The organism is Pseudolactococcus chungangensis CAU 28 = DSM 22330 (assembly GCF_002441885.1).
Taxonomy (GTDB): domain Bacteria; phylum Bacillota; class Bacilli; order Lactobacillales; family Streptococcaceae; genus Pseudolactococcus; species Pseudolactococcus chungangensis.
In genome coordinates, this window is record NZ_JXJT01000012.1 from 1 (window position 1) to 54,169 (window position 54,169).

The 54,169-nt window shown below is 38.2% G+C and carries 48 protein-coding genes, 2 tRNA genes and 1 riboswitch; of the genes, 5 read left to right on the forward strand and 45 right to left on the reverse strand.

The window, feature by feature from the left end; translation table 11 throughout:
- Both RR45_RS11365 and RR45_RS06255 read left to right on the forward strand, forming a co-directional pair.
- The coding region (locus tag RR45_RS11365; RefSeq protein WP_218838355.1) for a hypothetical protein at positions 1-180 on the forward strand (180 nt) is incomplete at its 5' end.
- Positions 181-235: 55 nt separating this feature from the next.
- On the forward strand, positions 236-802 hold the full coding sequence (locus RR45_RS06255; protein WP_031366674.1) for a TetR/AcrR family transcriptional regulator: 567 nt from the start codon (positions 236-238) through the stop codon (positions 800-802).
- Positions 803-864: 62 nt separating this feature from the next.
- Here the strand turns inward: RR45_RS06255 and RR45_RS06260 are convergent, their stop codons facing one another.
- The 36 genes from RR45_RS06260 to RR45_RS06440 form a co-directional block, all read right to left on the reverse strand.
- Complete coding sequence (locus RR45_RS06260) at positions 865-1,815, reverse strand: 3'-5' exoribonuclease YhaM family protein (protein WP_031366673.1); 951 nt, start codon at positions 1,813-1,815, stop codon at positions 865-867.
- On the reverse strand, positions 1,812-3,977 hold the full coding sequence (locus RR45_RS06265; protein WP_031366672.1) for an AAA family ATPase: 2,166 nt from the start codon (positions 3,975-3,977) through the stop codon (positions 1,812-1,814). Before RR45_RS06265 ends, RR45_RS06260 begins: the two co-directional genes overlap by 4 nt.
- Entirely contained in the window at positions 3,967-5,103 is a 1,137-nt protein-coding gene (locus tag RR45_RS06270; RefSeq protein WP_072353471.1) for a metallophosphoesterase family protein, read from the reverse strand. The genes RR45_RS06265 and RR45_RS06270 overlap by 11 nt, the downstream gene beginning before the upstream one ends.
- A 215-nt stretch (positions 5,104-5,318) precedes the next feature.
- Positions 5,319-5,966, reverse strand: coding sequence for a ribulose-phosphate 3-epimerase (gene rpe, locus RR45_RS06275; protein WP_031366670.1), 648 nt, complete (start codon positions 5,964-5,966; stop codon positions 5,319-5,321).
- Entirely contained in the window at positions 5,963-6,847 is an 885-nt protein-coding gene (gene rsgA / locus RR45_RS06280; protein WP_031366669.1) for a ribosome small subunit-dependent GTPase A, read from the reverse strand. Before rsgA ends, rpe begins: the two co-directional genes overlap by 4 nt.
- A 139-nt stretch (positions 6,848-6,986) precedes the next feature.
- Positions 6,987-8,072, reverse strand: coding sequence for a 3D domain-containing protein (locus tag RR45_RS06285; protein ID WP_084463399.1), 1,086 nt, complete (start codon positions 8,070-8,072; stop codon positions 6,987-6,989).
- A 59-nt stretch (positions 8,073-8,131) separates the two neighbouring features.
- Positions 8,132-8,911 carry a PHP domain-containing protein gene (locus RR45_RS06290; RefSeq protein ID WP_072353476.1) on the reverse strand — a complete coding sequence of 260 codons (780 nt, stop codon included), beginning with the start codon at positions 8,909-8,911 and terminating at the stop codon, positions 8,132-8,134.
- Between the two features lie 210 nt (positions 8,912-9,121).
- A complete protein-coding gene (locus RR45_RS06295) occupies positions 9,122-10,231 on the reverse strand; it encodes a glycosyl hydrolase family 8 (RefSeq protein ID WP_031366667.1) in 1,110 nt (369 codons plus the stop codon).
- Between the two features lie 20 nt (positions 10,232-10,251).
- Positions 10,252-11,562, reverse strand: coding sequence for a glycosyltransferase family 2 protein (locus RR45_RS06300; RefSeq protein WP_031366666.1), 1,311 nt, complete (start codon positions 11,560-11,562; stop codon positions 10,252-10,254).
- 152 nt (positions 11,563-11,714) lie between these two features.
- Entirely contained in the window at positions 11,715-12,536 is an 822-nt protein-coding gene (locus RR45_RS06305; RefSeq protein WP_143465082.1) for a hypothetical protein, read from the reverse strand.
- A gap of 37 nt (positions 12,537-12,573) precedes the next feature.
- Complete coding sequence (gene wecB, locus RR45_RS06310; protein WP_072353469.1) at positions 12,574-13,761, reverse strand: non-hydrolyzing UDP-N-acetylglucosamine 2-epimerase; 1,188 nt, start codon at positions 13,759-13,761, stop codon at positions 12,574-12,576.
- 351 nt (positions 13,762-14,112) lie between these two features.
- Positions 14,113-16,485: a phenylalanine--tRNA ligase subunit beta gene (gene pheT / locus RR45_RS06315; protein WP_031366663.1), complete on the reverse strand. Its 2,373-nt coding sequence runs from the start codon at positions 16,483-16,485 to the stop codon at positions 14,113-14,115.
- Between the two features lie 142 nt (positions 16,486-16,627).
- Positions 16,628-17,665, reverse strand: coding sequence for a phenylalanine--tRNA ligase subunit alpha (pheS, locus tag RR45_RS06320; RefSeq protein WP_031366662.1), 1,038 nt, complete (start codon positions 17,663-17,665; stop codon positions 16,628-16,630).
- Between the two features lie 534 nt (positions 17,666-18,199).
- Positions 18,200-19,147 carry a glycosyltransferase gene (locus tag RR45_RS06325; protein WP_031366661.1) on the reverse strand — a complete coding sequence of 316 codons (948 nt, stop codon included), beginning with the start codon at positions 19,145-19,147 and terminating at the stop codon, positions 18,200-18,202.
- Between the two features lie 129 nt (positions 19,148-19,276).
- Positions 19,277-20,542, reverse strand: coding sequence for a nucleobase:cation symporter-2 family protein (locus tag RR45_RS06330; RefSeq protein WP_031366660.1), 1,266 nt, complete (start codon positions 20,540-20,542; stop codon positions 19,277-19,279).
- A 1-nt stretch (position 20,543) separates the two neighbouring features.
- Positions 20,544-21,125 carry a xanthine phosphoribosyltransferase gene (locus tag RR45_RS06335; RefSeq protein WP_031366659.1) on the reverse strand — a complete coding sequence of 194 codons (582 nt, stop codon included), beginning with the start codon at positions 21,123-21,125 and terminating at the stop codon, positions 20,544-20,546.
- A 49-nt stretch (positions 21,126-21,174) separates the two neighbouring features.
- Positions 21,175-21,270: riboswitch (purine riboswitch) on the reverse strand.
- 272 nt (positions 21,271-21,542) lie between these two features.
- Positions 21,543-21,615: transfer RNA gene (locus tag RR45_RS06340), tRNA-Thr, on the reverse strand.
- Between the two features lie 324 nt (positions 21,616-21,939).
- Positions 21,940-22,012, reverse strand: a tRNA-Thr gene (locus tag RR45_RS06345).
- 476 nt (positions 22,013-22,488) lie between these two features.
- Positions 22,489-23,214: a DUF4310 family protein gene (locus RR45_RS06350; protein ID WP_072353468.1), complete on the reverse strand. Its 726-nt coding sequence runs from the start codon at positions 23,212-23,214 to the stop codon at positions 22,489-22,491.
- 41 nt (positions 23,215-23,255) lie between these two features.
- Positions 23,256-24,038 (reverse strand): DUF4311 domain-containing protein, encoded by a 783-nt coding sequence (locus tag RR45_RS06355; protein WP_031366657.1) that lies wholly within the window; start codon positions 24,036-24,038, stop codon positions 23,256-23,258.
- Between the two features lie 43 nt (positions 24,039-24,081).
- The gene (locus tag RR45_RS06360; RefSeq protein WP_096823171.1) at positions 24,082-24,435 is read right to left on the reverse strand and encodes a DUF4312 family protein; all 354 of its coding nucleotides are present in this window, start codon (positions 24,433-24,435) and stop codon (positions 24,082-24,084) included.
- A 13-nt stretch (positions 24,436-24,448) separates the two neighbouring features.
- Entirely contained in the window at positions 24,449-24,805 is a 357-nt protein-coding gene (locus RR45_RS06365) for an SFCGS family glycine-rich protein (RefSeq protein WP_031366655.1), read from the reverse strand.
- 16 nt (positions 24,806-24,821) lie between these two features.
- Positions 24,822-25,148, reverse strand: a complete 327-nt coding sequence (locus RR45_RS06370; RefSeq protein ID WP_084463397.1) for a PRD domain-containing protein — start codon at positions 25,146-25,148, stop codon at positions 24,822-24,824.
- Positions 25,149-25,235: 87 nt separating this feature from the next.
- Positions 25,236-27,059 carry a BglG family transcription antiterminator gene (locus RR45_RS06375; RefSeq protein ID WP_031366653.1) on the reverse strand — a complete coding sequence of 608 codons (1,824 nt, stop codon included), beginning with the start codon at positions 27,057-27,059 and terminating at the stop codon, positions 25,236-25,238.
- A 218-nt stretch (positions 27,060-27,277) separates the two neighbouring features.
- Entirely contained in the window at positions 27,278-28,018 is a 741-nt protein-coding gene (gene dagF, locus RR45_RS06380; RefSeq protein WP_031366652.1) for a 2-dehydro-3-deoxy-phosphogluconate aldolase, read from the reverse strand.
- 31 nt (positions 28,019-28,049) lie between these two features.
- The gene (locus RR45_RS06385) at positions 28,050-29,054 is read right to left on the reverse strand and encodes a sugar kinase (protein WP_031366651.1); all 1,005 of its coding nucleotides are present in this window, start codon (positions 29,052-29,054) and stop codon (positions 28,050-28,052) included.
- A 2-nt stretch (positions 29,055-29,056) separates the two neighbouring features.
- Positions 29,057-30,154 carry a DgaE family pyridoxal phosphate-dependent ammonia lyase gene (locus RR45_RS06390; protein WP_031366650.1) on the reverse strand — a complete coding sequence of 366 codons (1,098 nt, stop codon included), beginning with the start codon at positions 30,152-30,154 and terminating at the stop codon, positions 29,057-29,059.
- 9 nt (positions 30,155-30,163) lie between these two features.
- Complete coding sequence (locus RR45_RS06395; RefSeq protein ID WP_031366649.1) at positions 30,164-31,267, reverse strand: amidohydrolase/deacetylase family metallohydrolase; 1,104 nt, start codon at positions 31,265-31,267, stop codon at positions 30,164-30,166.
- A 20-nt stretch (positions 31,268-31,287) separates the two neighbouring features.
- A complete protein-coding gene (locus RR45_RS06400; protein WP_031366648.1) occupies positions 31,288-32,370 on the reverse strand; it encodes a DUF871 domain-containing protein in 1,083 nt (360 codons plus the stop codon).
- A complete protein-coding gene (locus RR45_RS06405; RefSeq protein ID WP_031366647.1) occupies positions 32,370-32,642 on the reverse strand; it encodes a hypothetical protein in 273 nt (90 codons plus the stop codon). The genes RR45_RS06400 and RR45_RS06405 overlap by 1 nt, the downstream gene beginning before the upstream one ends.
- Before the next feature lie 134 nt (positions 32,643-32,776).
- The gene (locus RR45_RS06410; protein WP_031366646.1) at positions 32,777-34,093 is read right to left on the reverse strand and encodes a PTS sugar transporter subunit IIC; all 1,317 of its coding nucleotides are present in this window, start codon (positions 34,091-34,093) and stop codon (positions 32,777-32,779) included.
- 218 nt (positions 34,094-34,311) lie between these two features.
- Positions 34,312-35,013, reverse strand: coding sequence for a GntR family transcriptional regulator (locus RR45_RS06415; RefSeq protein WP_031366645.1), 702 nt, complete (start codon positions 35,011-35,013; stop codon positions 34,312-34,314).
- Positions 35,010-35,780 (reverse strand): DUF1803 domain-containing protein, encoded by a 771-nt coding sequence (locus tag RR45_RS06420; protein WP_031366644.1) that lies wholly within the window; start codon positions 35,778-35,780, stop codon positions 35,010-35,012. The genes RR45_RS06415 and RR45_RS06420 overlap by 4 nt, the downstream gene beginning before the upstream one ends.
- Positions 35,770-36,309: a YiiX/YebB-like N1pC/P60 family cysteine hydrolase gene (locus RR45_RS06425; protein WP_031366643.1), complete on the reverse strand. Its 540-nt coding sequence runs from the start codon at positions 36,307-36,309 to the stop codon at positions 35,770-35,772. Before RR45_RS06425 ends, RR45_RS06420 begins: the two co-directional genes overlap by 11 nt.
- A gap of 398 nt (positions 36,310-36,707) precedes the next feature.
- Positions 36,708-36,950, reverse strand: a complete 243-nt coding sequence (locus RR45_RS06435; protein WP_003138626.1) for a type B 50S ribosomal protein L31 — start codon at positions 36,948-36,950, stop codon at positions 36,708-36,710.
- Positions 36,951-37,097: 147 nt separating this feature from the next.
- Positions 37,098-38,108 carry a YeiH family protein gene (locus RR45_RS06440; RefSeq protein ID WP_379902777.1) on the reverse strand — a complete coding sequence of 337 codons (1,011 nt, stop codon included), beginning with the start codon at positions 38,106-38,108 and terminating at the stop codon, positions 37,098-37,100.
- Between the two features lie 121 nt (positions 38,109-38,229).
- Between RR45_RS06440 and RR45_RS06445 the strand changes: the two genes are divergently transcribed.
- A complete protein-coding gene (locus RR45_RS06445; protein ID WP_031366641.1) occupies positions 38,230-39,102 on the forward strand; it encodes a LysR family transcriptional regulator in 873 nt (290 codons plus the stop codon).
- A gap of 124 nt (positions 39,103-39,226) precedes the next feature.
- On the opposite strand, the gene murA is transcribed toward RR45_RS06445, so the two are convergent.
- From murA to RR45_RS06460, 3 genes are all read right to left on the reverse strand, one after another.
- Positions 39,227-40,495, reverse strand: a complete 1,269-nt coding sequence (murA, locus tag RR45_RS06450) for a UDP-N-acetylglucosamine 1-carboxyvinyltransferase (protein WP_031366640.1) — start codon at positions 40,493-40,495, stop codon at positions 39,227-39,229.
- A 133-nt stretch (positions 40,496-40,628) separates the two neighbouring features.
- Positions 40,629-42,533, reverse strand: coding sequence for an ABC transporter ATP-binding protein (locus tag RR45_RS06455; protein WP_031366639.1), 1,905 nt, complete (start codon positions 42,531-42,533; stop codon positions 40,629-40,631).
- The gene (locus tag RR45_RS06460; RefSeq protein WP_031366638.1) at positions 42,533-44,239 is read right to left on the reverse strand and encodes an ABC transporter ATP-binding protein; all 1,707 of its coding nucleotides are present in this window, start codon (positions 44,237-44,239) and stop codon (positions 42,533-42,535) included. The genes RR45_RS06455 and RR45_RS06460 overlap by 1 nt, the downstream gene beginning before the upstream one ends.
- 141 nt (positions 44,240-44,380) lie before the next feature.
- On the opposite strand from RR45_RS06460, the gene RR45_RS06465 reads away from it, so the two are divergent.
- Entirely contained in the window at positions 44,381-45,577 is a 1,197-nt protein-coding gene (locus RR45_RS06465) for a cation diffusion facilitator family transporter (RefSeq protein ID WP_031366637.1), read from the forward strand.
- Between the two features lie 46 nt (positions 45,578-45,623).
- Here RR45_RS06465 and RR45_RS06470 read toward each other — a convergent pair whose 3' ends face one another.
- From RR45_RS06470 to RR45_RS06490, 5 genes are all read right to left on the reverse strand, one after another.
- Positions 45,624-46,103: a thiol peroxidase gene (locus RR45_RS06470; RefSeq protein ID WP_031366636.1), complete on the reverse strand. Its 480-nt coding sequence runs from the start codon at positions 46,101-46,103 to the stop codon at positions 45,624-45,626.
- A 128-nt stretch (positions 46,104-46,231) separates the two neighbouring features.
- A complete protein-coding gene (locus tag RR45_RS06475; RefSeq protein WP_031366635.1) occupies positions 46,232-47,578 on the reverse strand; it encodes a glucose-6-phosphate isomerase in 1,347 nt (448 codons plus the stop codon).
- Between the two features lie 356 nt (positions 47,579-47,934).
- Entirely contained in the window at positions 47,935-49,467 is a 1,533-nt protein-coding gene (locus tag RR45_RS06480) for a PASTA domain-containing protein (RefSeq protein ID WP_072353466.1), read from the reverse strand.
- The gene (locus RR45_RS06485; protein ID WP_031366633.1) at positions 49,460-50,131 is read right to left on the reverse strand and encodes an ABC transporter ATP-binding protein; all 672 of its coding nucleotides are present in this window, start codon (positions 50,129-50,131) and stop codon (positions 49,460-49,462) included. Before RR45_RS06485 ends, RR45_RS06480 begins: the two co-directional genes overlap by 8 nt.
- A gap of 6 nt (positions 50,132-50,137) precedes the next feature.
- Positions 50,138-51,727 carry an ABC transporter permease gene (locus RR45_RS06490; RefSeq protein WP_031366632.1) on the reverse strand — a complete coding sequence of 530 codons (1,590 nt, stop codon included), beginning with the start codon at positions 51,725-51,727 and terminating at the stop codon, positions 50,138-50,140.
- A 293-nt stretch (positions 51,728-52,020) separates the two neighbouring features.
- Here RR45_RS06490 and RR45_RS06495 point away from each other — a divergent pair, with 293 nt between their 5' ends.
- The gene (locus tag RR45_RS06495) at positions 52,021-53,211 is read left to right on the forward strand and encodes a BaiN/RdsA family NAD(P)/FAD-dependent oxidoreductase (RefSeq protein WP_031366631.1); all 1,191 of its coding nucleotides are present in this window, start codon (positions 52,021-52,023) and stop codon (positions 53,209-53,211) included.
- Between the two features lie 142 nt (positions 53,212-53,353).
- On the opposite strand, the gene RR45_RS11210 is transcribed toward RR45_RS06495, so the two are convergent.
- Positions 53,354-54,169 (reverse strand): hypothetical protein (locus RR45_RS11210; protein ID WP_179295330.1); only part of this gene is annotated, 816 nt, incomplete at its 5' end.

The following is a 54,169-nucleotide window of genomic DNA, read 5'->3' on the forward strand; positions in this document are numbered from 1 at the left end:
TCATTCGTGAACTTCGTCCACTCAAAGTCTTGTTCACTTAACTTAATTCATCTTGGTCTTAATGAACCATCGACGTTTAGCAATCGTTTTAAAAATAGGGCTCCAGATGAGTTTCTGAATGGCTTTAAATCAATTAAACCTGTCATGCTTTATTATACCATGATTACAATTTTCATATAACTTGTAAATTAGACATTTATATTATATAATAAATAACTAAGAAAGGTGAAATAACATGGCTAGAAATAAGACTATCTTTAAAGAAGACATTTTACGAGCAGCTGAACAGTTCATTACAGAAAAAAGTCCAAGTGAACTAACTGCTCGTGGTCTGTCTAAATATATGAACATATCGACGCAACCGCTTTACGCAGAATTTGAAAATATGGCAGCACTTAAACGTGAGCTATTCTCTCAAATTTACTACAGGCTTCAGAATGATGTTTTTAATAAAAAAACACATGAGGACCCGGTCATCAATCTCTGTCTGAATTATATTAATTTTGCTTGTCAAAATCCTAAGCTTTTCAAGACAATTTACTTAGAAAAACATGGGGAAGATAATCATTCCGTCAATGAATTTTCATACAATATCTTTCGGACACTCATCCAGGATGATCCGACTTATTCTAAATTGACAGAAACACAGATTAATTCGCTCCTAACTGGTACATGGGTTATCTCAACTGGCTTTGCTAATCTCATTGCGAGTAGTACAATCCATCCCAGTCAATTTGAAATCATTTCATTCTTAAAGGATGCTATTAATGATGTCCTCCAAATGGAAATTTCTAAATCTTAATCCATTCTAATACTATCAAAAAACCTTCAAATATAATATTTGGAGGTTTTTTGATAGTATTTTTAATTCAATTTAAAATCAGGTTTGTAGAAATTTCGATTATCTAACGGGAAAATACGTGGTGTCATTTCACCTGGAGCGATTTGACTAAGTGCTGTCTGCATCATCATAATGCTTGCATCCATCATATCAATTTGATGAATTACTTCTGCTTCCATGATTTGCGGTCTAACTGGACTACCATATTCTTGAAGACCATGATGAGACAAGAGAACATGACGTAAAATTGTCACATCTTCCTTATCATTATCAATTTCAAGTTCACGTATCGCTTCTGAAACTTCTTCATCAATTAAGACAATATGTCCAATCAAATTTCCTTTTAAAGTATAAGTCGTATTTTCAGCACCCGAGAACTCAATCACTTTAGCCATATCATGCAATAAGATACCAGCCAATATCAAACTTTCATTTAAAACAGGATAGACTTCACACATTTTTTCAGCAAGTTGCGCCATGGTTGCCGTATGGAAACTCAATCCGCCTTCAAAAGCATGGTGGTTAGTTTTAGCGGCTGGATACTCGAAAAACTCTTTGTCATATTTTTTAAAAATATGACGCACAATCCGATTCCAAGTGGCATTCTCAATTTTAAAAATTGTTTTAGAGATATATTCCCTTAATTCCTGTTCATTTACAGGTGATTTAGGCTTAAAATCTTTTGGATTATTAGGCTCTGTATTTTCAGGTAAGCGTAAAAAAATCTTATTGACTTGTGGTGAACCTTGATAAAGCTCTTTAATCGCTCGCATATAGACGACTTTACCCCTAGTAAAGGTTTCAATCATATGATCATCAGCATCCCACAAGTTACCGCCAATCTGTCCTGTTCTATCTTGAAAAATCATCGCCAAGAATGGCTTGCCTGCTCGCGTTTGACGTAAGTCAGCTTGTTTAATTAGATACAAACCTTCAAAAGCATCGCCAACCTGTAAATCTTTTAGCTGCGTCATAGTTTAATCGTTCCTTTCGTTTCAGGTACTAAAGTTTGATCACTCGTTAATAAAATGACTTGCCGTTCTTTGGCAATTTCAGCAAGCATATTTGAAAAGTTACGGCGACGGTTTTGGTCAAATCTTAAGAAATTATCATCCAAGAAAATCGGGAAATCAAGATTTTTAGACTGAATAAAAGCTAATCTCAATGCCAATTGGAGTTGATCTCTTGTACCTGTTGATAAATCAATCAAGCGTAGACTTTGATTTTGCACATTTTTTACCCACAAAATCTCTTTATCTAAATAGATTTCTTGCCAAGCATGATCTGTTAATTGAGCCAACATATCGCTTGCACGATTCAAAATATCAGGAAGTGTTTCTGAAGATAAATCAGCCATAACTTGCTCAGTCAAAGCGATTTCAGTTGTTTTCGTTGCAAAATCGATTAGATAATCACGAAGTTCTTCTTTTTTCCTAGCTAATTTAGCCCCTAATGTTGCTAATGTATTATCTGTTTTTTGCTGATTAATTTCTGCGGTGTTTTTTGAGTGCCTATCAATTAATTGATTTAATTCATCAGCTTTTTGAATCTTTTCTGATGTTTTTTGGTTCAGCAACTGTTGCTCTGCATTTCCATTAAAAGGTTTTGTGAGATCAATGATACCTGATAACTGTTCTTTCAGACGTGTCAAACGTACCAAATCCCGTGATTGTTGCGCCCACTGCTCTAATAATTTCGGTGCTGTATCAATATCTGGTAACTCTGCAAAAATCGCTTCATCTAGCTCTTGTAATCCACTAAGTTTAGCTGTATCTGCTACCTGGTCATAACGGCTTAAAGTCAAATGCAAGGTCTGAGCTTCTTCGTCAAGTTGCGTTAAATCAGCAACTTTTCCAACAACATCTTGACTTTCAGAAGGCAACCAGTCTTTAAAATAAGCCAATTTATCATCAAATTGTGACAAAATAGTTTGGTTCTCATTCAATTTTTCACGATCCTGACGACTCGTTTTAATTTGCCAGATACCTAAGCCGACACTGATAATCAAAAAGACAAATGCAAGGACTAGATTAAACATAAAACTGATGCCCATAAAGACAAGACTGATAATAGCTACAATGAGATAAATTTTTGTAAATTTCAACTCATCAATACGCTGTTCAGCAGCAATCGCTCGAGGGTAATCTGCTTTTAACCGTTTCAATAAATCAAGCGTTTTAGGTTCTTGCAAGAATTGATTTTTAAGCGTCGCCAATTTCTCTAATGCAATGGCATTTTCAGCAATTTTTTGATTTAAAGCACTAATTTCCTGACTATATTTTTCATGTAGGGCATGCTTACGGCGTAAATTTTCAGCTTCATCCGCAGACAAAATATTAGTTAAGTCTTGCTTTTCTAACTCTGCATATTCTTGATATTCCGCTAAAAAACTAAGTCGATGTCTGATTTGATTGATTTCAGCATCTAAATTTTCTTGTGCTGCCCGACGCGCGATAATCTCGTCATGAAGTCGATCATTTTCAGTCATCAACGGTAGTAAAGCCTGTTCTTCAGTCGTTTTTTCTTGAATCTCGACTTGAACTGTTGCAATTTCAGCTAGGACCTGATTGAGCGGTTTTTTAGTTGCCCGCGTTGTCGTAAAAATCTCATCCCTTGCTTTAGATAAGGTCTGAATTTGGTCAAATAACGCTACGGAACCCGTTGTTGCAGACAACCGCCACTCATCATCTAATCGCTCAGCGTTATAATCTCTAACCGTTGAAATTTGCAGATTTTCTTGCGTCACGGAATAAATTTCAGAAAACGTTTTAACTGTAATCGGTCTAATAAAATCACGCCATGACGATTCATCTAATGTGATAACTTGAGTGCCATCATCTATTTCACAGACAAAGCTTGGTCTGCCACTTCGTAAAATTTTCAGACGCTCAATTCGAATTGTTTTTCCAGTATGCGTCAATAAAATCTGACCACCATAAGTTTTAAAATTTAAAGGGTTGAATTCTTGATTTGAAGTTGTCGCATTTTCAAAGCCAAACAACATATACTTGATAAAGGCAAGAATTGTAGATTTTCCCGCCTCATTCTCACCTAAAAAAGTGGTGAAATCTTCTAAATCATAGGTCTGATTGACAAGTTTGCCGAAACCTTCGATTCTGAGTTGCTTAATTTTCATTTAAAGTTCCTCCAAACTCAAAGTGTTGACTGGCAAATAAAGTTAAATTTTCTTGCACCTCCTGTTGAAAATCAGCATCTTCAAATACTGAGCGAATTTCTTGCTTATGTGGCAAAAGGCTGTAAACTTGTTCCAAATCAATAGTAGGTAAAGCCAAATCGGGTACAACAATTTTTGAAATTTCTCCATTTTCAGATGAAAGCGGGATTAATTTCAGTTTTACAATCACATGACCGTTACGTAATTCTTCTAACAGTTCGTCATTGTCTACTGCTTCTTGTAAATTATCAGAAATAACCTCATAATTTTCTAGATTCAAGCTATAAAAAGTAGCCGTATCATTCAAGTTGGATTTGATGAAAGTCAAGGCTTGGACTAAAGTCTGGCAGGCTGACAAATCAATGGTCAGCGTTTCAAAATGAACTTCTGCCAAATCACGGAAATAGATTAAATTACCCGTCGGTGCCATTTCGCCAAGAACGACTAAATTAGTTGTTTCTTTTTTATTTCGACCTTGCGGTGTACCTGGATAAATGACATTATCTGCAACTTGATTAGCCAGATGAATATGTCCTAAAGCCCAATAATTATAGTCTTTAGCGAGCATATCTGTTAAGTTTGCTGGTGCAAAAGACTCCCCTGAAAATTCACCATGAAAAAGACCAATATGATAATCACATGTATCATCTCTTTCAGGATAATCTACAATTTTATTCACTGATAGATGCGGATGTTGATATGAAAAACCTGATACTGCAAGTGTTTCCCCTGTTTTCAAAGCCAATTTTTGTGTTGAAACAGTCTCAGACTTGAAGACTGTCACATTATCAGGGAAATCAATCCAATAAACAGATTCTCTGTAATAATCATGATTTCCGAAAATAATCACTGCTTGAATATCATAGCTTTTTAAACGCATCAATTGCTCAACAAAATAATTTTGAATTTTGATGCTAGGTTGCGATTGGTGAAAATTATCACCTGCAAAAAGCACCACTTCGACTGCTTCAGAAATGGCTAAATCAATAATTTTTTCTAGTATATGATAGGGTTGAAAAGGCGTTTCTTGTACCAAACCTTCAAATTCCCGATCCAAGTGTAAATCTGCTGTATGTATAAATTTCATAACTGACTTTCTATTCACTAGGTAAGTAAGCTAACATCCCCTCTTAACCTCTGTTCATGCTAGCACAAAATCAAAACACATGAGGTTAGTTTCAAACACTGTTTCGTCAATTACCAGCTTGTATGCCTACAAGTTGGTAATTAATTTTTTGAGATCTGTCTAAAACTATATTCTTGTCTTTTGTTTCGATTTTATACTTACAAGAGTATACGTTTTTAAAGCAACTTTGCTCGCAATTTTTCCATATTTTCTTCAATATTGCCATTAAAAATGAAAGACCCTGCCACAAAAACATCTGCACCAGCCTCGCGACAGGCAACAATTGTCTGGTCATCTACACCACCATCAACTTCAATTTCAAAGTCAAGTCCTTGAAAATCACGAATGTCTACTAGTTCTCGTACTTTTTCTAGACACTCAGGCAAAAACTTTTGACCGCCAAAACCTGGATTGACCGTCATCACTAAGACCATATCAACAAGATTCAGCACGTGCTTAATAGCTGAAATATCTGTTCCAGGATTAATAGCAATGGCAGCTCTCATACCAGCAGCCTTGATTTTTTGAAGTGCACCATGACTATGGTGGGTCGCCTCAACATGAATGGTCATACTATCAGCGCCGGCTTGAGCAAAACTATCCACGTATTTTTCAGGTTTCTCAACCATCAAGTGGCAATCCAAAAGACACTTGGTCACTGGACGAATTGCCTTGACAACGTCTGAGCCAAAGGTAATATTTTCCACGAAGTGACCGTCCATAATATCAATATGCAGATAATCAGCGCCAGCCACCTCAAGTCGTTTGGCATCCCGCGCAAAATGTCCAAAATCCGCTGCTAAAATTGAAGGTGCTAGTTTCATTTTTTCACCACTTTCTTATAGGTTTCTCGTTTGCCTTGTATTTCTGCTAGAAATAGCAAGTAATTATCATATCTGGATTGTAAAATATCGCCTGCTGCAACAGCAGGCTTGACCTGACATTTAGGTTCATGCGTATGCGTACACTCCCGGAATTTACAGCCAAAAGACTGACGTAAAATCTCTGGAAAAGCAGCATTTAAATCTGGCTGATTATCAATCTCATAGTCCAAAGACGAAAAGCCTGGCGTATCTGCAATCAAGCCATCATATACCTCAAACAACTCCACATGTCGTGTTGTGTGACGACCACGACCAAGTTTATCAGAAATTTCTTGAGTTGCAAGTAACATCTTAGGTGCTATTTTATTTAACAAGGTTGATTTTCCAACACCTGTTTGTCCCATAAAAACTGTGACCTTGTTAGAAAACTTTGGTAGAATTTTTTCCCAATCATTCATGAAAAACTGGTAGCCAATTTTTTCATAATCTGCCTGCGTCTTTTTAAATGTTTTTAAATCTGGCACCAAATCTAGTTTAGATAAATAAATCAAGGGCTCAATCCCTTTATTGGTCAATAAAACCAAAAAACGATCTAATAAATTCAGTGAAAAATTTGGTTCAACTGCTGAAATTACAACCACTGCTTGGTCAATGTTGGCAATCGGTGGTCTCACTAGCATATTCTCGCGCGCCCTTAAAGCCAGGACATAACCTTCCGAATTTTCCTCAGCAGAAAACTCTGCAAAGTCCCCAACAATTGGTTTAGTCCCTTTTTGACGAAAATTCCCTCTAGCCCTTGTTTGATAGACAAGACCGTCTTTCTCGTCTTTAATATAATAAAAGCCACTCAATGATTTTAATATTCTGCCAAATTTTATCATATCTCAATTATATCACATTCCTTAAAACGACAGTAGCTATAACTATCATCATCCAATATTAAAAACAGCTACTCAATACTGAAACACCATATTAATGCAATCTCTCTCAAAGCAACAAAAAACCGCAAATAGCTTGCGGTTAGCTTAATACTTTAATTGTTACCGTGCGTCGACCCCAATTAATCGCTTCTTTGGTTGTTTTAAAATGTAAATCAACCTTGTACCCTTTGATAGCACCGCCAGTATCACCAGCAATCGCAATACCATAACCAGCTACTTCCACCATTGAGCCCAACGGAATAACACTCGGATCGACAGCCAGACACATGGGATTAACCCAAAGATCAATACCAGTTGCAGTGATATGGCCAGGCGTCATACCATCGGCACCATCTGATGAATAGCCTGTTGTTGATACCGTCAAGCTATTGCCTGACGGCGTATCTGGCATAATGGGCGCAGGACTGCTACCTCCTGTGTTTCTTGTACCAGCGGGTGCACTTGGCTGCTCTGATGATGTTGGTTGACTAGGTTTAGGTTCAGCCACTGCCTTAGCTTTTTCTCGTGCCGTAGCATCTGCTTGACGTTTTTCTTCTGCAGCTTTTGAACTAGATAAATCAGAAATTTGTGCTTGACTCTCTGCAATCTGCGTCCTAAGGCTAGACAATTTAGATTCTAATTGTGTATATTCCTCATCGTAGGCTTTCGCATCTGCTTGTAGTTGAGCTTGCTGGCTTTCCAAATCAGATTTCAATTTGGCTGACACTATTTTTAGCTGGTCTAGTTTTTCAACTTTCTCATTTTGCATTTGACGGTAAGTGTTTAAACTCACCATGCGCGTAATCATATCGGACAGATTATTTGACGACATAATCGTTGTGATAAAGCTAGACGTCACATTTTCTGCCTGTGCCTGACGCATTTGTTCCGCCATAACGGACTCACGCGCCTTTAATTCCTCATCAGTTTGAGTCATCTGATGAGTTAAATCATCAATTTTGCTTTGCCCATTCGCAACAGCTTGCTTACTCGCATATGCCTTTTTATAGACTTCATTGACAGCTGTCAATGAGGTTTCCAACTCTGATTGAATCCCACTAGCCTTATTCTGTGCTGCCTTAATCTCGGCATCGTAATCTGTTTTTTTGTCCTCAGCAAAAACCGTCCCAATAGACGGTACTAAAAGTATCAGACACAGGGTCATTCCTAGTAATCGTTTTCTCATATCTTGTTATTCTACCACAAAAAAGACACCAAAACATTGCATTTTGGCGTCAAATGTTGCTAAATTGTAACAAGGTGGCGGCTACCGCCATGAAACGTGACCAATTGATGAACACCCTGAGCTTTGAGCCAAGTCTTTAGCTCATCGAAAGCCAATTCATAGTGTTCGAGTTTATGGCCATCCGATCCTAATGTAAACAACGTCCCACCAAGTTCTAGTACCATTTTCAGAGCGTAAGTATAGAGAGGTAAATGATGATATAAATGCGTTGACTTAGCGTTAATTTCAAAAGCTAAATCTGCAGCAATCATTTTCTGAAATATTTCGATTAATTTACTTTTATGTTTATCAAGTTCAGCTGGTGTGACATCAAATAAACGAATACCATAGTCAAAATGTGCTAATACGTGCGCTTGGAGTTTATCATTTTGATCGATGGCAACACTTAATTCATCCAGATAGCGACTGAAAATGGTATCAAAGTCCATCTCGACAACAAAATCATCCAAATAATCAAATTCACCATTATGATGAACTGAGAGTAGTTTCAAATCATAAGTTTTATCTGCTAGGTAGGCTAAAATTTCTGCTTCTTTGGGTTGATAATAACCAATTTCAATGCCTTTTAAAATCCGATTCCCATACTTGAGGTTCAATTGATCAATTTCAGCCGAATAGGTCGCATAATCTGGTGCATCTGTCTGACCTGTGACTGGATTTGCGACATCAAAATGTTCTGTTGTCACGACAAAACCAGTAGAATTATCAAGATAGTCTGTAAAATCTGCTTGTGAATCATAGGAATAGTGGGTATGCAAATGTTGGTCGTAATAAGTCATCATAGGTCCTCATTTCATGTTGCGTCATCATCTTTTTGACAACTATCATTTTACTTGTTGTTATAATAACTCTATCATACCATATTTCTGTTGACTTGATTCTGAAATTATCAGCCTAAAAATACTTGAAATAAAAATCTTCAGGATAAGAAAAAGCAGACCCAACAGTAAAGACAGCTAAGTCATGCTTTATTCTACCTACAACACGATTTAATACAGTTTCAGTAAAGCGAGCGTTTTCAAAGTGTCACCATAATAGTCTTTTCCTACGATTGAATAGTCAAAAATCCATCTTTGAGACGCATATAGATTAGAGAAATTTCCATGACCTTTTGCCGCGTAAAGTAGTGGTGCAGAAAAGCTGTTAGATTGATTTTTTACTAAAGGTTTACCTTTTAGCGTATAGCCACCATAGATAACAGGTTGTTTGTCAAAAAAAATGAGCATCTTATCTAATACCGCTTTCACTTGAGGATTGTCAGAATCTGCTAATCTCAAAGGAACTCTAGCAGAATTATAAGCATAATCACCATCATTTTTTCCAGCAACTTCATATGGTTTAACAGGTGCAATGCTATTTTCCCCCACCCAAGCAAAATCTGGCAACAAGCCAGTTGACGTTTCTTGACTCATTTGCGTCAGCGCTTTCGTCGCATTTATCTCTAATTTAGTCCAAAATGGATCATCTGTAAAATCTGCAAAGGCTTTATAGTAAGTTGGCATAATATCAGAAAAACGAATTAACATTTCTGCTTTTGGATCAACCGTTGCCCAATTACCGACAGTCAATAAACCTGTTTTCTCACTATAATTATTGTTTTTGATAGACTCTAAAAGTTTCTGAGCAGCGTCACCATAATGCTCAATTGAATCTGGCCATAATTTCTCTGCTTGAATTAAAGCATAGGCAATGTCTAAATCACCATCTGTGGCATTATTATCGTCAACAGATTCCCAGCCTTTATCGGTCTTCTCTTGTTTCCACTTCATCAACGTATTTTCTTCACTAATCTGGAATGATTTGTAATAATAAAAGAGCCGCATAAATTGCGTTTCTTTTGCATACCCTTTTTGCGCTGCTAGTAGCGTAATCAACATGCCATATCCTTGACTCTCTGAAAGCGCAATTGGCTTTTCTTTAGAACCTGTATTGACATAAGCACCTTTAGTGGATTGACCCACATAATTACGATACCAATCCCAATAGGTATCTTTTTGTAATGCCTCTTTATTTGTTGAAATACTAAATAGTACTAAGCCAATATAAGACACTAAAATAAGCACTAGAAAAAAATATTTTATTAGTCGTTTTTTTGACATATTTAAACTCCTCTTTCGTCTTAAAATCGTTGCGTTTTATACCACTTAGATCCATCACGATGTAGTAATTTATCAAACATGAGAGAGAAAAAGGCATTAGTTGCGACAAGGATAAAAAGTTGTGAATAAGTAAAGTAAGATGCAATTGAATATAGCAAATTTCTTGATGTCGCTTGACCATATTGACTCACTAAGCCGATATTGATCTGCAACAAATAAATAAAGAACATCAAAACCCAATTGACAAGCAAAATAGCTGCAATTTGTCGATTAGAACTAGCAAAGGTAAACGGAATCACGAATTGTCCATTAAATAATCGGATAATCATCGCAAATAAATTAACAATAAACAAAAAATTTGAAATGATAATAGCAAAATTAAACCAAAAGAAAGTACTTGTATAATAAAGTACCTCTAACTTAATGCGCCAGTTACTTTTCCTTTTAAAAACATGATGAATATTATCTAAAATAACTTCGTAATTTCCTTTTGCCCAACGCTTGCGCTGATAGAAATAAGCTTGAATCGTTTCGGGTTCTTGTTGGAAGGCTTCAGAATTTTGTGCCAAAGCAATCAGTTTATTTTGTTGCATAATTTTGAAAGAAATAGCTGTGTCTTCTGTCAATGCTCCATTATCCCAGCCCCCAATTGAACGGACAAAATTTGTTTTGATAATGAAATTTGTACCAGGTATCCGCCCAATTTTAAATAAGTGCCAAAGGCCAATATGATGAATCCTTTGCGTTGTAATAATTTCTAAATTGATACAACGCGTTAGGAAATTTTGACGATAATTTCGCGTCTTATTTCTCCCAAAAACAGCAGCATATCGTTCTTCATCTTCTAGCGCTTTTTTAATTAAAAAGTAAAGGGCATTTTCCTGAGGCATGGCATCAGCATCATAGACACAAATCCACTCACCCGTTGCGACCTCTAAAAGATCATTAAGTACCCCTGCTTTACCACCTGTACCAGTTCGCTTGATAATTTCAATATCAAACCCCTGATACTCAGGCCGACTAATCATGTCTTTAGCGATAGCATAAGTATTATCAGAACAATTATCAGCAACGACACGTATTTCCATAGCTTCTTTAGGATATTCCAAGTGTAACAAGGCATAAACTGTATCCTGAATAACGATTGCCTCATTATGCGCCGGCACAATAATTGTCACTTTGGGGTATCTACTAAGCGGCTCATATTTGGAAGGAGATTCCAAGCGAAAATTTTTAATTAAGGCATGAACAGCACCAAAAAGTACCACAAGTGTGATAAAAATTGAAAACCAGATGGATATTAACGCAAAAATCATAACTGCTTCACTCATAAATCACTCCTCTTTTTATAGTTCTGCCAAACTAACGTATTAATGATAATAGAACATACCAATAGTACCACGACAGCTACTGCAAAAAGAATCGTGATGATATAACTGACATAGATGAATAGGTTTAAAATATCTGTCATTTTTTCTCCATGCTAAATATACTCAACAGCTAAATCAGTCTCAGAACGACGGTTTAAGTATTCCAACACCTGATCCGCTGTATAGGTTGTTTTTCTGCTGATATAACAGTCACTTTTACGAATCGTGATATTCTGAACTTGTTCTGTCTTAAAGACAATTTCACTTAGCTTTAGTTTAGTTAAATCATTTAATTTCTCAAATTTTTCTCTTTCCAGCTCATTGTCATAAATGGCTGATAGGATAATGAAAGTCCCTTTTTTTAAGTAAAAGAATAATTCTTCAGGATTTCTCGTGAAAAGCAGAGTTTCTGCCATATCCCGTACCATCTGATCGGTTGCTTCGGGATTCCGATAAAAATATTGATCATAAAAATCAACATAAAATAAACTCACGACAACTAGTCTTGTTGACGCATCTCTAGATTGTGACAAACTATCAACAAACTGTTGATACTTACTAAAAAAAGAGTCAATTGTCCGATATCCTGTCAAAGGATCTCTAAATTTTAAGTAACTATGAATGTCTTCTTCCCTAAATGAAAGAAGTCTTCTAATATAGAGCGTTCTTTTGATAAAAAAGGCAATAACACTATACATAGGGATCGCGAAAATCAATAAAAGTTTAATTTTTGTGAGCATGATAACGGGATCAAAGTAAAGTAAAAATGCACCTATAGAGACAAGCAGCAAATTAGCAATCAAAAGAATTAAAGACGTACTTAAAAGCCCCAATACTAAACCTAGAAATGTCACTAAAGTCAAAACAATGAATACTTTCTCACTCAATAATTCATAAAAAGCAATTTGCTGCAACAAATAAAGCGCAAGCGTCATACCGACCAAAACCTCTAGCGAAATACGATAGTCCAATTTAGTCAACCAATTTTTTTTCATCTGGATTTCCTTTTCTATTGGGGTTAGTTTTGTCACTAAATTCAGGCAAAATCTCTACTGTGGAATCAAAATACCGTGCGATGATCGAGACAATTCTCTCGCTCGTTTTACCATCACCATATGGATTTTGTGCTGTTGCCATTTTTTCGTAGGCGACCGGATCACTTAATAACCCATCAACTGCACTTACCACGTCCTCCTCAAATGTACCAACGACCTTCAAAGTACCCGCAGCAACACCTTCCGGTCGCTCCGTTGACTCTCTCAACACTAAAACAGGTACACCTAATGACGGTGCCTCCTCTTGAATCCCACCAGAATCCGTCAAAATGAGGTCAGACCTTTTAGCGAGATTATGAAATTCAAAAACATCCAAGGGCTCAATTAAATGTAGACGACTAGAGGGCTTCAGATGTGTAGAGATTAGAGCACGAATTTTTGGATTTTTGTGCATTGGAAAAATAATTTCAATATTTGCATGATTATCCAAAATTTGATTGATGGCCCGAAAAACTTGCATCATATTCTGTCCTAAATTCTCTCGACGATGCATGGTAATTAGAATTTTTTTCGCCTCTGAGTTTTTTAACGCCTCATGACTAAATTCTGGTGTCACTGTGTAAGCCAACGCATCAATCGCAGAATTACCCGTCACATATATTTGTGAAGCATCATAATTTGCTTTTAGTAAATTATCTCGGCTTAAACTTGTCGGTGCAAAATAAAGGTCCGCTAATGCATCTGTCATTTGACGGTTCATTTCTTCAGGAAAGGGTGAATATTTATCATAAGTCCTTAACCCAGCCTCAACATGACCAATAGGTATCTGATGATAAAAAGCCGTAAGTGCTGCCGCAAAAGTCGTTGTCGTGTCCCCATGAACCAATACCATGTCTGGTTTGACTTGATCAAAGACATCATCTAATAAAGCGATTGAACGACTTGTAATTGCAGCTAAGGTTTGATTTGGCGTCATGATATTCAAGTCATAATCTGTTTTGATGGCAAATGTTTCTAACACCTGATCAAGCATTTCTCGATGTTGTGCAGTCACAACCACACAAGACTCAAATCGCACATCCTTCTCAATTTCTTTTATAATGGGTGCCATTTTTATTGCCTCTGGTCGTGTCCCAAATATTGTCATTATTTTTTTCTTTTCCATGTTCCTCCAATATCAAAATCTATCTAAGTTCACTCCGCGATAGCCGTGTTATAAATTAAATAGTATAGTTTATTTTAATTTATTCGTTAGTAACTGTCAAGAAATTTATTTAAATTATTTCACAATTTTATCTTTAACATAGGTTTCAAAATTTATATTCTTATCTTAAACGACATCCTGTCAAGAAATATCACAGATAGAAACGTAAACCACTAACTAATCCAGTGATATGGTATTAAAACGAAAAACCGCAAGGTAATGTCGAATTAAAAACGACGTTACCTTGCGGTTTATGATATATTTTAACGAATTCTCTCAAACCTTTGTTTAACTTTTCAGCGTAGGAAATGATTATCTAATCTCAGCACCAAATTCAACCAATTTCTTCGTGATTTTAGTTACAGCTGCTGTGATTTCATCATCTGTCAATTGATTTTCAGCAGACTGGAAGGTCAACGTATAGGCCAATGATTTTTTATCTGCTGCAACATTGTCACCAGTATAGACATCGAAAAGTTCTGCTTTAATCAAAGTTTTTACCTTGCTTGACGTAATCACATCAAGAATTTCTTGGTTAGTCACTGTCCGGTCAACCAAAAGTGCAACATCCCGTTTAGAGGCTTGGAATTTTGGAATATCCGTAAAAATGATTTGAGCTGGTTGTTGTGCCAATAAAGCTGTCAAATCAAGATTCGCCACATAAGCTTCTGAAATGTCGTAGGCTTTGGCAATCGTTGGATGAACTTGACCAATGAAACCGACTTCAACATCATCAACTAAGACACGTGCTGTGCGACCTGGGTGGAGTTCAGCAATTGTATTATCTGCTTCAAAGCGGACATTGTCAAACTTAACAAGTAGGTTTTCGACCACACCTTTGGCAGCATAGAAATCATAACTTTTACCAGTCATGGCAAGCGCGACTTGTGGTAATTCTGTTGGACGGTTGTCTGTTTCGTTACCAAATTTAGCAAAGACCTGACCAATTTCGTAGACTGCAAGCGTATCATTACCACGCGCCAAGTTATAGCGCACGATATCAAGCATGCCACTGATAAGATTCAAGCGAAGTGTGCTACGTTCTTCACTCATTGGCATGGCAAGCGCTGTCAAGTTGTCTTTTGGTAATTTCGTGAACTGCACTGCTTTTTCAGCTGTCGTCAATGAATAAGAGATAACTTCTGATAAACCAGCACCTTCAAGATTAGTGCGAACATCACGACGGAAGGCTTGCATAGGTGTCAATTCACCAATCGTATTCCCAGCTTGTGGCAAGGTATTCGGGATATTGTCGTACCCATAGATTCGAGCGACTTCTTCGACAAGGTCAGCTTCGATTGTAATATCCCAACGACGTGGTGGTACAGTTACATCAAACTTTTCACCAGCGACACTTGTTGTAAAGCCAAGTTTATCAAAAATCGCTACAACATCTGTCGAGTTGAGGGTCAAACCAAGCGATCGGTTGATTTTATCAAGTGTGATAGATACCGTCACATCTTGCGCAACGAAATCATTGCTTGAAACTATGCCTGATGTGATGGTACCACCAGCAAGTTCAACAATCATAGCTGCTGCATAATCTAGCGCCAACTCAACGTCAGCATGGTTAATGTCTTTTTCGAAACGCGCACTTGATTCAGAACGCAAATTGAATTTTTGAGAGGTTTTACGGATACTTGTGCCGTCAAAAATCGCTGATTCAAGGGCAACACTGGTCGAACTATCAGTGATTTCAGTGTTTTCCCCTCCCATGACACCCGCAAGTGCCACTGGCTGACCACCAACTGTGATGACAATGTCTTCTGCTGTTAAATCGCGCACCACGCCATCCAATGTTGTGAGTTTTTCACCATTTTCAGCTTGACGGACGAGGATTTTTTTCTCGTCAAATTTCGCATAATCAAAGGCGTGAAGAGGTTGTCCGAAGTAGAGTAGGACGAAGTTGGTGACATCCACAACATTGTTGATTGGGCGTATACCTTCATTCATGAGGCGGTTTTGTAGCCACTGAGGACTTGGGGCAACGGTGATGCCCTCAATAATACGCATTTTATAAGTCAAGACTTTGTCTGTTGTGACCTCAACTGCAATTTTTTCTGCTGTGTTAGTGTCAGATTCTGTGACAACCTTTTCGTCAAATTTGACTTGTTTATTGTCATAGATTGCTGCGACTTCATGAGCCACACCACGCATAGAAAGTGCATCTGCACGGTTGGGTGTGATGGAAAGTTCCAACACTTCATCATTCATTTCTAGGTAATCAAAAATTTCTGCACCATTTTCGGCATCAGTTGGTAGATAGTAAATCCCTTCAGCATATGCTTTAGGCACGATGCTTTCTGGAAAACCAATTTCTTGTAGGCTACAAATCATACCTAGACTTTCAACGCCACGGATTTTACCTTTTTTGATTTTGTAATTGCCTGCAATTCGTGCACCCGGCAAGGCAACGATAACTTTGATACCGGCTTTAATATTTGGCGCACCGCAGACGATTTGTGTCGGTTCAGCTTCACCAACATTGACTTGACAGATATTCAAGTGTGTCTCTGGAATTGCTTGTGTGCTCAAAACTTCACCAACGACCAGCTTAGAAAGGCCCTCAGCACGAGTTTCAACACCCTCAACTTCTATCCCACTAGTTGACATTTTTTCTGATAGGTCATGAGATGTTACGTCAATGTTGACGAGCTCTTTTAACCAATTATATGATACTTGCATTTTTTAGACTTTCTCCTTATTTGAACTTCAAGCTAACTTCCTAGGAAAAAAGAGATCTTACGGACCTGCGTAAGCGCAGAACCCTTAAATCCTATTTTTCTACGAAAGCTTATGACCATGTCGCACAGCTTTCTGTATCATGTTATTTAAACTGCTCACTCATACGTGTATCACCCAGATAAAAACCACGAATATCGTTAATCCCGTATCTTAGCATGGCAATCCGTTCTTGACCTAAGCCAAAGGCAAAACCTGAGTACTTGGTGCTGTCAATACCAGCCATTTCAAGGACATTCGGATGTACCATGCCTGCACCAAGCACTTCAATCCAACCGGTCATTTTGCAAACGTTACAGCCTTTACCGCCACATTTGAAACATGAGATATCTGCCTCAACAGACGGTTCTGTAAACGGGAAATAGCTTGGACGCAGACGAATTTTACGTTCTGCACCAAACATTTTCTTAACCAACGTATCCAATGTCCCTTTAAGGTCACTCATGGCGATATTGTTGTCAACGACAAGCCCCTCGATTTGGTGGAATTGATGACTGTGGGTCGCATCATCCGTATCACGACGGTAAACACGTCCTGGTGAAATCATTTTAAGTGGCCCTTTGGTAAAGTCGTGCGCATCCATTGTCCGCGCTTGAACTGGACTTGTGTGCGTCCGTAACAAGATGTCAGAAGTGATATAAAAAGTATCTTGCATATCACGCGCTGGATGGTCTTTAGGCAAGTTCATACGCTCAAAGTTATAGTAATCCGTCTCAACTTCATAGCCATCAACGATTTGGTAACCCATGCCAAGGAAAATATCTTCGATTTCTTCCGTTGTTTGTGTCAAAATATGACGATTACCTTTGGCTACTTTTTTACCCGGCAACGTCACATCAAGCGTTTCATTTTCAAGCTTTTTGGCAATGATAGCGGCTTCAATCTCAGACTTTTTACATTCTAAAAGACCGGTAATTTCATCTCTGAATTCATTAGCCAAGGCACCTAATTTAGGGCGTTCTTCATTTGATAAGTCCTTCATTCCTTTGAGAATATCCGTCAACTCACCTTTTTTCCCGAGAACTGAAATGCGGAAGTCATTCAAAGTTTTTTCATCAGCGATTTTGGGCAATGTTTCAAGTGCACGCGTACGCAAATCAGCGATTTTTTCTTGTAAAGTCAATTTTTTTATCTTCTTTCTATAGTTGGCATTTACTTTTGGTAATTAAGTAATGACAAGAAAAAATACCGCCGTCATCACTCCAATGTCAAGGAGCGAAAACCGCGGTACCATCCTAATTCCTAGATTATCTCTAGCTTAATTTCATTATTTAATTATAAATTGAAGTGAATTTCGACTCCTAGCTCCTAGGAAAATGGATGATTTTTCCGAACGGAGCTACGCTCACTTACGGCAAATCTCTAATTTTCTACAGAGTTAGGTGTCTCACACCTAAGCGGCAAAACCGCCAAGGCATATAGTACATAGCTACTTATCTAAGCACTAAAGCGCCAAGATAGTTGAAAGCACTACTTTCAAGCCATGAATGTAGGCAACCCAGTTGCCTACAGATAACTCGCCTCAACATCCCATTGAAGTGAACTTCACAAACCTGCCGCTAAATGGTTTTCAGTCATGACCATTTTCCCTGTCAACTTATCAGCTTGCTACTCTTTTCAATACATAATCAAATCATACTAAATTTCAGCAAATCTGTCAAATTTCTGCTAGATAATCTACCTCTCTAAGCTTTAAAATACGAATGCTTTCCAAACAAGCACGCTTGACAAAATAACCAGACCGGACAGCCTCAGACCACGCCCCAACAGCCGTCAATTTTTCCTGATAGTCCATTATCGTCATATCAGCCAACACCGCATCAATAGCGTTTAAATCATCTAGGACAATACCCAAATTATGAAGGCGTACAAGTTCCGCTTGCGCCATGTTCGCCCTAATGACGACAGGCAGTCCCATTGACAAATACTTAGAAAGCTCAAGTGAATTCGTATGAGCCTCATATTGTGACCTAGCAGCCGGCACGACACCAAAGCCACCATCTGCCATTGCAATAAATGGTGGCTGCCCATGATAAGACATCTCTTCTTCAGTGCCATTAGAGTCTATAAATACCAGGTCTTTAAAGTCTGTTTTAGCTTTGAGCAACCCCTGGCATTTAAAATCTATCAGTCCTATTGCAAGCATTGGTAAAGCTATGTTGCCACTATCTCGTAGCTGTACAGCAAGTTTGGGATTCCCCACAAGCAATAAATCAAAATCACGTAATTTTGTCATCTCAGGATGCGTCCCATCGGACAAATCATCAGTCATCAGCCAAGGCATAACTTCCCAAAGTAAAGCAGCAATTTTGACCCTTGGGATCAACCGAATTTTCTCGATAAAGATTTTTTCAAATCTAGCATCAGCCTGCCACATTGGCCACTGAACAATTAATAAATCATCAGGTTGCACACCAGATAAAAGCGTTGTAACCCGGGTCTCGACATCCTCATCCGCAGCATCCCGCAACTGATAAGGCGCATAGTTTATCACACTGAAGCCAACAGCCTCAGCGCTCTCAGCAGCTTGTCCATTTAAGATAAAATGTACATCAGTTGCATGCTGCACATCTGAGCCATTTATTTTTGTAATCCAATTGGTCATGTTTACTCCTTTGAACTGCTTAATATATCGCCATTTTATCACGTTTGAGACCAAAAAGAAAAAATATCCACATATTACGAATATCTTTCTTGAATGATATATACTCGTTTAACTAAAAAAGTATAATAGTTAGTTATCTTGTTTACGATTAAAAATCATGTTCAAGATAATCGCAACGAGCGTTGCCATGACAATGCCGTTATTTAAAAACATTTCAACTGTATTTGGCAAAGCCTGAAAGAGCGTTGTCCCATTAAAACCGACACCTGCTGCGACTGCCATTGCAGCAATAAGCAAATTATGTTCATTTTCAAAATTAACACGACCCAACATCCGAATCCCTTGAATCGTTACCATCCCAAACATGACGAGCATGGCACCGCCCAAAACAGGAGCTGGGATAATCTGTGCACAGGCACCAAATTTAGGCAGTAGACCTAAAATCACGAGGAAACCTGCCGTGTAGAAAATCGGACGGCGCGTTTTGATTCCTGATAACTGAACCAAACCGACATTTTGCGAAAATCCTGTATAAGGGAAGGTGTTGAAAATCCCACCTAATGCGACTGCCAAGCCTTCTGCTCGGTAACCATTTCTCAATCGTGTTTCAGAGATTTCGTCCCCAGTAATATCTGAAAGCGCTAGGTAAACGCCAGTAGACTCAACCATGGACACCAAAGAAATGATGGTCATCATCAAGATCGATGAGAAATCAAAAATCGGTTTTCCGAAGAAAAATGGTGTCGGAATATGAATCAGCGGTGCTTGTGCAATTGGTGAGAAGTCAACGATACCCATGAAGCCAGCTACGACAGTACCGATGATGAGGCCGATAAGGATGGCAATAGAGCGGACAAACCCTGTTGTAACGGCGTGAATGAGCAAAATGACAAGAATCGTCACGACCGCTAAAATCACACTCGAAAGTTCTGGTTTAGCGATGTTATTCCCCATGTTGCCGATGGCGACTGGAATAAGCGTTAGACCAATCGTTGTAATGACGCTACCTGTTACAAGCGGTGGAAAGAACTTGCGAATTTTCGAGAAAAAACCTGAGATTAAAATGACAATCAAGCCTGAAACAATGATTGAGCCAAAGATGGCACCTGAACCGAGTTTAGCCCCAATAATAGATAGGGGGGCAACGGATTGAAAGGCAACACCTAGAACAACTGGCAAGCCAATACCGAAGTATTTATTAACTTGTAATTGTAGGAATGTCGCAACGCCACACATGAAAATATCTGTCGAGATCAGATAAGTTAGCTCTTTCGTTGAGTAGCCGAGTGCACCTGCAATCATGATTGGCACTAAGATAGAGCCAGAATACATGGCTAGCAAGTGTTGTAGACCAAGGACTGCTGATTTGGAATGTTTGATTTCTTTAATTTGCATCTTATAAATCCGCCTCCGCAAAGACGACTTGTCCTTGTTCAAATCCTGCGATTCTAGCTAGGCTAACAACAGGGATGCCTGTTTCTTCGACCAAAGTTCGTCCCGTCTGAAATGATTTTTCAATCACAATGCCGACACCAGCGATTTGCGCACCGGCTTCTTTTAAAATAGTTATCAAGCCAAGTGCCGCTTGCCCATTTGCCAAGAAATCATCAATAATCAAAACTTTATCATTTTCTGACAAGAATTTACGTGAAATCTGAACGGTAGACGTGATTTTTTTAGTAAATGAGTAGACTTCAGCAGTTAGCAATTCGTCATTCATCGTCACGTTTTTCGCTTTTTTAGCGAAAATCATCGGGATATTAAGTTCTTCGGCAACATAAGCTGCAGGCACATTCCCACTGGCTTCAATTGTCACAACTTTTGTAATCCCACTATCCGAAAATTTTTGCGCAAAGGCTTGTCCAATTTGACGCATCAATTTAGGGTCAACTTGGTGTGTTAAAAAACTATCGACTTTAAGGATATCATCCCCTAAAACTGTACCGTCGTGTTTAATTCTTGAAATTAATGCTTCCATGTTCAACTTTCTATCAATTAAAAAAGGCCTTGCGTAAGAAAGTTCGCAAAGAGCCTGACCCCTTGCTTATTGTTTGGCATTTCGGTGCCAAGTAGAGACGCTCGACCAATTACGAGCATAAATAAGCTGTTATTATAAAATCATATATGATGTATCATATCGGTCACAGTCAGGTAACCGATTACAAAAAAATTATCAATGAACTTAATAATCTTATAATATCTATTTTATCATATTTTCTAAAACAAAAAAAGTGAAATAGATTAATTTTTCTCTGGATGCGAAGAAAACATCGGATAACTTAAGTCCCATCAAATGATTTTTATAAAGCACACCCAAAACGCAGCGTGGTTATGCAAGAATATCAAAAATAAAAAAAGCCTATAAACAGCTTTATACTAGTCTCCAAGACCTTTATGCCAGAAATCGGAATCGAACCGACGACCTTCACCTTACCATGGTGCTGCTCTACCGACTGAGCTATTCCGGCGTATTTGTAATTTAAAATAGTTAGAATTATTGTCCTATCTGTTTTTTTGTAGAAAGAGCAGCGTGAGGTGGGAATGCTTCGAATTCCCTTATCCAAAGATTCGGCGCAGTGCCCCGAACTCTACCGACTGAGCTATTCCGGCGTATTTGTAATTTAAAATAGTTAGAATTATTGTCCTATCTGTTTTTTGTAGAAAGAGCAGCGTGAGGTAGGAATGCTTCGAATTCCCTTATCCAAAGATTCAACGCAGTGCCCCGAACTCTACCGACTGAGCGATTCCGGCGTGTTTGTAATTTTTTAATTAAAAATATCACCTTACACTAGTGCTGGAAACAGGAATTGAACCTGCGACCTACGCGTTACGAGTGCGTTGCTCTACCGACTGAGCTATTCCAGCGTGATTAAATTTGATTTTATATAAGAAATTTTAGAGACGTTGCTTTTCTTGAAAGAGCAACAAGCGGTGGAAATTCTGAGAATTTCTTTATCCGCAGATTCAAAGCAGTGCTTTGAACTCTACCGACTGAGCTATTCCAGCGTGATTAAATTTGATTTTATATAAGAAATTTTAGAGACGTTGCTTTTCTTGAAAGAGCAACAAGCGGTGGAAATTCTGAGAATTTCTTTATCCGCAGATTCAAAGCAGTGCTTTGAACTCTACCGACTGAGCTATTCCAGCGTCATTAAATTTGATTTTATATAAGAAATTTTAGAGACGTTGCCTTTCTTGAAAGAGCAACAAGAAACATAAAATCATTTTTTATTAGCGCTTTCAAACCCCACCTTTCTATTTTACCCAAAAATCAACTATTTGACAAGAATTTTAACAAAAAAAAATAAAGATAGCATTTTTACCTATCTTTATATTTTTACTCAAGCAACCAGTAATAATTCAATCGCACGCGTAGCATTTTCATGAATAACTGGAAAGAACGCTCCTAATACCATGGCCCCTAAGATAGCACCACCAGCGATTGGTTTCTCCCATTTATAAAAAATTAACGCACCGATTATTGCACCAATCCCGACTGGAATAGAGGCAATTGTTGCCGATAAAATGATGAGTGGTCCTAAAAATCTACCTGCTGAATTTCCAGCCCCCATCATAATATCTGCACCAAATGTACAGTTGGCTGAGTTTACGGTAAATTTCCTAATCGCAATGATGATTGCACCAATAAGTAGACCAATTCCTCCTCCAGTTAGTAAAGCTAACGGAAAATTCTTAATCGGTGCATCAATCCCCATACTCATCAATAGCGCTGGAATCCCAATCCCAACACCTGTCAATAGCGAACCACCTAAGTCTAATATGCCGACTAGAGAGCCTTCCAATATACGTGCAAACAAGAAACTTGCGCCAAAAGCAGCTGCCGCGCCATAACCCTCACCGTCCATACCAGCTTTTAACATGGCAACGACTGATACTTCATTAAAAGCACCAACACCATAAGTCACATACATATGTGTCCCTGCAAAAGCTGCTGCTCCCATCAGGGCTACTATAATCGGAAAAGCCCAATCTGCATACCAAAAACTCGTTGTTTTTTGGGCTTCTATTTCACGCTGTTCAATTTCCCACTGTTCTTTTGATTCCATTTTTTACCTCCATTTTTATATTACGGATAACTTCTAATTGTCTATTGTTTCACTGTAAATAGATTGTGAAAATTTTGTAACCAGTTAGGAACACCAAGTTTAAACTGCTCAATCAGATTTAAATCGAAACCACGGAAGAAAGCACTCAAAACAAAGAGGACAATGACTGTAACGAATAAAATTTTAGTTAATTTACTCCATCCTAACTCGTCAATACCTTTACCAACAAGAATCCCTAATACAACACCTGGTACAGCATTACCCATGATTAACTGTGCAAGTCCACCAAATAAAGTTCCCCAGAAACCTGTTCTTTTTCCTGCATCTAGAGCAGCCAACCAAAAGACAATCGGCATCACAGTACTAATCAGCAAAGTTGCGGCTGGCACCAAAACATCCACCGCTGTGACTTGTAGACTTGATGGAATGGCTGATGATGTCGCATTTAGGAAAGTCACAATCACCGCACCAATAACAGCACCAACAATCGCCATCCTTTTAGGATTATGCACTGTTTCTGAAATATTTTTATTTCTTGAAAGCAAAGCTGCCGCTGCCCAGTTGGGCAAAATACGGTGAGTCACATCCTGCGTATAAGCCCCCGCACCAACTGCTGATGCCCAGGCATTAAAGAAGAACCCTAAACCGAATGAAAAGTGAGAGGCAGCATCACCTTCACAAGCATTCATTTCACCCAATGTTCTAAAAGCACCTAGGGCTTGAACCGTAGGTGAATGAAACATTCTTGCTGCACCCAATGCTGCCGCAAACCCCATTAATCCACCGATAATAACGGATTTAAATATTACAATTATAATCTCCAACGTCTTTCCTCCTTATGTTCGAACATTATACTAAGGTTTAGTATCACGTTCTTTTATAGTCAGCTTTTTTGATATCTTTTTGATGTTTCGTCGTGACTTTTTGATTTTCAACAAACCTGACATCTGACATTGCAATAACAGTCATTGATACATGAACCAACAACGTTACAGTATACTTTGTTTTCTTTCTTGGTAAAAAGAACAAACAAAATTTTTCTATGTAAGATTCTGCTGTTGCTGAAAGGACATCAATGCCCGTCGGAGTAATCTGTAAAAAGACATCGTCACTCCCAGCCATTATTTTTCTTTGAACTTGTGAAATAGCATCTGAAAAAGCACTTTGTTTCGTCGCCCCTTTTCCGGATACAGTCACACTTTCCTCTCTTATCCTTGTCATTGTTGCCAAATGTCTACGCTCCGAATTTCTTAATATAGGCATCTGCCAATGCTTGACCCAGCTCTTCTGTATCCATAAATCCAAAGCCTAGTGCTTTAATACCATCATTAATCGCTGTCACACCCTCACCAACTGAGCGCATACTATGTCTTTCTGGGTAGCCATATTTTGTTTTAGCAGTAATTGACCCTGCGCCACCACTCCCACAAAATGAAATACCGAAATCTGCATCCTCTGATTTCATGACATCGCCTAGACGCATATCTGCTCCCATTCCCGGCACTACAACGGCCACACCACCTGCTGCCTCAACACCTTTTGCAACATTTTGACCTTTACCTAATCTGTCTGCAATCACTACTTTTACCATTTTATATCTCCTTTTTTTAATTTAATTTTGCTGATTCAAAATGAATCGATAATAAATATTTTTCATCTGGTGATAGATGACCAATTCCTGAAACAATTTTCTCTGCTAATTGCAGCGATGTCGGAGAAACCTCCGAAAATAATTGCGTGTCTACTTCTGGTATTGTTCCCCCAGTTTTAGACCGCTCGACCATCTCGTTAACATGATTGAGCAAAATCCGCCATTGCAACTCGCTAGGCGCAATGCCCATGCCTTTAAGCACAATATTTATTTTTTGAATGACCTCTTGAACTTCTTGCGAAATCTCTAATTCACGGTATAATGCGACTAATATGTCGTTCATATCCACTCCTCCTTTCAATGGTATTTATAAAACACTCATAGCCTTTTTTTACTTTCATCAATAGACCAAAAGGCTCAGAATACAAGGTCATGATTTGATAAAATATTCAGTGATCGCACGTATTTCATAGTCATTGATTGGCAAATCATGTTGACTGAAAATCACTTCAATATCATCTAACACTTGATTTGAAACAGCAACCGTTGCTGTTTCTTCATATTGCGCATCAAACATAATCCGATGAACAGTTAGTAAAATATGCAATAAAAATCCCTCACTAAACTCTGAGCGTAGTCTATCTTGAAATGATTGTTTTAAAGCTTCATAGACCATAAACCCTTTGACAATTGTTTCCTGATTAATGTCTTGGGCTGAAACAGCTTGAGGTACACTCGTAGATTTTATGATTGGAAAATGACCTTTTCCTTGCGCTAACAAACTTGCCACCGTTTTTTGAATCAGCTGTATATCTTTTTCAGAAGTTAATGGTTTGACCTGTAAAACCGGAATATCTTGACTGTCAACCGGAAAAGCGCTGATAATTAAGTCTGGCTCAGTCTGTGTGACAATCCGAGGATAATTTAACACACTCGCAAAGCCAACAATCTCTATTTCTGAAATCATACCGTTTATCTTTTGTTGTAAAAATGATGTGACACCTAATCCTGTAGCACAGACATATACGACACGAATTTTTCTCTCCCCATTACCTACTCGTTCTTTTGAGGTCATAAAATGAAGTGTAATGTAAGAGATAAACGAACCATCTCTTGCAATATCAAGATTTAATTCTCGACCGACAAATTGTCTGACTCTCGTAAATAACAAGCGTTCATTTTCTTTAATTTCCTTTAAAAATGGATTGTAACCATTAATGTAATGGTGTGTTCGTTCCAGACTTAAAGTCAAATGTGCTGCCAAATTTTGAAATAGAATACTATCTTCATTAAACGGGATTTGTGCTGCTTCCGTCACAAATGCTATCATTCGACTCGTCAAGTCTAGAACATTGATAGACGTATTAGAAAAGCTTAAATCGCTATAAACATAATCGTACTCCGCTTGAAGTAAAGGCTGATGATAGATTTTTCCAATTTCGCAAAACAGAGAAACAGTTAAGCCAGAGCAGTTGGTCACGTCTAACACTTTACCGTTGCCAATTGAACAATCCTCGATGAGTCGAACTAGTGAAATCGTCAACCTAAGCGCTAGGGTGAAGAGTTCAAAATAAGGGGTGTTATGGCTCATTTGCTCAGAAAGACGCATCGCGATTAATTTCAAAATGGATTCATAATAAACCGAAAAGGCTTGTGGTAGAATAGATTCAAAATAATTGATAACTTCTTCTTTTTCCAAATGATTTAATTTCGACATCATCATAAATAAATCATAATCAGTAAAATTTTCTTGAATTAATTTTTCTAACAACAATCGCCGTTTACGTTCTTCACCTTTAACGCGAAACCCTAAATGATTGGCAACGAGTTGAATCTCATTGGCAGTGAATAGCGCTTTGATTTGCTGTAAGTCAAAAATAATTGTATTTTTAACGACACCATATTCATCTGAAAATGAGGTTGAGCTAATCGGCTTTTCAAACAATAGCAGCTGAATCATCATTTGTTTTTTGCGCATTTCAGCATCAATTGGCGCACATAGACGTTCAGTACCTAATAGTTGGCTGAGCAATTTTTTACAGGTAACATCATCCCCCTCTACAAAATAACCAAGACCAGGCTTAGAGACAAGCAACACCTGTTCGCTTTTTAACCATCTTCTAATATTTGCAATGTCACTTTTTAACGTCCTGGGACTGATTTTATTTAAAGCAGCTAATTCTACCGCTGTTTTAGATGATCGAGATGATAGTAATTCTATCGTCGTGTCAATCTCCCTTTTCGTTAATTGCATTTAATTTTCTCCTTACTTTATTAGTATACAATGGATTGACTTGTTTGAAAATACAGTTAAATTGCACGATTAACTCGTGCAACACTAATCATCTCCTTATGTCCATTCTATTAAGCACTATGACTGCTTATCATAAAAAATCCCTTTAACTTTCGAAAGTTAAAGGGATTTTTTCATTCTCAAGTAGATATAAACTCAACCCTAGCTTTATCCCAGTATTATTTCAATGTTTCTGCCATCATCGCATGTAATGCTTTAACATCTTCAACTTTTGTATCACCTGTTGTTTTGTCAATGATTGAGGAATAAACGTGAGGAATAATCTTCTTAACACCTGCATCTACTGCAATTTGAACGATTTCTTGGAAGTTTTCCAAATCAATCCCACCAGTTGGTTCCAAATAAAAATCATTTTCCGCACAAGCTTTAGCAACTGCTTTGTATTCTTCGATATGGTCAAGACCTTTCATATTGAAGAACTTGATTGAGCTACCGCCCATATCTTTTAATAATGCAATCGCTGTTTCAATCGGAACAATCGCTGCTGGTGCTTGAGATGATAAAGGACCTGTCGCTAAATTAACCATGCCGACAGTTCCAGTTGTTGAAACAAGTCCGTTAATGATCGTATCATCTTGCCCCAAAAGCGCACGGCTTGCGCCGACACCAGTAAAGACTTGGTTAACATGTTGTGGTTGTAATACTTTTGAGAGACGTGCAACCATTGCTGACTGGTTTGGATCGCCTGCACCAAGACCTACTGATAAAGCATTGTCAGTCGCCTCAATATAACGTTGCATATCTGCAATAGCTGCTTCATCTGTATCATAATTTTTTGACAGAACGCCAAGGACAACATGACCTTGTGCTGCCGCATAACAAGCTTTGGCATTCTCAACTGAGTTGGCTAGAACATTTAGACAAAGACGGTCTTCAAGGTAGTTAGGTGTTTTTTTCATTTTATTTTTCTCCATTATCTATTTTAATGATTTATCTCATGACATCCAGGTCGTCATATTTCATTTTTTCTTGTATAAAACTTTTGGTTAATATTGGGCTATCGCCATATGTCGTATGTGCTAATTGAGTACTTGTTATTGCAAAGTCAACCATCTCTTGTAATGAGCACTGATCAATCAAGCCTTGAATAATACCCGCTGCAAATGCATCTCCTGTACCGATTCGATCATAAGTCGTCACAACTTTATCATCTGAAAAAACAATATTTTCCTTATCTGCAAGAAAACCACGAACAAGTTTGAAATGTCCTTGAGCAGATTTTTCAGTGCCACAAAAATAAGTCAAATCATAATCATGCACAAAGCGTTGATATAAATCTGCGAGCGATTCATGCTCTTCATCAAAAGGCATCTCTAAAAGCAAAGTTAAATCTTTCTTACCACCAATAACAATGCTAGCCTCGTTAAGAATCTGCTTATAGTCTGCAATTAAGCTCGAGCGTTCTTCTGGTTTTACCAAACTCATCCGATAATTAAAATCAAAACAAAGCGGTATCGACATGGTAGTCGTTATCTTAGCAAGACGTAAAGCATTTTCTCGACCGATTTTTGAAGTAGATAAAGCGATACCACAAATATGCACTAAATCTACATTGGCTAGGGCTGCTTTCATCTGACTATCTGAAATTTCAGTTGTACAAAAAGCACTTTCACTTCGATTAAGATAAGTCACTTGACTCGGACGATTGCCATATCCCATCTCTAAAAGATAAGTGCCAATATGACTACCTTTAAAAATTAAGTGATTATCTTGAACACCTAATTTCCTAATACTTGCCGCAGCAGCATGACCAACTGGATTTTCTGGTAATACCGTAAGCAAACTCGTCTGTACCCCATTTCTTGCCAAACCAGATAAGATATTCAACCCTGTACCACTATAACTCATATCAAGTGTATCTGTTTGATCAAGCATTTTATAGTGTTGTGGACATAGCCGCAACATCACCTCACCAAAAGCTAAAATATTTTTCATGATTAAGACTCCATCACTGTCTGTAATTTATTGACAATTGCGGACATTTCTGTCCGATTAACTGCACGAATATCAAATTCAATGATGCCATTATTGGCTTGATATTCACGTGTGTAGACTGCCAAATCACCTTCTTTTAAGGCTGCAATAACTTGTAAAGCTGTGATTTTATCTGAGGTTACTTTAACATTCGCTCTGTAAATGTCTCGTCCTGCTGAATCTTGAACTTCTTTTGCTGATAAGCCTGAAATCGCATTAAGTGCTGTAATAAATGGCGCGAGACGTGCTTTCATACTATCTCCAGTTTCACTACCATTGTCTAAATAGTCTTCCAAAGCAGTGACAAAACCGATGATATTATCTTTACCAATTTTCATGGCACGTCCAATGCCTTTATTTTGAAGTTGAATCCAAGGAATATAAGGGTCTCGACCAATTACCATAGCACTTGACGGTGCCTCAATTGCTTTAGCACCTGAATAAATGATGAGGTCAGCACCGGCTGCATAATATTTTTTCAAGTCTTCTTCAGCGGCTGCGTCAACAATCAAAGGTAAATTGTGCTTTTTAGCGATTTCAGACATCTGCGGAATCGTCAGCATACTTTTTTGAACGGTATGATGACTTTTGATATAGAGTAAAGCTGCCGTCTTGTCGGTTATCTCAATTTCCACTTGCTCTGGTGTACATTCATTTGCCCAGCCAGCTTCTACCAATTGTCCACCACCTAGTGTGACCATGACTTCAACACCTGTACCATAATTGACATTATGGCCTTTTGGTATGATGATTTCGCGTTTAGTTATCCGATTCGTCAAATGATGATAGGCGTGATAAATATCTCCTTGACCAATCACTGCAGCGGTTGACAAAGCGATACCGCTACTTGCGCTTGAAACAACTGTTGCATTTTCTACGTCTAATAACTTGGCAATATACCAACCTGTCTTAACCGTCAAATCAGCCATTTCAAAAAAGGTTTGTCCTGCCTCTTTTTGAGCTTGTGCGACTTTGTCACTAACTTTTGAAACACCTAAAATTGTCATTTTACCAGAGGCATTGATGACTTGCTTTAAGTTAAATTTTTGATGAATTGTCATTTTTTCTCCTCAATCTATCTCATAGACTTTTCCAGCAATAATCGCAGCTGTCGGCTGAATTTGGACAGAAGTTTTAACCGTTTCCTGATTTGAATCAATTAACTGTTTAGATCTATCATCTGTCACTTTAAATAAAGTAATGTCTGCATCGTAACCGACAACCAACTCACCTTTACTGCCAAGTCTCAAAGCTTTTGCTGGTGTCTGTGTGACACGATGAATGACTTGTTCAAGTGAATAACCAACATACATCAATTTTTCCATTGTTGTAGCTAGATTATAGACTGGTCCATCTAGGCGATTTCTCGAATAAATATCCGTTGAAATAGAGTTTGCTAAAATATTTTCAGCTTTTGCTTGCATGGCTACTTGGAAATTAAAACTTTCTGTCCCATGTCCAATATCAAAATGAACGCCTGCCTCATAAGCCTTTTTAGCAAAATCTTTAATCCGACCAGCTCTATCTAAAATACCATTGTCTTTGCCATTAAAACAGTGTGTGACAATATCGCCAGCATCCAGGTAAGTCATTAATTCCTCTAACTCAACTGGCGCTGTCCCAATATGTACCATGAGTGGTAAGTTCGCTTTTTTTTGAAGTGCCTTTGCCATAATCAAAGGTCTAACACCATTTTGCCCAATGACACTTTTACTCATTCGCGCTTTAATGCCAATAATAAACTCGCTTAACTCTTGGATACGCTCTAAATTCTTAGACTCATTTACTTTTGTCAAATCAGCTAACTCATCCTGAAAAACAATACCGTCTTTTGAAATATTTAAAAGCGCATAGACATTTGTTTTCGATTTTTTAGCAATTTTGTAAAATTCATCTATATTATTTTCACCAGTTGATCCTGCATCAACAATGGTTGTGACACCATTTTTAACGCCAACCTCATCTGGATAGTCATAATAAAGTGACATTTTTTCATAGCAATGCACATGTGCATCAATCCAACCAGCAGATATAAACTGTCCTTTGGCATCAAATACTTCCTGACTCTCCGCTGTAATCGCAGCGCAAATCTCTGAAATTTTACTATCCTTAATCGCCACATCAATTGTTTGATGGTCTAACGTTCTAGCATTTTTTAAAATCAAATCATACATCCTATATCCTCCTTTCCATCTTATTGTTTAAAACGAAATTTTGTCCAAGGTTGAATATAATCCAGTAACATCAGCTCATTTTCTTGAATCTGAGCTACTTTATTTTTTCGTGAATCTGTATGAGGTTCTAGAACAATTTGTAATTCGTTTTTATATTTACCAAAATCATCATTTCCCACAACAACATCACCAAATTGGAAAATCTGTTGATTATCGTGTAATGGATTTTCTTGCTTATAATCTTTTCGAACTTGTGTTGAGCGAACCATTTGCGATGTGATATCACCTCGTCTAAAATGCTGATTATCAAGTACAATCTCACGCTCCACAGGATTAGCAGACGGTAAAAAATCAACTGTTAACTCAATTTGATAGCGATTGATATCGCCCAGCGCCTCAAGCTCTGCTTCACTCGCATAGGCATTCCCAATAATGACATCATCAATCAGACCTGTCGCAAATAAATGTTTAGCTTGCACCTCAACTGGTAAGTGACGGTGCAATTCTAGTGTTGGTAAACCGTCATTGATATCCCAAGGACCGCCTGTCGCAACTTGACTAGATACAAACGCCGCTGTTCTGATGCCATGCTTTTTAAAACGCTTTGAGCATGATACAAAGAAATCAAACGGTAATGCACTTCCCTCTTGCGGATAAAAATTATGACAACCATAAATATAAGGTTCATTTGCTTGATAAGTCAAAATATTATCCAAATAAGCAACATCATTTGACATATTTAACTCGATAATCAAGCCATATGGATTAAATGATAAGGTAGCCTCCTTGTTACCGTCAAAACCAGCGTCCAAGCGCAATCCGTCTGCACCCAATTCAGCAAAGAAACTCAAATCATCATATGAGATTTGTAACTCATCAAAAATATTAGGTGCAATATCTAAAATCACTTCGTAACCTAATTTTTTAGCTGCTGAAATAAGCTTAGAAAATTTTTCAGCAACTACTCCCTTACCTTGAGTCACTTCAAGCATAGACATAAAAATACGTTCAAAACCTTGTGATTTGGCAAACGTGATATAAGCTAAATCTTCTTCAAATACACTACTATCTGGATAAACTGATAAACCTAGTCTTCTAAACATTATTTTTTCTCCTCCATTTGTCCCCATGTCTCGGTATGTTTATGATAGCGCCAGAAAATAAGACAGGCACTCATAATTGACACGACAATTACGAAGTAAAGCAAGTGGGTCAAAACAGTTAACCCCATGCTAAGCAAAATCACAAGTAAACAAAGCGGGACTATTTTTAACATAGATAGTGTCTTAACAAACATCGGGACATGATTTTTCTCCAAACAAATCATACTGATGATAAAAGTTATGACTGAAATAATCGCTACATCATATGTCATGGTAACTCCTTTAAATTTTGTTCATTATGTTCTTTTGCTCACTAACTCACATCCTATTTTTAGGCCAATCAATGACATTTAAAAGTGAACAAATTGAATAACTATGTAACTTTGGCTTTCGCCAAAGTTATTTTTTAACCTTCCGCAAGTTCAGAGGCAATCTGTTCTTTTTCAAATACTTTGAAAAACGGATAGTAGATCACTAAACTCACTAAGAAGTTAATCACGACAAGAACACCAGCCATAATATGCCAGTTTGTTACCATCATCGCACCAATTGGCGAAGGCACTGTAAAGACAGTCCGAGAAACTGTCATTGGTACAAGATGTGTGATGGTCGCAAGATAGGCAATAACTGTCATGACCATTGGCGACAGAATAAAAGGAATCGTTAGCGTTGGATTCATGACAATCGGTGCTCCAAAAATAATCGGTTCATTAATATTAAATAGACCTGGCAAGAAACCAATTTTTCCTAATTCTTTCAGATAAGCAGATTTAGATGTCAAGAATAAGCAGACAAGCGCTAAAGTTGCACCCGCGCCACCTATCCAAACAAACCATTGTAAAAACATTTCCGTAAAGATGTTAGGCATTTCAGTCGCTGCCACATGATTTGAAAAAGCCTCCATATTATCAGCAATCGAACTTTCCCAGAAAGGCCGTATGACAGGTCCCATAATTGCAGGACCATGAATCCCTAAAATCCAGAAGAAACAGATTAAGAATACTGTTACAAGTCCTCCAAGTAGGCTATTCCCCGCAAGGAAACCTTGTAATGGCATCAGTAGATTCGAAAGCGTTGCATTGATATCAAAGCCAAGCATATGACGAATCACCCAAAAAAGAATTAAACAAGCACCCGCTGGGAATAATGCGATAAATGAATTGGCAACTTCTGGTGGCACACCCTCTGGCATTTTAATCGTAATATTTTTAACTTTCATAAAGCGATAAATTTCAACAGAAATAAGAGCAGTGACAATCGCGCCAAATAGAGATTGTGCTCCAAGATTTGCAATGTTAAGATAACGACCAGCTGCAACAATTTCAAGTTTATTGTTAGTGAGATTAGTTGTTGATACTTCCGCCCACAAACGAGCAGGAGCGATACTTGTAACAATAAATGACATCACTGCAATAATCCCAGCCGTTAACTGGTCTAGCTTATAACTCTGAGCCAGTGAACTTGCAATCCCAAATGTTGCATAAAGTGCCAGAATACCAACCGTAAAACGATAGGGGATATCCAAAATGGGCAAGAAGGGGGTTAATTTTTCAGCCACCGCTGGAATTGGAAAATTTAGGAAAATAACGAAGAATGAGCCGACCAAGGTCAATGGCAAAGTCGAGATAATCCCTTTTCTGACAGCAAGCATATGCCTCTGTCCACAGATTTTAGCAGCAATAGGTGAAACCTTTTGCTCTAAAAATGTAATCAATCCGTTCATACAGACTCCTTATAAGTAAGATATTGAGTCGACTACTTTGTCTATAAATTTTGGCATAAGTCTCAAACGAACGTATTCGTTATAATATTAGGCAAGACTTGTTCCCAAAGTATCGACTATCGATTAGAGGTATAAAACACACATGGAAGCGCTTCCTTGATTTAAAGCATAACATTATAATATTATTTTGTCAATAAAAAAAAGAAAATCAAGTTTTCTCAAACTTGATAATCTATTAAATAAGGTGTCGTCCCAGAATCATAATATGACATTGTATACTCTACAAGTTGGCCCATTTCAGTATAAGCTGAACGAGTCCGATTCAAGATAACATCTGAAACTTTTGGTAATATTTTACTCAGTTGTTTTGGTGTTTTTCCAGCACAAAAAGCATCTTCCATATTGAAAATTTCAAACCCTTGCTTAACTAAAAACGAATAAAATGAGAATTGATTAGTCCCTTTTTCAGGTAAGAACTCCGATTTTGTCAAAGGGAAATAATGCTTAACAAAGATACTCGCAATACCATCTAACTGATACACACGATGAATTTCATAGATATTATCAACATCAAATTTTTCATTTATCGTAGCATCTTTAGACTTACCAATGTAAACAACGGCAGTTTGGACATCTACGCCATGGTCCTTTAAAATTTTTGTAAATGTTTTTGCTTTATTAAAAACATTTATCGGTTGATTACTGATAACTTTAGTTCCCATACCGCTTTGACGATGTAAGTAACCACCTTCAACTAATAAATCTAGTGCCTTACGAACTGTGATTTTACTCACTTCAAAGCGTACTTCTAACTCATTTTCTGTTGGAAAGAAACTCCCCACTTCATACTTGCCATTAATAATATCTGATTTTAAAGCATCAAAAACTTTTTGATATAAAATTTGATTTTTTTGTTTCATGTTCCTACTCCTAACTTAACAAAACTTGGCACTGCCTCACATTGCCGAATTTGAGCGGCAATAAAATCATGTGCATCCCTAAAAACGACTGTTTCGAACTCACTTTCATCAAATGTCAAATTAAAACGGTAGCTCTCCTCCTCATGTTTCACAATATAACCATATGCTTCAAGTGTCTGAACAAAAATATCTGGTCGTTTCTGCTTCACGACATCTTTTTTGGCAAATTTGAGTAAAAATGTTGTCATATATTTAAGAGCGTAATCCGAATCAACATCACCTATAAGCTTAAATATTTTTTGCTCAAAGGGCGTCAGGGCTACACGTTTTGCCACATGATAAAAATAATTGGCTAAATTATTAGCCGTTCTAGCAAAATCAGACGAAAAATGTAGTTCAATGGCATTTGTCTGATTCGTTAGGGTCTGCTGAATTTGTGAGCCTTGAAGTTTTGAGACGAGTTCCGAATCCTCTGCCACAAAAAAGGGCTGCTCAAAATTTAGATGTTGCGGTTCTGTTGCAGGTAACGTCAAGTCAAAGTCACCATCAGTAAACACTTGGAATTGAATGGTATAGCGTTTATCAAGACGTGAGATAAACCCTGCTTGAACAAAGTCTTCAATCTGACGTTCTAAATTTTGTTCATTTCCAAATGCCGCTTTTATTTTCCGTAAGGTCACATCATCATGATTAATCAAAAAATTGATTAATTCTTGAAAAAATGGTCGCTCAGTTAAGCGATTATGATTGAAAATTTTAATTTGCATCTGATAGCATTCCTATATAGTCTAAACCTGAATATGTCGCTAATTCATCTGGGTTGCTTCCTAACTTTCCTAGTGGTACAGTCAGTCCGAGTTGATCAAAATAGGCTTGCCAATAGTCCGAGATAAGAATCTCTTCGCTGCCAAAAGACATGGCCGACTCTGGTAGTTTGACCTGATTGGCAAAAGTGGTGACAACTAACTGCGAACAGTAAAATCCATCCGCATCTGGATAAAAGCTATTGTTATACGGCTTCCCTAGATGCTTCTTGGCTTCAACTACCACGGTTGGTGCATCAATATCTAACATTCTAAAACACTCAACTTGCGTATGTTCAGATAAAAAATCTGCTAGAGTTTCCTCTATAACGCCATATTTAAGCGTTGCATGGATGATGGTCGTTTCACTAGTTACAATGGCAACATGGCTATAAGCACCGGTAGACTCCGAGATAGCGGCAGCAAATTCATCCCCATCATTAGGGATTGTTTTGACAAACAGTAGGTCAGCTGGTTTTAGTCGTAAGGTCATAATTCTCATTATACCAAATTTTTTCCAGTTTTGTTGTCTTTCTTATTATATAAAAATAATATATAAGTACGATTCTAACTACCTTAGAAAAGAATCCCTAACGTTTCTGAATTTTGCTTTCTCGCTATGCTCGTCGCAGAGAAGGCTGACGACTTTAATTCTTGCTTTCTCGCTTTCGCTCGTCGCAGAGAAATATGGCTTATAAAAAAAGCACGCTTTCGCGTACTTTCTTATGAACTTTAATTCTTGCTTTCTCGCTTTCGCTCGTCGCAGAGAAATATGGCTTATAAAAAAGCACGCTTTCGCGTACTTTCTTATAGACTTTAATTCTTGCTTTCTCGCTTTCGCTCGTCGCAGAGAAATATGGCTTATAAAAAAGCACGCTTTCGCGTACTTTCTTATAAGCCATATTTCTTGTTGAAACGGTCCACACGGCCATCGGCTTGTGTGAATTTAGCTTTACCAGTGTAGAATGGGTGTGAGTCTGATGATGTTTCCACACGGATTAATGGGTATGTGTTGCCATCTTCCCATTCAACAGTTTCTTTTGAGCTTTTTGTAGAGCCGCTCAAGAATTTGAAGCCTGTTGAAGTATCCATAAATACAACTGGTCCATAATTAGGATGGATGTCTGCTTTCATGTTCGATATTTCCTTTCTGCCTTGGGCTGTTTGCCAGTCCAAAGTAATCAATACTAGATTATTCTACCAAAATTCCAACATGTTTTCAAGTCCAAAGGTCGATTAGTCTGGAGTTTTTTTACACTATTACAGATGCTATCTTTTTAATTAACTAATCTTAAACAAATAAATAAATAAAAGTGCCGCAAGTGTTTGAACTAGGCCGACGAGTACCCCATAAGTTAAAAAGCTAAGCCCTTCTTTCATGAATTTTTTGAAATCCAGTCTCAAGCCAATCGCAGCCAATGCGATTGTTTCAAACCATGTACCAATTTGATGTGCACCATCATTGAAAAAATGTGGTAGTTTGACACCACTATTTAGGATACAAACAATTAAAAATGCGATAACATACCAGGGAATTGAGACTTTTTTTAGATTTTTAACTTGCATCGTCCCTTTCTTTTTCGCCCGTTGTTGAAACACAAAAACAACAACAACTAAAAATAGTATTCGAGTGATTTTAAATAACATGGCATAACTAACTGTTTCTTGATTGACTAAACTGGCACCTGCAACAACTTGTCCAACAGATTGTAAAGTGCCTCCCAATAAGGCACTATTCGCTAATAAGTGATTCCCATATAGCATTGCCCCCAACAATGGTAAAGTCAGCATCATGACCGTTCCTAACAAATTAACAAGTGTAATGACTTGGCCTTTTTCTTCATCTTTTGCACCAATACTTGGGGCAATGGCACCAATTGCTGAAGACCCACAGACGGCGTTCCCACCAGCCATCATCGTTGACATATTGTCAGAAAAACCTAAACGTTTGCCAATTAAAATGGCCGAAATAATTACAGTTGCCATCATCGCCATAATATAGCCTAAACCATTCAATCCCAAACGACTAATTGTTTGAAAAGTTACAGTAAAGCCTAACAAGACGACTGAATATTCTAGCAAAACGCTCTCAGAAAATTTCGTCCCAACTTCTAAAACTTCTTGCTTAAAAAAAATATTACCTAATACAATGCCGAAAAGAATCGCAAGCGTTGCGCCACCTAAATCTGGTAAAAAAATAGCACATATTTTGGCAATGATTGCTACTAAGATGGATAAGCCTAATCCTGGTAGAATTGTTTTATATTGATGTAATGACTCATGTCTCATCATATTTTTTCTCCTTCTGTTCCGATAAATAATTAATTTCTATTACTATTATAAAACAATACTTCCATTATTTTGATTAATTGATATAATAGCTTTAATCAAAAAAAATGATGGGAGCGGATCAATGTTCAAAAAATTATCAACTTTTAAGGTAGTTTATGAAACAAAAAATTTTTCCAAAGCCGCTGAGCTCTTATTCGTCGTACAGCCTACGGTTTCTGCGCAAATTAAACAATTAGAGAATGAATTAGGAACGACACTTTTCATACGTAATGGCAGAAAAGAAGTCTTAGCGACGCCACAAGCTGATTTACTATATCAGAAAACAGGAAATCTATTAGATGATTGGGAAGACTTAAAATTCGAGATACAAAATCGAAAAGATAAACTAACAAATTGTAACATCGCTGCATCTCATACATTTTCTATTTATTTATTACCCGATTTAATCATCAATTTAAAACAGTGCTTTCCAAACATTTCTTTTAGTATTAAAATGATGAACTCACTAGAGGTTCTAAATGCACTAGAACATCATGACATTGACTTTGGTTTTATTGAAAAGCCCTTATCGGCCAAAAATATACGTCGATTGCCTTTGTTTAACGATCAGCTCGTCTTAGCAGGCAATCCTACGATAGGACCTTGGCTTATCCGAGAAAAAACATCTGGTGTCTACTATTACACACAACGGTACTTAGAAGAAAACGATATTCAAAAAGAAACCATGACCGTCCAAAATAATGAAATCATTATTGCACTTCTTAAAAAAGGGTTTGGCTGTTCTATTATCTCTCAACGTGCAGCTAAAGGGCTAGTTTATCAAAAACTATCAGAAAAATATAGTCGTCAGTTTTATTTAATCATCCGAGAACAGGATGCCTCCTCAGAATTAACAAGCGTCACGCAATGGATTCAAAAAAAATCTGATTTTAAAACAAACAGCAGCAAACATATTTCTAAAGCTGATACCGCTTTGGGTAATAATAGGAACTGATGATGTGCGATAATAAAAGTAGTTGATACAAAAATCATCTATCATCAAAAAGAAAAGCAAGCCATTCAATTAATTTGCTTGAATAGCTTGCTTTTTTTTCCTATTATTTTTAAAGACTTTTAGTTTAATTTTCATCAACTAACTTGATATCAACACCTAACGACGTCATTTTTTCAATGATATTATCGTAACCACGCAAAATGAACTCAACATTTGAGATTTTTGTTTCACCTGTTGCCATCACACCGGCATTGACCAACGCAGCTCCTGCACGCAAGTCTGTCGCCATCACTTCTGCGCCATGCAAGTCATTCGGCGCATGATAGGTAATTTCACCGTTATTCGCAACAATATTTGCCCCCATACGTGCCAGTTCCGCTGCATGGTTAATCCTTTTTTCATAGATAGTATCGATAACTTTACCACGACCAGTCGTCATCAAAAGAAGAGGTGTAATGGGCTGTTGCAAGTCTGTCGCAAAGCCTGGATAAGGTACGGTTTTAATGTTAACAGCCCTAAGATTTTCCGATTTCAACACTTCAATTGAATCATCGCGGACAATCATCTGAACGCCCATCTCTTCAAGCTTGGCAATGAAAGACTCCAGATGTTCATAAATCACGTTATTAACCACGACACCGTCACCAAAAGCTGCAGCAAGGCTCAGATAAGTGCCTGCCTCAATACGGTCAGGAATGACCGTATGACGTGCACCACCTAATTTTTGAACACCATCAATCCGGATAACATCTGTCCCAGCACCACGCACTTTTGCCCCCATGTTATTGAGCAGAGTTGCCACATCAATAATCTCAGGTTCACGTGCGGCATTCTCAATGATCGTCCGCCCCTCAGCCTTAACAGCTGCTAACATCGTATTAATCGTCGCACCAACTGAAACCATATCCATGAAGATAGTCGCAGCGTGCAAAGGCGCACCATCTGTCGTTAAATGCATGGCATTTTCTTTAAAGGTCATGCGTGCACCTAAGGCTTCAAATGCCTTAATATGCAGGTCAATCGGACGAGGTCCTAAATCGCAACCCCCAGGCAAACCAACAGTCGCCTCACCAAATTTACCTAACAAAGAGCCATTAAAGTAGTATGAAGCACGCAAAGAGTTAATTTTACCATAGGGAAGAGGTTTAGACTCAACACCGCGCGGATCAATAACAACAACCCCTGCTTCAATATCGCGCTCAATCTTAGCGCCCATAATCTCTAAAATTTCAATTAAACTTGCAACATCGGAAATATCCGGAACACCTTCTAAGGTCACCACATCATCCGCTAAAATGGTTGCAGGAATCAAGGCAACGACTGAATTTTTTGCGCCGGAAATCATCACTTCCCCTGAAATACGTTTCCCACCATTAATTACTATTTTTTTCATTTTTTATTATATCCAATTCTCAAATGTCAAATTCATGCTTATCTATTTTACCATAAAATATAAAAATTTGACACCTACCAGACCAGCAAAAAAGCAGACCATGATGATCTACTTTTTCAGTCATTTATCTCTTTTATTCGAACACGAATTGATTATGATAGAGCTCTGCATAGAAACCGTTTGGCACGTGTAAAAGCTCGTGATGACTACCTTCTTCAATGACAACACCATCTTTTAGCACGACAATTTTGTCTGCGTTTAGAATCGTTTTTAGCCGATGTGCAATGACAAAACTTGTCCGTCCTGCAATCGCTGCTTCCATCGCCCATTGAATTTGTTGCTCTGTTACGGTATCAACGTTTGACGTTGCTTCATCCAAAATCAAAAGTTTTGGATTGGTTAAAATCGTCCGAGCAATCGAAATCTGCTGTTTCTGACCAGTTGAGAAGACATTTTCATCATCATCAACGATGGTGTCGTACTTATCAGGTAGGCTATCAATAAACTCATGGATATGCGTTGTTTTAGCGGCTGTGATGATTTCTTCATCCGTTGCATCAAAGCCAAACTTGATATTATCCTTGATAGTGCCACTAAACAGAACTGAATCTTGTAGCACAATCCCAACGCCACGGCGTAACGAGTCCAAGTCCATATCCCGGATATCAACGCCGTCAAATTTAATACTGCCATTGTCCACGTCATAAAAACGATTCATCAAGTTCATAATTGTCGTTTTACCCGATCCAGTCGGACCAACAACAGCGACCATTTGGCCTTTTTTAACATTGATACTGACATCTTTTAGGATAGGTTTACCTGGCAGGTAACTGAAATCAACGTGGTCGATTTGGACTTCATCTTTAATTTCGTCGAAGATGACACCATTTTCAGGCCGGACTTCTTCTGGTTCATCAAACATTTCTTGCAAACGACGCGCGCCCGTCACTGCCATTTGGAGCTGTGAAAATGACGATGAAATTTGCATCACGGGCTGATAATATTGTTGTGAATACTGTACGAACACGACAACCAAACCAAGTGCTGCAGCTGTTGACATGGATTTATCATTGAGCGCAATCATAGACCCTGCAAAAATAACGATTGCCAAATTGACAAAGCTCATCCCGTTCATAACTGGCATTAGCATACCCGAATAGACTTGACCTTTAAAAGTCGCTTGACGCACTTTGTTATTTTGTTTGACAAAACCGTCTATAGCATCTTCTTCCAATCCCTCAACAATGATGACTTTTTGCCCTGAAATTTTCTCATCCATATAGGCGTTGAGTTTACCGACTTCATCTTGTTGTAAGTCAATGTATTTCTTAGCCTGACGGATGATAATCACAACCAGTAAAATGGCAACTGGCGTTGAGGCAATGGTTACCCACGCTAGAGAGACATTTTGACGAAACATCATGATAATCACACCGATAAACATGGCAACCTGTGTCGCAACAAGCGCGAGTGATTGGTTGAGAGAGTTTTGGATATTATCCAAGTCTGATGTGAAACGGCTGAGGATATCGCCATCTTGATGGCGGTCAAAGAATGAAATCGTCAAACGTTCGAGTTTACCAAATAAGCCTTTACGCATTGAATTGGTTGCACGAGAAACGATTCGTCCAAATAGCACTTCATACATTAGCATGGCAATCGTCATGAAAACATAAGACATAAACAATTTCCACATGATGCTGAAAAAGACTGTTTTTTCCGGTGTATGTTTGGCTAAATCAACCAAAGCAGTTACATCCGTCGGCATCCCATTTTTAGTTAATTCACCAATCATAGCCTGAGGAAGTTCTGCTGGCATATGACCGTTAAAGGATGCGACGATTTTTTCAGCACCTTGATGTTTAAAGTAAGCTGTGACCCATTCACCCAACTGTGTCAAGGCATCACCAATAAAGACAGGCACTTTAACCTGTAAATAAGTGGCGATGATAATCGTTAGTGTGATGATGAGAAGTGAGATTTTGAATTTCTTGAAATAATTCCAGAAAAACTTAATCGCTTTACTATATTCTTTCATTAATCATCACTTCCTTTCTGTGTTTCATAGATTTCACGGTAGGTCGCATTATTTTCAACAAGCTCTTTATGCGTTCCGACGCCGATTAATTTACCGGCATCCAGAACAAGTATCTTATCTGCATGAACAACTGATGAAATTTTTTGAGCAATGATAATTTTAGTAGTGTTTGGCAGTTCCCCCGCCAAACCCTCTTGGACTAATTTTTCAGACTTGGCATCTAGTGCTGAGGTTGAATCATCTAAGATCAAAATTTTAGGATCTCCAATAACGCCTCTAGCTATAGACATCCGTTGTTTTTGACCACCTGAGAAGTTGGTGCCACGTTCTTCAACCGGACTCTCAAAGACATCCGACATTTTTTCAATGAACTCACGAGCTTGCGAGATAGCACTGGCATGTTTCATATCATCAACAGTGGCATCAGCTTTCCCGTGTTTCAAGTTCTGAGCAATTGTTCCTGAAAAGAGAATCGCACGTTGTAAAACGATAGAGACATTCTCACGTATGGTATTTCGGCTGAGATCGCGTAGATCATGACCATCTATTTTGATTGACCCTTCAGTTGGGTCAAATAAACGTGGAATGAGTTGAGCAAGTGTTGATTTACCAGCACCTGTTGCCCCAACAACACCGACAAATTCGCCAGCCTTGATGCTGAAAGAAACATCCTTCAAAGTGGGCTCATCATCTGTCGGATAAGTAAAAGTCACATGTTCAAATTCAAGATTACCAGTCAAATCTTCATCAGGGACATCTTTAAAAGTCATGGCTGGTTCAGTGTGAATGACTTCACCAACCCGTTTAAGTGAGATGAAAGCACGTGATGCCATCATTGACATCATACCACCCATGATAATGGCAAACATGATTTGCATCATGTAAGTCATAAATGAGGCGATACTTGCTAAATCTTTAGGTTCTTTTTGAACATAAGTTGCAACAAACCAAATCGCACCAAAGATTGCCAGGTAAGCCGCAAAGGTAAAGGCTGGAATCATGACAGAAAAGATGTAGCTAACAATCAAGTTATGACCAAGCAATTCATCCGAATTGCTATCAAATTTAGCAGCTTGTTCTTTTTCTTGAACGAACGATTTCACCACACGCGTGCCACGAAGATTTTCTTTGGCAATGCCGTTGAGCTTATCCATCAAGGTTTGAAAAGCGCTGAAATGTTTGCCCATGCTACCCATGGAAACACCTGTAATCAGGACAATAACGACAACCAAAAGAACAATGATCCACCATAGCTTAGGTAAAGTCTGAATGGCTAAAATGAATGAGCCGACAAATAAAAGCGGAACACGAAGTAAGACTTGAAATAAAATCATAATCAAATTCATAACTTGGTTGACGTCATTGGTCATGCGAACAACGAGATTTCCGGCGTTAAATTTCTCAATATTAGCATATGAAAAACTCTGGATTTTTCGGAAAGTCTGTTCCCGTAAATCAGCCGAAACGCCTTGAGCAATCTTGGCTGCAAAAATTGTATTCACCACACCAGCTAAAAGGCCAATCCCCGCGATAACAATCAATTGAATCCCGTAATTGGTGATCTTCTCTTTATCGTCATTAGAGACAGCCACAAGGACTTTTGTTAAGATTTGTGGCTGCCAAAGTGTCGTCCCAACTACCAAAATGACCATGGCAAGTGAACCTAGTGCCCAAAACTTGTATTGTTTAATTGCTTTAATGAGCATACTTTTCCCTTCTGACTTTCAGTATTAGGCATCTCCATCAAAAATATTTTTTTGCATAGACACCCGCAGTATCTTTTTCATTCTAACATATTCTATGAATTTTTTCTGTCTTAAGCGCCCAAAATCTGTTATAATAAGAGGATGAAAAATACACGCTATCAAGATTTTAAATTAGCGGAACGTGGTGCCCTCATCAGTATCTGGGCCTATGTCGTCCTTTCTATCTTAAAACTCGTCATTGCCAACACAACACATTCCGAAAGTTTGCAAGCAGATGGCTTTAATAATATCACCGATATTCTGGGGAATATCGCCGTCCTGATTGGTCTAAAAATCGCACGTCGTCCTGCAGATGATGATCATACCTACGGCCATTGGAAAGTCGAATCTGTCGCGTCTCTTATTACTAGCTTTATCATGTTTGCTGTTGGTTTCTTCGTTTTAAAAGATACAATTACGGCCATCATCAATAACGAGCATACGCCTGTCGATTTATCTGGTTCCATTGTTGGCATCTTCTCTGCTATTGTTATGTTGATCATTTATTTTTATAACCGTAATCTAGCACTCAAATCTAAAAGCTCTAGCCTTATGAGCGCTGCTAAAGATAACTTATCCGATGCCGTATCATCCATCGCAACATCTATTGCTATCTTCGCATCTAGCTTTAACCTCACAATCATTGACCGACTCATGGCAGTTATCATCACAATCTTTATCTTCAAAACAGCCTACGATATTTTTGCAGAGGCCGTCTTTAGCCTCTCAGACGGCTTTGATGAAACAAAAATCAGTATTTATACAGCCGCCATTGCCAAATTACCTAAAGTTATAACAGTTAAATTCATTCGTGGCAGAACCTACGGCAGTAATATTTTCCTCGATGTCGTCGTCGAAATGTCGCCTGACCTTTCCGTTTACGAAAGCCACGAAGCAACGGAAGTGATTGAAAAAGCTTTAAAACAGGACTACGATGTCTTTGATGTGGATGTGCATGTTGAGCCTGCGATATTACCTGATGAGGCACGAGATGCTAGCCTTGCTTTAATCATTTTAGGATTGGAAGAAAAAGTATTGAATGGCTCAGACCCCAGCCTGCTTTCTGAATATTTCACAGAAATCAAAGCAAACGGTGTCGAAATTGACAAAGCACAAAAACTTTTGGAATATCATGAAAACCTTGCCATTCGTGGTTTCAAACCTGACCGTATTTCTAAAAAAACCTTTGTTATTACCTATCATTATTTTGAAAAAGAACAAAAATTTGCCGTTACCAGCATTTGGCGTAGACAGACAGACTGGTATTGCGTGTCACGTCAGTTGACCTTGATTGCTTAAAATAAGATAAAAAAGTGAGACTCTCAGCTCACTTTTTTATCTTATTTTAAATTGCTGCATCCGCAACTTGCAAAGCTTTTTCGTAATTAGGCTCATCAGTCATCTCAGGTAAGATTTCAGCATAAATGATCTGACCATCTTTGATAACAAAAACACTACGAGCCAAGAGGTTAGCCTCAGCCATCACAAGACCATAAAGTTGACCAAATTCATTTTTGGCATCAGATACGATCGTCATATCTACGCCTTCAGCCGCACACCAGTTAGCTTGTTCTTCTGGTGTATTATTTGAAATTGATAGGAAAGTAATTTCTTTGTGTGCTGCAGCTTCTTGGTTAAACCGACGTGTTTGAACTGAGCAGACACTGGTATTAATATTTGGAAAAACACTCATAATAATCGGACTAGGCAATTTTGACAAAGTCACAGCATTCCCGTGCTGGTCCTTTAGGCTAAAATCAGGTGCTTGACCTGTTATTAGTGGGTTAATCTCTGAGAAATCTTCACCATTTCTTGTAATAATCATGTTTTACTCGCTCCTTTATTCTCTTTGATTTCATTATAATAAAAAATCGCTTGAGTCTACACTCAAACGACTTACTTTTTTACTCAAGCATCAAATCAAAATAGATGTCATACTTAAACGACTCAATTTTATAGACGGGCGTTTAATTCTGCGCCAAGTTCTTCAAAGCCTGGTTTACCAAGCAAGGCAAACATATTTTTCTTATAAGCTTCAACACCTGGTTGGTCAAATGGATTGACACCATTAAGGTAACCAGAAAGTCCGATAGCGATTTCGAAGAAATAGATAAGGTACCCCAATGTAAACTCATCTTGTTTTTTAATCGTTACAACTGAGTTAGGGACACCACCATCAGTATGAGCAAGGAGCACACCTTGGAAAGCTTTAGTATTGACGAAGTCAACATCTTTTCCTTCAAGGTAACCAAGACCGTCTAAATCTTCAGCTTCTGTTGGGATATTAATATTCAATGTTGGTTCTTCAATTTTAATCACTGTTTCAAAGAGGTTACGGCTACCTTCTTGGATAGATTGACCGATTGAGTGCAAATCTGTTGAGAAGTTAGCTGATGTTGGGTAAATCCCTTTATAGTCTTTACCTTCTGACTCGCCGGCTAATTGTTTCCACCATTCGCTGAAGTATTGCAATGACGGTTCATAGTTAGCCAAGATTTCGATTGTTTTACCTTTACGGTAAAGGATGTTGCGAAGGACTGCGTATTGGTAAGCTTGGTTGACTTTCAAGTCTGGTGTGCTATATTCTTCACGGGCTGCTGCGGCACCATTCATCAAAGCTTGGATATCTGCACCGCTTGCCGCGATCGGTAAAAGACCAACCGGTGTCAAGACTGTAAAACGACCACCAACAGCATCTGGTACAACAAATGATTCCCAACCTTCTGCATCAGCTTGGACTTTAACTGCACCTTTAGCTTTATCAGTTGTTGCATAGATACGTTTATTAGCTTCTTCTTGACCATATTTTTTAATCAAGAGTTCTTTGAAGACACGGAAAGCGATAGCAGGCTCTGTTGTTGTACCAGATTTTGAAATGACATTAACAGAGAAATCTTTATCGCCGACATATTCAACTAATTGTGACAAATAAGTTGACGAAATTGAGTTACCAGCGTACAAAATTTGTGGTGCTTGGCGTTTTTCTTTAGATTCTAAATTAACAAATGAGCTGTTCAAAAAGTCAATCGCTGCTTTCGCACCAAGGTATGACCCACCAATCCCAATGACGATTAAAACATCACTGTCAGATTTGATTTTTTCAGCTGATTTCAAAATACGCGCAAATTCTGCTTTATCGTAATCTTTCGGCAGATCAATCCAGCCTGTGAAATCTGACCCTTGTCCAGAACCATCACGCAAAGCAGCGTCAAATGCTGTCACTGCTGGCTGTAAGTAGTCAAATTCGTGCTGAGCAACGAATGGTAAAGCTGTTTTGTAATCAAATTTAATGTGTGACATGTTTTCTCCTTAATTAATTGGTGTGGGAACACACGTTTTCTTAACGCTCATGCGTCAAGTTTGCATTTTCTAGCAAACTGTTATCGTTTTCACTAAAAAATCAATTTGATTCATTTTACCGCTTTTTAGTGTTTTTTTCAAGGATTTTGTCATGAATTTGTGACTTATTTTTCAATGGTGCAGCAACCATTTTCCAAAATCACCCTGATGACAAAATTAGCCGTTCTATTACAAATTTCGTATTCTTTTTTTACAACTACCAAAAATTATACAAAAAGACTATAACAATACAGATTAACATCGAAATTATTTATAGTCTTTTTGTTACAAGATCTTTATCCCAGCCTCATTTTTAGTTATTTTTCGTGACCATTACTGATTTGAATAAAGATTGTGCAAGACAGTGGGACAAACTCATTAAGTGAACTCTGACCGACAACAGTCCCTTTGGTTTCAGGACTGTTAACATACTGCACGCGATAGGCAATATTCGCACCTTTCGATGTATAGTCATTATAAAAAGTTCCCTGCAAGTCACCCTCAGTTTGTCCTTTCAAATCCTTAATATAGACTCGTCCAAGTGAGTAAACCGCCATAATATCAGGTATTGTATCTTTTGCGAAATACTGGGTACCTGCTGGTATCGACTGGCTGATAAAGCCACCGTAAGGAACTGTATCGTTATAAACTTGTTTTGAAATAACAGGTAGATTTTTAGCTGCGCCGCTAGATTCATCAAAAGTAAACCGTGAAAAATCTGGCACAGTCATTGGCTTACCTAGTGAAAGCTTAATTATCATTATATCTGCTTTCGAAACTTTCTGACCCTTAGCAACTGATTGAGAAATCACCTTATCTGCCTCAATCGTCTCACTTCCAGCGGTTTCAAAAGCGACTTTAACACCCTTCTCTTTACTCCAAGTGTTAATTTGCTCCTTAGTTTGACTTGAAAAATCTGGCACATCGATATTTTGAACGACTGGCTCTTTCCCTTTAGAGTAATAGAGTGTCAGATTGTCCTCACGCTTGAATGTTTCAGGTGTGACAGATTGATTGGCGAAAGTTTGTTTGAGATAAGTATCTTTTGCTACCGTCTCCGAGTAATCAAGCTGTACAGATGTATTTTCTAGTTTATTTTTCTTGATAAACTCCCGCGCCTCAGCAACTGGCATCTTAGAAAAATCGGGAAGTTCAATTTTTTCTTTTGGGTTTGCCCCTAAACTAGCTGTCAGATTAACTGTTTTTTTCTTAGAAATTGTCCTATTTTTATCAGATTCTTTGATGACAATATTGGCTTCTTTGTCAAAATCATAAACACGCTTCACTTCTAATTTGACCTTATGTTCATCTGCCCAAGTTTGTGCTGTACTCACAGACTTTCCTATAAAATCAGGTAGTTTAACATGTGTTTGACCGTAGTAGAACCACGTAATCACAATTACCGCCAAAAGACCAGAACCTGCGATAATGCCTCGCTTTATTTTTTGCTTTTTAGCAAAAAATTGGTCTTTGACTACCAAGTCATCTTCTGAAGAAACATCAGCCAGTTCCCTCAGAAATGACGCTAATTCATCGTCTGATACATCATTAAAGTTTTCATTATCTAATTTATCTTCTGACGTATCATTAAAATCTTTGACATCTGTTATCTCATTAAAGTCTTCAGCATCTGTTTCTTCATCTAGCATCTCACAAGAGAGACCTCTAACGGTGGTATCTGCTAACACGTCATCATCAGACACAGCATCATAGTTAGCAACTTCAGATAGGTCAGGTGTCACATTTTCCATAGCCGTCTCTGGTATTTCTGTGTCGGGCGTTACAAGCTCCTGCTCTTCGGCATCCTTCTTGTATTTATCGCTCGTAAAATTTGATAAAAAATCACTCATTAATTAAATTTCCTTTTTTCAAACGGTAAGTCACATCAGATTTTTCTGCCACCTCTTGAGAATGTGTCACAACAATGACCGCTTTTTGACTGTCATGTGCCAAACGTTTAAATATTTCGACAATCTCACCTTCTCGTTCTTCATCAAGGTTCCCAGTTGGCTCATCTGCTAAGATGACATCACTATTGGTTGCAAGTGCTCGAGCTATCGCAATCCGTTGTTGTTCACCACCTGATAACTCGCTTACTAAACGGTCTGCTTTCTCACGTGTAATCCCGATATAATCTAGTAGATTATAAGCCACCGTTTTTTGGTCATCAGGGAGTGTGTTATCTGTGATAGCCATTGCCACAAGGACATTTTCAATCGCCGTTAAATATGGTACTAGATTATTATTTTGAAAGACAATCGAGATTTTATTGCGACGATAATTTTCAAGTCCAATAGTCTGGATATCTGTTTCTTCGAACAGAACTTGCCCCTCTTTTGGCACATCTAAACCAGCCACCATGGCTAGAAAAGTTGTTTTACCAGAACCGGATTCACCAACAATCGTATAGAATTGCCCTTTTTCAAAGCTAATCGATACATCTCGTAAAATATAGCGTTGCATATCACCATCTTGGTAGTAATAATTCAGTTTCTTAGTTTCAATAATTGACATAGCTCATTACCCCAACAAAATTTTCTTTGGCTTTAATTTAAAGATATAAAGCGTTGATAAAAGGACTGACACAATAACCGTACCTAAACCTACAAGCAGATAAGTGACAATATAGAACGGCGTAAATGAAACAGCATAATTAGCCGCTATTGTCGTCGCATCAACCGCTACACCTGTACTAAACATAGCAGATGAACTCATCATGCTACCACTCATCATGCTACCATTTACAGATTCACTATTATCTGAACTTAGAAAGGCTTCCGATGCGAAACTTCCCAAGAATTTCCCAGTAATCAGCGAAATAACTAAGGCAATGATCGCTACGGTTAAAACTTCAACCATAATTTGCAAAATAACATTCGATTTTTTGTCACCAAGTGACAGATAAATGCCCAATTCACGTTTTCGATCCCGCATAAAGAGTAAAATAACCAACAAGATTAAGACAATCGATAGGAGCACCGCAGCGATAATCACCGCCTTTGCAATCTTAGATAATTTGTTAAATTGCCCCGCAATGTTGTCAAATTCATCTGTAGATGCCATTACCGAAAAGAATTTTGGTAGCATTGGCTTCGTATCAGCCTTAAATTTTTCAAGATCATCCACTGATTTCAACTGAAAAATCGGTGTGTAGTAAGGCTTAGAAGCAGCTTCTGCATCCTCCTCACTCATCCCAGCCGTCATTTCAGGGTAGTCAGCCATTAGCATCTGTCTAAAACCTTGAGTCATCTGATGAACGGCTTTATTAGGCATATAGATCGTGTTATAATTATCAAAATCAAAGGCTTCTTGCCCTGAACCACCTGGGAAAGCTGCTGCATAGACAACGGAATCACTTGACGCTTTACCAGATTGACCTGATTTTTTCTGAACTGCTTCTAGCACATCATAAGTCCCAATAATCTTGACTTTTGTGTCAAATGACTTCGTATTTTCTGGTTGACTTTCAGCATTATCTGCATCGTCTAGACCTTGCGTACTTTGGTCGATAGTCATCTCATCCCCGACATGAAACCCATTTTTGTCAGCAAATTTCTTAGAAATCAATACAACATTTGTCCCTTTTTTCACGTCATCTGCGGTGAAGACACTGCCTTCAGCTAATTTGATTTTTCCCAATGCAATATCCATCATTTTAGGATCTTGAACACCCCTAATCGGCATATAGGTATTGATAAAACTACCGTCCACCTCGTTATCAGTCAGCTTTTTATCCTCAGCTTTTTTGTCCGCCACTGGGTCATAGGGCTTCAACAGTTTGGACTCAAAGCCAGTCTGCTCAGAATAATCATAGTTTTTAACATAAGGACTAGCCGCAATTTTTTGGATGATTTTTTCAGTTAATGCCGAATAGTCCGCATTCGTCATGCTTTCCATTTCTTTTTGTCTCTTAGTATCGCTCCAGTCTATCCCAACTGTTGCGATAGCCCCCATTTGTTCTTTGGTCGTTTTTTCAACATTCTGGGTAGATTGCTGAATAATGACACTACCTGCTAAAATATTGCCAAGTACGAAAATAACAGCAAATAAAATCAATGATTTTGATTTTTGTCGTGTCACAGAGCGAATGGCGCGGTTAAAAAAATTCATAATTCTCCTTTAATTAGTATGAGTATTAGCTATTAGCTAAGAGGTTATTGTGTAATTAACGTCGGATTATTCAGACTTGTTAGGCAATAGAAATCTGTAACAGGCGTTTTAATATTTGACATAAAAAACACCTCGAATGCCAAAATGGCACCAAAAAACTTCTTAATCCTTAATCCAGTTGTCATTTATATCTCAATCATAACATAATTCTAAATTTCCAACACTAATAAACTTATATTTTTATCAATTTATGATGCAAACAAGACTTTCAAAGATATGCTACAATAAAAGATATGAAAACAAATTACGATACAATTATCATCGGTGGCGGACCCGCAGGCATGATGGCAGCAATTGCCAGCAGTTACTATGGACACAAAACACTGATGCTAGAAAAAAATAAAAAACTCGGAAAAAAACTCTCTATGACAGGCGGTGGACGCTGCAATGTGACTAATAATGGTACCTTAGAAGAGATTCTAGAAAATATTCCACACGGTGGTAAATTTCTCTATAGCACCTTCGCCCAGTTTGACAACCATGATATTATCAATTTCTTTGAAGACAACGGCACGCCCCTCAAAATTGAAGACCACGGTCGCGTCTTTCCAACGACTGACAAATCACAAACAATTATTTCCGCCTTACAAGCTAAAATGGTTGAACAAGGTGTCACCATTTCGACCAACTCCGAAGTCTTATCAACGACCAAAGCAGAAAACGGCGACTTTTTGGTAAAAACAGCTGACACCACCTTTACTTGCCGTAAACTCATCGTCACAACCGGCGGAAAATCTTACCCGTCGACCGGCTCAACCGGATACGGTCATGACATCGCACGACATTTCAAGTTAAAAGTCACCGATTTAAAGCCCGCTGAAAGTCCTTTGACGACAGACTTTCCCCACAAAACCCTGCAAGGCATTTCCCTGCGCGACATTACTTTGACGATTAACCAACATCCCATCACCCACGATCTGCTATTCACCCACTTTGGCCTGTCTGGACCTGCTGCCTTGCGCGCCTCTACTTTTGTGACGGGAAATGGGACTGATGATGTGACACTCGATTTTCTTCCGACAATGTCTGAGGATGATATCTCTGACAAATTTGAACAGCTGCGAGACAAGTCCGTCAAAAATGTTGCAAAGTTACTCCTCCAAGAACGTTTGGCTGAGTTTCTCATCAACACAGCAGGAATCAGCTTAGAGGCTAAAGTCAAGCAAGTCTCTGCTAAAAAATTATCCGAGCTCTTTCATCTCATGAAGTATTTCTCGATAAAAGTCACTGGTACCATGAGTCTAGCAAAATCTTTTGTCACAGCAGGTGGCGTTGATTTAAGTGAACTCAAGCCCAAAACGTTGATGAGTAAATCTGTAGAAAACTTGCATTTCGCAGGTGAGGTCTTGGATATTAATGCACACACTGGTGGCTACAACATCACCTCGGCGCTTGCGACTGGCTGGGTAGCTGGGGTGAGCTAAATCAATTGTAATCATCTATTGCGTTACAGCCCGTGTAAGAATGTCTTACTTTACGTGTAAAAAGCAAGCCACATTAATCTGTGACTTGCTTTTAAATTGAGGTTTAACATCTTTCTATGACTAGCATAGTAATGCTAGATTGCTAATCTAATTGGATGGCTAAAGCGGGACGAACCGGAAGGCTGTTGCGCACAGAATAGTCATAGGAGAAGTTGCCATTGTTGACCGCACCCGCATCAAAATAGCCATTGCCGGCAGACCGATGCCAAAAGTAAGGATAAGCTGTAAAGTCTAACAAAGTACTATAATAACCGGTAGCGCTTGGTGATCCACCTTTACCTTCATAAAATGTGCTCTTATCCAAAGTTTGAATATCGCCATAGCTTAAAGCAAAGGCTTGTTGTTTTAGAGTTGTTAAAGGAGTCAAAGAGGTTGGAAAACGGTTATCTCTATAGTAAGACTGCGAATTTTGCCAGTACCAGTTATTGTAATCCAGTGGTTTACTGTTAGTTGAGGCAAGACCAGCATTCTGATAACGTGGCCAATTTGGCAGGTCTAAATCAACGGGTAGGACGTAACTACTATAGGATGGGGCGATAAAGCCTTTGTAGTAGCTGTCAATCACGGCTTTGAGATGACTTTCACCATAACCAGTTGATGTCGTATCATCATGGAAGTATGGACTATCCCAATTTGTTGCTGTGGTATCAAACTGCACCACAACATCGCCAGTGCCATTTTCTTGAGCGGTTAAGGCTTGTTCTTTGAGGATAAGTGCTTGATTGCCGTTGCTAGGGTCTGCCATATCTGCTTTTAGAATACGCCACCAGCTATTAGAAAGCCAAACTCTATCAAATTGTGTGCCAAGCATCCCATCTTCATGGCCTGCTAGCTCTGCAATCGGTAAGCCCCATTTCGCATAGAGCTTGATATCTGCTGTAATTGGTGTGTCAAAATC

What these genes read in the sequence shown, in the direction of transcription:
- rpe (WP_031366670.1), bottom strand. Translation starts at nt 5,966, where the DNA reads ATGAAACTAGCACCTTCAATTTTAGCAGCGGATTTTGGACATTTTGCG.
- RR45_RS06410 (WP_031366646.1), bottom strand. Translation starts at nt 34,093, where the DNA reads ATGAACGGATTGATTACATTTTTAGAGCAAAAGGTTTCACCTATTGCT.
- RR45_RS06300 (WP_031366666.1), bottom strand. Translation starts at nt 11,562, where the DNA reads ATGAGTGAAGCAGTTATGATTTTTGCGTTAATATCCATCTGGTTTTCA.
- RR45_RS06370 (WP_084463397.1), bottom strand. Translation starts at nt 25,148, where the DNA reads ATGAACGACATATTAGTCGCATTATACCGTGAATTAGAGATTTCGCAA.
- RR45_RS06265 (WP_031366672.1), bottom strand. Translation starts at nt 3,977, where the DNA reads ATGAAAATTAAGCAACTCAGAATCGAAGGTTTCGGCAAACTTGTCAAT.
- RR45_RS06440 (WP_379902777.1), bottom strand. Translation starts at nt 38,108, where the DNA reads ATGATGAGACATGAGTCATTACATCAATATAAAACAATTCTACCAGGA.
- RR45_RS06425 (WP_031366643.1), bottom strand. Translation starts at nt 36,309, where the DNA reads ATGACCTTACGACTAAAACCAGCTGACCTACTGTTTGTCAAAACAATC.
- RR45_RS06375 (WP_031366653.1), bottom strand. Translation starts at nt 27,059, where the DNA reads ATGCAATTAACGAAAAGGGAGATTGACACGACGATAGAATTACTATCA.
- RR45_RS06365 (WP_031366655.1), bottom strand. Translation starts at nt 24,805, where the DNA reads ATGGTAAAAGTAGTGATTGCAGACAGATTAGGTAAAGGTCAAAATGTT.
- RR45_RS06305 (WP_143465082.1), bottom strand. Translation starts at nt 12,536, where the DNA reads ATGACGCTTGCGCTTTATTTGTTGCAGCAAATTGCTTTTTATGAATTA.
- RR45_RS06470 (WP_031366636.1), bottom strand. Translation starts at nt 46,103, where the DNA reads ATGATTATTACAAGAAATGGTGAAGATTTCTCAGAGATTAACCCACTA.
- RR45_RS06335 (WP_031366659.1), bottom strand. Translation starts at nt 21,125, where the DNA reads ATGGAAGCATTAATTTCAAGAATTAAACACGACGGTACAGTTTTAGGG.
- RR45_RS06330 (WP_031366660.1), bottom strand. Translation starts at nt 20,542, where the DNA reads ATGCAAATTAAAGAAATCAAACATTCCAAATCAGCAGTCCTTGGTCTA.
- RR45_RS06445 (WP_031366641.1), top strand. Translation starts at nt 38,230, where the DNA reads ATGTTCAAAAAATTATCAACTTTTAAGGTAGTTTATGAAACAAAAAAT.
- RR45_RS06465 (WP_031366637.1), top strand. Translation starts at nt 44,381, where the DNA reads ATGAAAAATACACGCTATCAAGATTTTAAATTAGCGGAACGTGGTGCC.
- RR45_RS06435 (WP_003138626.1), bottom strand. Translation starts at nt 36,950, where the DNA reads ATGAAAGCAGACATCCATCCTAATTATGGACCAGTTGTATTTATGGAT.
- RR45_RS06475 (WP_031366635.1), bottom strand. Translation starts at nt 47,578, where the DNA reads ATGTCACACATTAAATTTGATTACAAAACAGCTTTACCATTCGTTGCT.
- RR45_RS06385 (WP_031366651.1), bottom strand. Translation starts at nt 29,054, where the DNA reads ATGAAAAATATTTTAGCTTTTGGTGAGGTGATGTTGCGGCTATGTCCA.
- RR45_RS06495 (WP_031366631.1), top strand. Translation starts at nt 52,021, where the DNA reads ATGAAAACAAATTACGATACAATTATCATCGGTGGCGGACCCGCAGGC.
- RR45_RS06295 (WP_031366667.1), bottom strand. Translation starts at nt 10,231, where the DNA reads ATGTCAAAAAAACGACTAATAAAATATTTTTTTCTAGTGCTTATTTTA.
- RR45_RS06485 (WP_031366633.1), bottom strand. Translation starts at nt 50,131, where the DNA reads ATGTCAATTATTGAAACTAAGAAACTGAATTATTACTACCAAGATGGT.
- RR45_RS06480 (WP_072353466.1), bottom strand. Translation starts at nt 49,467, where the DNA reads ATGAGTGATTTTTTATCAAATTTTACGAGCGATAAATACAAGAAGGAT.
- RR45_RS06395 (WP_031366649.1), bottom strand. Translation starts at nt 31,267, where the DNA reads ATGTATGATTTGATTTTAAAAAATGCTAGAACGTTAGACCATCAAACA.
- RR45_RS06405 (WP_031366647.1), bottom strand. Translation starts at nt 32,642, where the DNA reads ATGACATATGATGTAGCGATTATTTCAGTCATAACTTTTATCATCAGT.
- RR45_RS06270 (WP_072353471.1), bottom strand. Translation starts at nt 5,103, where the DNA reads ATGAAATTTATACATACAGCAGATTTACACTTGGATCGGGAATTTGAA.
- rsgA (WP_031366669.1), bottom strand. Translation starts at nt 6,847, where the DNA reads ATGATAAAATTTGGCAGAATATTAAAATCATTGAGTGGCTTTTATTAT.
- RR45_RS06290 (WP_072353476.1), bottom strand. Translation starts at nt 8,911, where the DNA reads ATGACTTATTACGACCAACATTTGCATACCCACTATTCCTATGATTCA.
- RR45_RS06360 (WP_096823171.1), bottom strand. Translation starts at nt 24,435, where the DNA reads ATGACAAGGATAAGAGAGGAAAGTGTGACTGTATCCGGAAAAGGGGCG.
- RR45_RS06455 (WP_031366639.1), bottom strand. Translation starts at nt 42,533, where the DNA reads ATGAAAGAATATAGTAAAGCGATTAAGTTTTTCTGGAATTATTTCAAG.
- RR45_RS06285 (WP_084463399.1), bottom strand. Translation starts at nt 8,072, where the DNA reads ATGAGAAAACGATTACTAGGAATGACCCTGTGTCTGATACTTTTAGTA.
- RR45_RS06325 (WP_031366661.1), bottom strand. Translation starts at nt 19,147, where the DNA reads ATGACCAATTGGATTACAAAAATAAATGGCTCAGATGTGCAGCATGCA.
- RR45_RS06420 (WP_031366644.1), bottom strand. Translation starts at nt 35,780, where the DNA reads ATGCAAATTAAAATTTTCAATCATAATCGCTTAACTGAGCGACCATTT.
- RR45_RS06350 (WP_072353468.1), bottom strand. Translation starts at nt 23,214, where the DNA reads ATGGAATCAAAAGAACAGTGGGAAATTGAACAGCGTGAAATAGAAGCC.
- RR45_RS06260 (WP_031366673.1), bottom strand. Translation starts at nt 1,815, where the DNA reads ATGACGCAGCTAAAAGATTTACAGGTTGGCGATGCTTTTGAAGGTTTG.
- dagF (WP_031366652.1), bottom strand. Translation starts at nt 28,018, where the DNA reads ATGAAAAAAACACCTAACTACCTTGAAGACCGTCTTTGTCTAAATGTT.
- RR45_RS06390 (WP_031366650.1), bottom strand. Translation starts at nt 30,154, where the DNA reads ATGACAATTCATCAAAAATTTAACTTAAAGCAAGTCATCAATGCCTCT.
- RR45_RS06460 (WP_031366638.1), bottom strand. Translation starts at nt 44,239, where the DNA reads ATGCTCATTAAAGCAATTAAACAATACAAGTTTTGGGCACTAGGTTCA.
- RR45_RS06415 (WP_031366645.1), bottom strand. Translation starts at nt 35,013, where the DNA reads ATGAAACAAAAAAATCAAATTTTATATCAAAAAGTTTTTGATGCTTTA.
- RR45_RS06400 (WP_031366648.1), bottom strand. Translation starts at nt 32,370, where the DNA reads ATGTTTAGAAGACTAGGTTTATCAGTTTATCCAGATAGTAGTGTATTT.
- murA (WP_031366640.1), bottom strand. Translation starts at nt 40,495, where the DNA reads ATGAAAAAAATAGTAATTAATGGTGGGAAACGTATTTCAGGGGAAGTG.
- RR45_RS06490 (WP_031366632.1), bottom strand. Translation starts at nt 51,727, where the DNA reads ATGAATTTTTTTAACCGCGCCATTCGCTCTGTGACACGACAAAAATCA.
- wecB (WP_072353469.1), bottom strand. Translation starts at nt 13,761, where the DNA reads ATGGAAAAGAAAAAAATAATGACAATATTTGGGACACGACCAGAGGCA.
- RR45_RS06255 (WP_031366674.1), top strand. Translation starts at nt 236, where the DNA reads ATGGCTAGAAATAAGACTATCTTTAAAGAAGACATTTTACGAGCAGCT.
- pheT (WP_031366663.1), bottom strand. Translation starts at nt 16,485, where the DNA reads ATGCAAGTATCATATAATTGGTTAAAAGAGCTCGTCAACATTGACGTA.